The organism is Streptomyces sp. NPDC097617, assembly GCF_044761485.1.
GTDB lineage: Bacteria > Actinomycetota > Actinomycetes > Streptomycetales > Streptomycetaceae > Streptomyces.
The window spans coordinates 410,950-465,901 of sequence record NZ_JBIWCL010000001.1; the positions used below are offsets into that span (position 1 = coordinate 410,950).

Genomic DNA, 54,952 nt, shown 5'->3' on the forward strand with positions numbered 1-54,952 from the left:
CTCGGTCCCGACCTCGGTCCCGGTCTCGGTCCCGACCTCGGTCCCGGTCTCGGTCCCGACCTCGGTCCCGGTCTCGGTCCCGACCTCGGTCCCGGTCTCGGTCCCGACCTCGGTCCCGGGCCCGACCTCGGTCCGGGTCCCGGTCTCGCTCGCGGCCCGGGGTGCGGCGGCTTGGCCGGTACGGATCACGATGCGGGATCTCTGGCCGGCCGCCGGGGTCAGGGCGGCGATGTCCACAGCCGTGCCCCGACGCGTAGCCGGGGTCAGGCCCCGGGGCCGCGGTTCCGCCGTATCCGGCACCGGCACCGGCACCGGCACCGGACCCGGGATCGGGATCGGGTTCGTCGGCAGGGTGCGCGGCGGCGCCTCGGCGGGGGTCTGCCCGGCCGGGGCCAGGTCTGCGGCCCTCGGCTCCGCCGTACCCGTACCCGTACCCGTACTCGTACTCGTACTCGTACTGGTCAGGGCCTGCCCGGCCGGGGCCGGTTCCCGGGTGCTCGGGGCAGTCGTGGTCAGGTCGTCCGGGGAGAGGCTCATCGGGAGGCCTCGTATTCGGGGGTGAGGAGGTCCGCGATGTCCAGGACGTGGTAGCCCCGCATCGAGGGGAGGCAGCTGCCGCGGACCGGGCCGATGGCCGAGGACCAGGCGGTGGGGATCGCGGCGGCGCCCGACATGGCGCCGGCCAGGGCGCCCGCCACGGCCGCCGTGGTGTCCGCGTCGCGGCCCATGTTCACCGCGGTGAGGACGGAGGACGGGAAGTCGCCCCGGCACGCGGCGAAGGCGCCGAACGCCAGGCTCACCGCCTCGGGGGCCAGGTCGGTCCACGGGTAGCCGCCGATGACCACCGCCGAGCGCACCGCCCGTTCGCCGCGCGGGGCGGCGGTGACCGCCCGGCGCAGGGAGCGGGCGGTCCAGGAGTCGGACGGGATGACGGACAGGGCCGCCGAGACCACCGAGGCCGGGGAGCCGCCCGCCATCGCCGCGGCGACGCCTGCCGCGACCGCCTGGCCGCCGTAGATGCCCTCGCCGTCGTGGCTGACCGAGCCGTCGATGGCGACCAGCCGGGCCGCCTCCGCCGGCCGCCCCGCGGCGAAGACGCCGAACGGCGCCGCCCGCATGGCGAGGCCGTCCGACCACGCGTGCCGGTGCTGGGCCGAGATGGGGGCCGCGAGACCCCGGCGGAGGTTCTCCAGGGTGCCGCGCTCGGAGAACCCGGCGCCCCGGAACGGCCCTTCGTCCAGGTCGGCGATCCAGTGGTGCCAGGCCCGCTCCACATGGGAGACGGTGAGCGCCGAGCCGTGGCGGGCCAGCAGCAGCCCCGAGAAGATCGCGTACTCGGTGTCGTCCGTGCCCGCCGGGTCGTCCGACACGAAACCCTCGATGCGGCCCCACTTGGCCCGGATCTCCGACGGCTTCATGTTCTCCGCGGGGGCGCCCAGCGCATCGCCCACGGCGAGTCCGAGAAGAGCGCCCCTGGCCCGTTCGAGGAGGACCTGCGGATTGCATGCAATCTGCTTCATCGGCTCCATGGCGCGCCTCTCCCACATTGGATGGGGCTCATCATGAGCCCTTGGGGGATTTGTGCCATGGCAAGTGGTTTGTCGCTCGTCGCGAAACACCCCGCGAACACCCCCGTCACCCGGTCGCCGACCCACAAAAGCCCAGGTAAGTACGGCCTTCCTTGCTGGCGGGCGACAGAAATCGTGCGTAGTTTCGAGGTGTTCAGGGGGAGCGGGGCGCGTCCTGGCGTCCGTTCGCACATTTGGGGAGATACGACGCATGTCCATCATCGACACCGAAGCACCACTACACACCGCCCACCGCGACAACCACACCCATCGCGACGTCAACGGTGGATGGCTGCGGCCGGCCGTCTTCGGTGCCATGGACGGGCTCGTCTCCAACCTCGCCCTGATGACCGGTGTGGCCGGCGGCGCCGTCGCCCCGCAGACCGTCGTCATCACCGGATTGGCGGGTCTCGCGGCCGGCGCCTTCTCGATGGCGGCCGGTGAATACACTTCCGTCGCCTCGCAGCGCGAACTGGTCCTCGCCGAACTCGACGTGGAGCGTCAGCAGTTGCGCAAGCACCCGGTCGACGAGATGGAGGAGCTCGCCGAGCTCTACGTCTCCCGCGGCGTCGAGCCGCCGCTCGCCCGCGAGGTCGCCATGCAGCTGTCGCGCGATCCCGAGCAGGCGCTGGAGATCCATGCCCGCGAGGAGCTCGGCATCGACCCTGACGACCTGCCTTCGCCGCTGGTCGCGGCGGTGTCGTCCTTCGGTTCCTTCGCGCTGGGCGCGCTGCTCCCCGTCCTGCCGTACCTGCTCGGCGCCACGGCCCTGTGGCCCGCGGTGCTGCTCGCGCTGGTCGGACTCTTCGCCTGCGGGGCGGTCGTCTCCCGGGTCACCGCACGGTCCTGGTGGTACAGCGGAGTACGCCAGCTGGCGCTGGGTGGCGCGGCCGCGGGTGTGACGTACATCCTGGGAACCTGGATCGGTGGAGCCATAGGCTGACCGCGGCTGGAGTGAGACACTATGCAGAGCGCCACATAAATAGTTCATTACTCGGCGGTTTCGATCCTGTGTCCGCCGGGCATCAGACCAGGACTCCGGGCAACGATGCCCGTCCTCATCGGGACCTCCGCCCCGCGATACATCTCGTAGCGCGCCGCGAAAGTCCCCTCTTTCTGCCTCGTGCAGTGTCCGCATGCTGGAATGGCGTATCCGCTTCTCGGGATTGTCGTCATCATGTAATCTGCACGAAATTTCGCAGAGGGCCAACGTCGTCCCTCGGCTATGCACATATGCCACGACGACGACGGGAGAGCCGATGCGTTCCGCATCCACGCACTCCGCGACCGGCCCCAGCACCACCGCCTGGTCGCCCATGGACGGTCGCCCCGCCCAGCAGGGCATGTACGACCCGCGCAACGAGAAGGACGCCTGTGGCGTCGGATTCGTGGCGAACCTCACCGGCGAGGCCACCCACACGCTCGTTGAGCAGGCCCTGACCGTATTGCGGAACCTCGAGCACCGCGGCGCGACCGGCTCCGAGCCGGACTCGGGCGACGGCGCCGGAATCCTCAGCCAGGTCCCCGACGCGTTCCTGCGCGACGTGGCCGGCTTCGAGCTCCCCGAGGCCGGCGGCTACGCCGTCGGTATCGCCTTCCTCCCCGCCGACGGCTCCGCACAGGCCGCCGCCACGGAGCAGATCGAGGCCATCGCCGCCGAGGAGAACCTCACGGTCCTCGGCTGGCGCGAGGTCCCGGTCACCCCGGACCTGCTCGGCAACGGCGCCCGCGCCACCATGCCCGCCTTCTCCCAGCTCTTCGTGACCGGGGGCAGCGCGAGCGGCATCGAGCTGGACCGCAAGGCGTTCGTGCTGCGCAAGCGCGCCGAGCGCGAGGCCGGCGTGTACTTCCCGTCGCTCTCCGCCCGCACCATCGTCTACAAGGGCATGCTGACCACCGGCCAGCTGGAGCCCTTCTTCCCCGACCTCTCCGACCGCCGCTTCGCCTCGGCCGTCGCCCTGGTCCACTCGCGCTTCTCCACGAACACCTTCCCGTCGTGGCCGCTCGCCCACCCGTACCGCTTCGTCGCGCACAACGGCGAGATCAACACGGTCAAGGGCAACCGCAACTGGATGAAGGCCCGCGAGTCCCAGCTGGCCTCCGCCGCCTTCGGCGAGGGCGCACTGGACCGGATCTTCCCGATCTGCACCCCGGACGCCTCCGACTCGGCCTCCTTCGACGAGGTCCTGGAGCTGCTCCACCTCGGCGGCCGCTCGCTCCCGCACAGCGTGCTGATGATGATCCCGGAGGCGTGGGAGAACCACGCCTCGATGGACCCGGCCCGCCGCGCGTTCTACAAGTACCACTCCACCCAGATGGAGCCCTGGGACGGCCCGGCCTGCGTCACCTTCACCGACGGCACCCAGGTCGGCGCGGTCCTCGACCGCAACGGTCTGCGCCCCGGTCGCTACTGGGTCACCGACGACGGCCTCGTCGTCCTCGGCTCCGAGGTCGGCGTGCTCGACATCGACCCCGCCAAGGTCGTCCGCAAGGGCCGCCTGCAGCCCGGCAAGATGTTCCTCGTCGACACCGCCCAGAAGCGGATCATCGAGGACGACGAGATCAAGAACGAGCTGGCCGCCGCCGCCCCGTACGCGGAGTGGCTGGAGACCGGCGAGATCGAGCTGTCGGACCTGCCCGAGCGCGAGCACATCGTGCACACCCACGCCTCGGTCACCCGCCGCCAGCAGACCTTCGGCTACACCGAGGAAGAGCTGCGCGTCATCCTCGCGCCGATGGCCACTACCGCCGGCGAGCCGCTCGGCTCCATGGGTACGGACTCCCCGATCGCGGCCCTGTCCGAGCGCCCCCGGCTGCTCTTCGACTACTTCACCCAGCTCTTCGCGCAGGTCACCAACCCGCCGCTGGACGCCATCCGCGAGGAGCTCGTCACCTCGCTGCTGTCCTCGCTCGGCCCGGCGGGCAACCTGCTGGAGTCGACCGCCGCGACCTGCCGCAGCGTCACGCTGCCCTTCCCGGTGATCGACAACGACGAGCTGGCCAAGCTCATCCACATCAACGCCGACGGCGACATGCCCGGGATGAAGGCCGCCACGCTCTCCGGCCTCTACCGGGTCTCCGGCGGCGGCGAGGCCCTGGCCGCCCGTATCGAGCAGATCCGCGCCGAGGCCGACGCGGCGATCGAGGGCGGCGCCCGCCTCATCGTCCTCTCGGACCGCCACTCGGACGCCGAGCACGCGCCGATCCCGTCGCTGCTGCTCACCTCCGCCGTGCACCACCACCTCATCGCCACCAAGCAGCGCACCCAGGTGGGTCTGCTGGTCGAGGCCGGCGACGTCCGCGAGGTCCACCACGTCGCCCTGCTCATCGGCTACGGCGCGGCCGCGGTCAACCCGTACCTCGCCATGGAGTCCGTCGAGGACCTGCTGCGCGCCGGTACCTTCCTGTCCGGCCTGGAGCCGGAGCAGGCCATCAAGAACCTGATCTACGCGCTCGGCAAGGGCGTCCTGAAGGTCATGTCCAAGATGGGCATCTCCACCGTCGCCTCCTACCGCGGCGCCCAGGTCTTCGAGGCCGTCGGCCTGAACGACGAGTTCGTCGAGACCTACTTCAACGGCACCGCCACCAAGATCGGCGGCGCCGGCCTGGACGTCATCGCCAAGGAGGTGGCCGCGCGCCACGCCAAGGCGTACCCCGTCTCCGGCATCGCGGCCACGCACCGCGCGCTGGAGATCGGCGGCGAGTACCAGTGGCGCCGCGAGGGCGAGCCGCACCTGTTCGATCCGGAGACGGTCTTCCGCCTCCAGCACGCCACCCGCAACCGCCGGTACGACATCTTCAAGCAGTACACGGCCCGGGTGAACGAGCAGTCCGAGCGCCTGATGACGCTCCGCGGCCTGTTCGGCTTCAAGGCGGACCGCGAGGCCATCTCCATCGACGAGGTCGAGTCGATCGAGGACATCGTCAAGCGCTTCTCCACCGGCGCCATGTCGTACGGCTCCATCTCCAAGGAGGCGCACGAGACCCTCGCCATCGCCATGAACCAGCTGGGCGCCAAGTCCAACACCGGTGAGGGCGGCGAGGACCCGGACCGCCTGTACGACCCGGCGCGCCGCTCGTCCATCAAGCAGGTCGCCTCCGGCCGCTTCGGTGTGACCTCGGAGTACCTGGTCAACGCGGACGACATCCAGATCAAGATGGCGCAGGGCGCCAAGCCCGGCGAGGGCGGCCAGCTGCCCGGCCACAAGGTCTACCCGTGGGTCGCCAAGACCCGGCACTCCACCCCGGGTGTCGGCCTGATCTCCCCGCCGCCGCACCACGACATCTACTCCATCGAGGACCTGGCTCAGCTGATCCACGACCTCAAGAACGCCAACCCGGTCGCCCGCATCCACGTGAAGCTGGTCTCCGAGGTCGGCGTGGGTACGGTCGCGGCCGGTGTCTCCAAGGCCCACGCGGACGTCGTCCTGATCTCCGGCCACGACGGCGGAACGGGCGCCTCCCCGCTCACCTCGCTCAAGCACGCGGGCGGCCCCTGGGAGCTCGGCCTCGCCGAGACCCAGCAGACCCTGCTGCTCAACGGGCTGCGCGACCGGATCGTCGTCCAGACGGACGGACAGCTCAAGACCGGCCGCGACGTGGTCATCGCCGCACTGCTCGGCGCCGAGGAGTTCGGTTTCGCGACCGCGCCGCTCGTCGTCTCCGGCTGCGTCATGATGCGCGTCTGCCACCTGGACACCTGCCCGGTCGGCATCGCCACCCAGAACCCGGTCCTGCGCAGTCGCTTCGCCGGCAAGCCCGAGTTCGTCGTCAACTTCTTCGAGTACATCGCGGAGGAGGTGCGCGAGATCCTCGCCGAGCTGGGCTTCCGCACGATCGAGGAGGCCGTCGGCCACGCCGAGCTGCTCGACACCACCAAGGCCGTCACGCACTGGAAGGCGCAGGGTCTCGACCTGGAGCCGCTCTTCTACGTGCCGGAGCTGCCCGAGGGCGCGGTCCGCCACGCCCTGATCGAGCAGGACCACGGTCTGGAGAAGGCCCTCGACAACGAGCTGATCGAACTCGCCTCCGAGGCCCTGAACGCCGACACCGCCGAAGCGGCCCAGCCGGTCCGCGCGCAGGTCGCGATCCGCAACATCAACCGGACCGTCGGCACCATGCTCGGCCACCGGGTCACCAAGAAGTTCGGCGGAGCGGGCCTGCCCGACAACACCATCGACCTGACCTTCACCGGCAGCGCCGGCCAGTCGTTCGGCGCCTTCGTGCCCAGGGGCATCACCCTGCGCCTGGAGGGCGACGCCAACGACTACGTCGGCAAGGGCCTCTCCGGCGGCCGCATCGTGGTCCGCCCGGACCGCGGCGCCGACCACCTCGCCGAGTACTCCACCATCGCCGGCAACACCATCGGCTACGGAGCCACCGGCGGCGAGATGTTCCTGCGCGGCCGCACCGGCGAGCGCTTCTGCGTCCGCAACTCGGGTGCGCTGGTCGTCTCGGAGGGCGTGGGCGACCACGGCTGCGAGTACATGACCGGTGGCCGGGCGGTCGTCCTGGGCGAGACGGGCCGCAACTTCGCGGCCGGCATGTCGGGCGGCGTCGCGTACGTCATCGACCTCGACCCGCACAACGTCAACGTCGGCAACGCGGGCGCCGTCGAGGCCCCGTCCGACACCGACAAGCAGTGGCTGCACGATGTGGTGCGCCGCCACGAGGAGGAGACCGGCTCGACCGTGGCCGCGAAGCTCCTGGCAGACTGGCCCGCCGCGGCGGACCGCTTCAGCAAGATCATCCCCACCACGTACAAGGCAGTGCTCGCCGCCAAGGACGCCGCTGAGCTCGCCGGACTCTCGGAATCCGAGACCACGGAGAAGATGATGGAGGCGGCGACCCATGGCTGACCCGAAGGGCTTCCTCACCACCGCGCGCGAGACCGCCTGCACCCGTCCCGTCGCCGAACGGCTGGGGGACTGGAACGAGGTCTACGTTCCGGGCTCGCTGCTCCCGATCATCAGCAAGCAGGCCGGCCGCTGCATGGACTGCGGCATCCCGTTCTGCCACAACGGGTGCCCGCTCGGGAACCTGATCCCGGAGTGGAACGACTTCTCGTACCGCGAGGACTGGACCGCCGCGTCGGAGCGCCTGCACGCGACGAACAACTTCCCGGAGTTCACCGGGCGGCTGTGCCCGGCCCCGTGCGAGTCGGCGTGCGTGCTCGGCATCAACCAGCCCGCCGTGACCATCAAGAACGTCGAAGTCTCGATCATCGACAAGGCGTGGGACAACGGCGACGTCACGCCGCAGCCGCCGGAGCGGCTGTCCGGCAAGACGGCCGCCGTCATCGGCTCCGGTCCGGCGGGCCTCGCCGCCGCCCAGCAGCTGACCCGGGCCGGCCACACCGTGGTCGTGTACGAGCGCGCGGACCGCATCGGCGGCCTGCTGCGCTACGGCATCCCCGAGTTCAAGATGGAGAAGGTGCACATCAACCGCCGCATCGAGCAGATGCGCGCGGAGGGCACCAAGTTCCGCACCGGCATCGAGGTCGGCCGCGACATCACCGCCACCGACCTGCGCAAGCGGTTCGACGCGGTGGTCATCGCGGCGGGCGCGACCGTCTCCCGCGACCTGCCGGCCCCGGGCCGCGAGCTGAACGGCATCCACTTCGCGATGGAGTACCTGCCGCTCGCCAACAAGGTCCAGGAGGGCGACTTCATGGCGCCCCCCATCACGGCCGAGGGCAAGCACGTGGTCGTCATCGGCGGCGGCGACACCGGCGCGGACTGCGTGGGCACCGCCCACCGCCAGGGCGCGGCCTCCGTCACGCAGCTGGAGATCATGCCCAAGCCGGGCGAGGAGCGGAACGCCAACCAGCCCTGGCCGACCTTCCCGATGCTGTACAAGGTCACCTCGGCCCACGAGGAGGGCGGCGAGCGGGTCTACTCCGTGTCCACCACCCACTTCGAGGGCGACGAGGACGGCAACGTCCAGGCCCTGCACCTGATCGAGGTCGCCTTCGAGGACGGCAAGCTCGTCCAGAAGCCCGGCACCGAGCGCGTCCTCCCGGCGCAGCTGGTCACCCTGGCGATGGGCTTCACGGGCACCGACCAGGAGAACGGCCTGGTCCAGCAGTTCGGCCTGGAGCTGGACCCCCGCGGCAACATCGACCGCGACGCCTCCTACACGACCAACGTGGACGGCGTCTTCGTCGCCGGCGACGCGGGCCGCGGCCAGTCGCTGATCGTCTGGGCCATCGCGGAAGGCCGCTCGGCCGCCCGCGGCGTGGACCGCTTCCTGACCGGCAGCAGCGCCCTCCCGTACCCGGTCAAGCCGACGGACCGCTCGCTGATGGTGTGACGTAGCAGTCCCCCTCCCCCCTCGGGGGAGGGACCCCTCAACGGTCCGTACAACGGTGTGCGGAACTCCGACACAGCGCCCGCCACGTCCCCGACCAGGGGTGGCGGGCGCTGTGGCGTCGGGTAGTCGTATCAATGCGTTCCGCCGTCCGTTGCGAGTGGCGGGGGCTACGCTTTTCGTGGAGCAAGGGCACTGCGGAAGCGGGGAGTTGGCTCGTGGCCAAGCAGAAGGACCTGGGTGGCGCGCAGACACCGGAGGAGTTCGCCCGGGAGGAACTGCGGCGCCACCGAGAAGCGGCCGGGCTGACCCAGGAGGGTCTGGGTGAGCGGATCTTCACGAGCGGCGCGTACGTCGGGCAGATGGAGTGCGGCACACGGAGGCTGCGGCCGGAGATCGCGGAGCAGATCGACAGGGTGTTCGGTACCGGGGACTACTTCACTCGTCTGGCCAGGGCGTTCAAGTCCAAGCACGTCGAGTACTTCGCCGTTGCGGCCGAGTTGGAACGTTTGGCGACGGCCGTCTACGACTACGCCCCGACGTTGGTCCCCGGCCTGCTCCAGACTGCGGACTATGCGCGTGCCGTCATTCGGGCCACCACTCCCACCTGTCTGGCGGAACGTGTCGATTCTCTGATTGCGGCTCGCATGGAGCGTGCCCGACTTCTTGATGACCCGGTTACCCCAGAATTGTGGGTCGTACTGCATGAGGCTGTCCTGCGGACGGCAGTCGGTGGGCATCCTGTGATGGCAGCTCAGCTGCGGCACATCTCCTCGTATGTCCGTGCGCATCGGGTCACCGTCCAGGTGGTGCCGTTCGCGGCGGGTGCCCATGGCGCTCTGGGGGCGTACGTGCGCATCATGCAGTTCGCTGACGCACCCGACGTGGCCTACACGGAGGGTCCCCACGCAGGGCAATTGCTCGACTATCCGGCCCTGGTCGGGCGTCACTGGAAGTCATACGATCTTGCCAGGGCTGCCGCGCTGTCGCCGGAGGCGTCCCTGGCCTTGATCGAGTCGGTGGCGGAGGAGCACGCGAAATGCGCGCAGACGTGAACGGCGTGTCCTGGCGAAAGTCCTCGCACAGCAACGGGGAGGGCGGCGAGTGCATCGAGGTCTCCGACGACCTCCCCGGCATCGTCCCGGTCCGCGACACCAAGCTCGCGGGCGTAGGCCCGGTCCTGGTCTTCCCGGCTGCCGCGTGGGCACCGTTCATCCAAGCCGTGAAGGGCCGAGCCTGATCTCGTATCGCAACTGCTGGCGTCCGGCCGGCATGAGCATCACGTCCGCCTGGATGGGGCGGTCCGTGGCGTCGTAGGTGGTGCGGGTCAGGTGGAGGACCGGTTCACCCGTCCCGAGGCGCAGTTGCTCGCGTTCCTCTTCGAGCGGCATCCGCGCCGTCACGTCCTCCACGACCCGTACGCCGACGTACCCCAGGGCGGCCAGCAGGGTCACGGCGCCACCGCGGATCTTCGCCATTCCGCCGTGCTGCACGGGCCCCGCCCGGACGTGAGTTCTCGGTGCGGCTGCCCCGGAAGCGGGAGGGACTGTGGATCGAGGTCGTCTGCAAGGGGCGCCGCAGTGCCCGGCATGTCCCCGACCAGGGGTGGCGGGCGCTGCGGCGTGTTCGGGGCTACTCGGGCTGGGTGACCGTGGCGCCCCAGCGGGTGGTCGGGGTCGAGGCCGTCACCCACGCGGTGAATCCGCCGTGGATGCCGGTGCCGAGGGGGAGTGTGACGACCGTCGGGTCCGTGCCGGGGCAGTCGACGGTGAAGGGGGCCGGGTCGCGGTCCGGGTGCTCCTGGAGCCGGAACGACACCTCGATGCTCCCGCCGTCGGCGCAGCCGAAGGTGATGAACGTGTCCAGCCGGGGTGAGAGTCCGCCCGAGACGAAGCCGCTGGAGCCGGCTTGGTCGGCGATCCAGATCAGCCCGTCGGGTCCCGGGTATCCGATGATCTCGTGCGTCGGCGCGGCCTGGGCCGGGGTCGCCGCCAGGGTCAGGGCGAGTGCCGGGGTCAGTACCGCCAGGGCGGTGTTGCGCTTCTTCATGTCGTCCCCCAGATTTCGTGTCGTCCGCATGTCGGACACCGTGACGCTATCCGGCGCTACTGACATGTGCCTGAGTACGCGTACTCACCTGTAGGGGACCTGACTTCCGCGACCTGCGAGTCCAATTCGGGCTGCTCGGGGCCATGTTGGCGCCCGCTCGCTTGACAGCGATCGCAAGCCCATAGTCCTATAGTGCTAGGAAGCTAGATGAATAGAGGAGGACAGTGATCGAGTTTCACCTCGATGCCCGCTCCGGCGTCGCTCCGTACATGCAGCTCGTCCACCAGGTGCGTCAGGCCCTGCGGTTGGGGCTGCTGGTCGAGGGGGATCGGCTGCCGACGGTCAAGGACGTCGCCGCCGGTGTGGCGATCAATCCGAACACCGTGCTCAAGGCGTACCGGGAGCTGGAGTACGAGGGCCTCGTCGCGAAGAAGCCCGGCGTCGGCACGTTCATCTCCGGCACGCTCAGCGACGACTCGCTGTCAGAGCACGAGCCGCTGCGCCGGGAGTTGCAGCTGTGGCTCGACAGGGCCCGGACCGCCGGACTGGGCGAGGAGAGCATCGAAGCCCTGTTCCTGAGCACCTTCCGCGCCCGCACCGGCACGGACACGCACACCGAAGAGGAGAAATGACCGCCATATTGGAAGCCCGCGCGCTGGGCAAGCGGTACGGGCGCAAAGAGGCGCTGAGCGACTGCACCCTGAGCGTGCCGTCCGGGCGGGTCGTCGGCCTGGTCGGTCCCAACGGCGCCGGAAAGTCAACCCTGTTGCAACTGGCCTGCGGGCTGATCGACCCGACCTCGGGCACCATCGAGGTGCTCGGCGGCCGGCCCGCGTCCGGACCCGGGCAGCTGGCCAAGGTCGGCTTCGTCGCCCAGGACACCCCCACCTACGCGGGCCTGTCCATCGCCGACCACCTGCGCCTCGGCGCCCGGCTCAACCCGGGCTGGGACGCGCAGCTGGCGGAGGAGCGGATCCGGCAGCTCGGCCTGGACCCCGTCCAGAAGGCGGGCAAGCTCTCCGGCGGCCAGCGCGCCCAGGTGGCCCTGACCCTCGCCGTGGCCAAACGCCCCGAGCTGCTGATCCTCGACGAGCCCGTCGCCGCCCTGGACCCGCTGGCCCGCAGGGAATTCCTGCAGAGCCTGATGGAGGTCGTGGCCGAACACGGGACCACCGTCGTGCTCTCGTCGCACCTGGTGTCCGACCTGGAACGGGTCTGCGACCACCTGATCTCGCTGGTCGCCTCGCGGGTCCAGGTCGCCGGTGACGTCGACGACCTGCTCTCCACCCACTTCCGGCTGATCACCGCCCGCCGCGAGGCGGCCACCCTGCCCCCTGGCATGCAGGTCATCCTGGAGACCCACACCGAGCGGCAGAGCACCTTCATCGTGCGGTCCGGCAAGGCGGTCCAGGATCCCTCCTGGGTCCTGGAGCCGCTCAACCTGGAGGACCTCGTCCTCACCCACATGAGCCAGGCCAGGGCCGGGTCCGGCCTCCGACCCACCGGGGAGAACCAGCGATGATCTGGCTGACCTGGCGCCAGTACCGCGTCCAGACCCTTGCCGCGCTCGCCGTCCTGGCCGCGCTCGCGATATTCCTCGTGGTCACCGGCCTCCAGATGCGTGACCTCTACGACAGCACCGTCGCCGGCTGTCAGGGTGACTGCGAACGGGCTCGGAACGCGCTCGTCGTCGAGTACCGGACGCTGACCTACTACGTCACGAGCCTGCTGCTCGCCGCCCCCGGCCTCATCGGACTCTTCTGGGGCGCTCCGCTGATCGCCCGGGAACTGGAGACCGGTACCCACCGGCTCATCTGGAACCAGAGCGTCACCCGAGGCCACTGGCTCCTGGTCAAGCTCGGGGGCGTCGGCCTGGCCGCCGTCGCCGTCACCGGGCTGCTCAGCCTCCTGGTGACCTGGTGGGCGAGCCCCATCGACCTGGTCAACCTGGACCGGTTCACTGCCGTCATGTTCGGCGGACGGGCGATCGTCCCCCTCGGCTACGCGGCGTTCGCCTTCACCCTCGGCGCCTGCACCGGACTCCTGATCCGGCGCACCGTGCCCGCGATGGCCGCGACCCTCGTCGCCTTCGTCGCGGTCCAGATCCTCGTACCCTTCGCGATCCGCCCGCACTACATGACGCCGGAGCGTACCGATGTCGCGCTCAGCTCCCTCGTCATGGCGCCGATCGGCAGCGACGGATCATCCGGTGCGCCGGGGAAGGGCTGGAACGGGAACCACGTCCAGCTGATGGGCTCCGGAGACGACACCTATCTGCGGGTAGGGGTCCTCAAGCCCGGCGTCTGGGTCGTGTCCGACCCCGGTGCGGTGCTCGACCCCGCAGGTAACGAGGTCCGAGGGGTCAAGGGCTGCGCCGATCCCAAGGTGGACCCCTTCGGCTGCTTCGCCACGTCGGACCTCCACATTGAGGTCGAGTACCAGCCCGCCGACCGCTACTGGAACTTCCAGTGGATCGAGACGGGGGTCTTCCTCGCGCTCTCCGGGCTGCTGGCCGGGTTCTGCTCCTGGTGGCTGCGCCGCCGGGCTGTCTGACCGGGTCGGAGAAAAGGGGCGGCCGAAGCCAACGCAACTGGCTTCGGCCGCTCCCTCGACCCTACTCGCCCGCGGCAGCGGGCCCGTCGCCCCCGGTGACGGGCCCGGGCCCGCATCACTCGTGCAGGTGACCCGCGCCTACGGGCCGGGCTGGGCCGGGCTGGGCCGGACGGGTCAACTGCGCTCGAAGCATGCGAAGTTCACGGCGGCCGCAGTCTGGTACCCATCTGGATCATGGCTCCCGTCCGAACCCTGCTGAGCGGCCTGCTCGGCGCCGCCCTGCTGATTCCCGTCCAGCACTCCGCCGCCAACGACCACGACGCCGGCCGGACCCTCGACTACCGCGGCCTGCGCGTCACCCTCCCCGCCCACTGGCGGGTCGTCGACCTCGACGAGAACCCCGACGCGTGCGTGCGCCTCGACCTGCCCACCCTGTACCTCGGCCACGCCGGCACCCAGGCCGAATGCACCGGCCGGGCCGCCGCCGTCCGCGCCGACACCCTGCACCTCGAACCCCTCGACGGGGCCCCGGAGCGCGCCGACATCCCGACCGTCGCCGTCAACTCCTGGAGGGTCCCGCGCGAGGTACCGCCCCGCTCCGACAGCAACGAGCTGCGGTACGCCCTGCGCCGGTCCGGGGTCATGGCCACCCTCTCCTACGGGGCCACGCCCGAGGCCGTACGCCAGGTACTGGCGCGGGCGCGCGCCGTAGCACCCCCGCCCGCCCCGGCCCCCGTCGTCGCCGTGCCCGCCACCGGCGCCCCGAAGCCCCGTAGCGCCCAGGAGCCCTTCAAGGGCGAGGGCTTCGACACCTGCACCGCCCCCACCCAGAAGGCCATGGACACCTGGCGGGCCGATTCCCCCTTCGGCGCGATCGGCATCTACATCGGCGGGCGGGCCCGGGCCTGCGCCCAACCGCGGCTCACGGCCCGCTGGGTGGAGCGGCAGGCCGCCGCCGGCTGGCACCTGATGCCCCTCTGGGTGGGCCCGCAGCCCTGGCACAACGCCGGCACCGGCCTGTCCACCGACCCCTCCGAGGCCGACGGGCAGGGCCGGGAGGCCGCCGAGGGCGCGGTGGACGCGGCCCGGTCGCTGGGGCTCGCGGAGGGCACGGTGCTCTACAACGACCTGGAGAACTACTCCGACCGCACCACCTGGGACGCCCCGGTCGTCGCCTACCTGACCGCCTGGACGGTGCGGCTGCACGAGCTGCGCTACCGCTCCGCCGCCTACGTCTCCGTGAGCTCCGGGGTCAAGGCGCTCAGCGCCCACTACCACCAGGCCCCGCAGGCCATGCCCGACGTACTCTGGGCCGCCCGCTGGAATCTCTCGGCCACCGTCGGCGACGCCGACATGGGCCTGGCGAAGGGCACTGCCAAGTGGTCCGGCCCCCGCCGGGCCCACCAGTTCCGCGGCGACCACGACGCCACCTACGGCGGCATCACCCTCAACATCGACCGCAGCCGCGTCGACGTGAACCCGACCGTCCTCGCCCCGAAGGACAAGAAGCCCACGGCCTAGGCGTACTCGGCCCGGTCGTCGGCCTCCCCCGCTCAGAGTCGGGTCAGGCGTCCGGCGCCGGGTCCTCGCGGGGCGGTTCGTCGTCGTCGCCGCGGCGCAGGGTGTGCAGGCCGTGCTCCGGGGTCCAGGTGCGGATCACCAGGTCGTCACCCTCGATACCGACGTGGACGACCTCCGTCAGGTCGGCGTGGAAGAGGTGGAACGGATGCGCGGTCTCCGTCTCCTCCGCGTACCGGTGCAGTTCCGGCGGGTCCAGGAGTTCCACCGCCCGCCCGGAGATCCGTACGTCCCCGTCCGGCATGCTCTCGCCCTCGCCCGGATTGGTGTGCAGGGCGAAGCGCGGGTCGTGCTGGAGGTCCTTGGCCTTCATGGAGCCCGCCATCATGCCGAGCCACAGCTCCCCGCCCCGGATGCTGACGTTCAGCCCCGTCACCCGGGGGGAGCCGTCCTTGCGGAGGGTGGCCAGGACATGGTGGGGGTACTGCGCGAAGCGGGCCTGGACGGTCGCCGCGAACTCCGGCTCCGCCTGCTCGAACACTGCCCAGTTGGTCGTCGTCATGCGTCCCATCAAAGCGCGTGGCCCCGCGGGTCACCGGTCAGGCGCGCACTCGGGTACGCCCTCGGGTACGCCCTCGGGTACGCCCTCGGGTACGCCCTCGGGTACGCCCTCGGGTACGCCCTCGGGTACGCCCTCGGGTACGCACTCAGGTCCCGACTCAGGTCCCGACTCCGGCCCCCACTCGGGTCCCCGCTCAGGTGCGTACGATGCCCGCACCGCGCGCCGCCGCCAGCCACGCCGGGAAGTCCCCGACCAGGCGGTCGTACAGTTCGCCGTCCGGCACCGTGCGGGGATCCGCTCCCGCGTGGAAGTAGCCCGCGTTGTCCACGGCACGCGTCGCCGGCACGGGCAGCTCGTCCAGCCGGCGCAGGAAGTCGAACTGCGTGCTGCGCGTGTTGCCGAAGCCGATGAACTGCCAGAAGAGCGGCAGCCGGGCCGCCTTGCAGAGGTATCGCTCCGCCGCGAGTTTGTTGATCGGCCCGCCGTCGGTCTGGAAGACGACCAAGGCGGGCGCCGTCGCCCCCGAGTCCAGGTAGTGGTCGATGACCGCGTCCATCGCCGCGTGGTAGGCCGTCTTGCCCATGTGACCCAGCCGGGAGGCGATCTCGGTGACCCGTCCCTCGTGCCCGGCCAGGGAGATCTCCTCCACCGCGTCGACCTCGGTGGAGAAGAAGACCACCGGCACGCGGGCGTCGTCGTCCAGGTGCGCGGACAGCCCCAGCACCCGGTCGGCGAGGGCCTGCATACTGCCGTCCGCGTAGTACGGGCGCATCGACCCGGAGTAGTCCAGCACCAGGTAGACCGCGGCCCGGCCGCCCTCCAGGCCGTGCTTGCGCAGGGAGATTCCGGCACTCTTGTAGAGGCTCACGAGCGCTGGAGCCGTCTCCTCCACCTTGCGGAGGTTGATCGCACTGCCCGTCATGGGCCGAGCGTACGGCAGCGCGCCGGCCCGTCAGCCCGCCTCGGTGAAACCCGGATCGGCGGCCAGCCGGGCCCGGTGCGAGGCGGCCGGTCCGAGCAGCAGTGCGGAGCCGTGGGCCCGCTGGAAGAACGCGTGCGCCTGGTGCTCCCAGGTGATGCCGATCCCGCCGTGCAGCTGGATCATCTCCCCGGCCACGTACGAGAACGCCTGCGAGCAGGCCGACGCGGCCGCGGCCGCGAGTCGCGGCGGAGCCCCGGCGGCGGCCGCCGCGAGGGCAAGCGACCGGGCCGGCTCCACCGTCGTGTGCAGGTCGGCGAGCCGGTGCTTGACCGCCTGGAAGGAGCCGAGGACGCGGCCCCGCTGCTGTACTTCCGGCGGTCCTACGGGCGCTTGCCGCGCGTCTCGCGCTCGTCCCGCCCGGCGGCCATTGCGTCGATGTCCTCGAGCATGGCGGCCGCGAGGTCGCGCTCGGAGGCGTAGTAGCGCTCGGCCCACTTGAGGGTGAGCGTGGGGTAGGCCCAGGCGCTCTCGTCCTTCGAGCCCTCCACGTCGGCCACCGCGCGGCGGCGCATCATCTCCGCGAACTCCTGGTGCTGGACGAGGACTTCGCGCATCTGCTCCGGCTCCAGCAGGTGGCCCAGCCACAGCCGCAGCATGGGGCCGTGCTTGAGGACCGGCGGGTCGACGGGGGCCTCGCGGGCCCACTTCCGTACCGCCGTCATGCCGTCGTCCGTGATCCGGTACACCCGCTTGTCGCGCGTCCCGGTGTCCTGGGCCACCATCCGCGAGGAGGCGTAGCCGGCCTTCTCCAGCCGCTTGAGCTCGCTGTAGATCTGGCTGAAGGACGGGCTCCAGTAGAAGAACCGCAGCGACCGGTCCGACCACTTCTTCAGGTCGTAACCGGAGAGCTCCTCCCCGAAGGAGAGCAGCCCGAGCACCGCCCAGCTGGTCGCGGGGAGCGCGCGCTTGTTCGTCTCGTCTGCCACGCAGCGCAGTCTACGACCGCTCCCGGCGCCGCCCTTCCCCTCACAGAATATGCCTGCTAGAAGTATTCCTATTCGAAATATCGATTCGCATCCCGGATGGAGGGAACTCACCGTGAAGTTCTCGATGATCTTCGAGGCGCAGCTCGCCGACCCCACCCCCGAACGCGAACGCCAGGTCATCCACGACTGCGTCGAACAGGCCGTCTACGCCGAGGAGATGGGCTTCGACCGGATCTGGGCCGTCGAGCACCACTCCCTGACGCAGTACGCGCACATGAGCGCCTCCGAGATCTTCCTGGCCTGGGTGGCCGCCCGCACCCGCCGGATCCGGATCGGCCACGGCGTCGTCACCATGCCCTTCGGCTACCAGCACCCGGTACGCGTCGCCGAACGCGCGGCCATGCTCGACGTGCTCTCCGGCGGCCGCGTCGACATCGGCGCCGGGCGCGGCGCCACCCGCCAGGAGATGTCCATGTACGGGGTCAGGCCCGAGGACACCTACCCGCAGATGGAGGAGGCCCTGCGGATCTTCTCCTCGGCCTGGAAGGAGGAGACGTTCGAATGGCACGGCTCCCTCGACATCGGCCCCGGTGCGATCCTGCCCCGCCCGGTCCAAGGCCCGCACCCGCCGCTGTTCATGGCCTGCTCCAAGCACGACACCCTCAAGCTCGCCGCCGAACTCGGCATCGGGGCCCTGGTGATGGGCTTCGCGGGCGCCGACGACGTACGCGCCATGCGCAAGGCGTACGACGAGGCCATCGCGACCCGCAGCGGCGAGCGCCTGGTCTCCACCGAGGTCAACGACCACCTTTCCGCCCTCTGCCCGACCATCGTCCTCGACGACGCCGAACGGGCCCTGCGCCTCGGCACGCGCGGACAGCGCTTCTTCGCCGAGTCCATCGCCCACTGGTACGGCAACGGCCCCGAGCCGACCGGGTACGCGGACGAGGAGAGCGCCGACACCCACGTGGCGGCCCTGGCCCGGAGCCGGGAGGAGCTCGTCGCCAGGCTGCACGAGGCGAACATCCCCGCCCGCCCCGTCGACACCGGCACCTACCACGCGGAACACGCTTACGGCAGCGCCGAGACCGCCATCGCCTACGTCGAGCAGCTGCGCCGGATCGGCGTCGACGAGGTGATGTGCCTGATCCAGATGGGCACCGTCCCCCAGGAGGCGTGCATGGAGACCATCCGTCAATGGGGCGAGAAGGTCATCCCGCACTTCCGCGCGCTGGAGGGCTGAAGCATGGCAGATCGTCTCGAAGGAAAGGTCGTCGTGATCACCGGCGCCGGGCGCGGCCAGGGCGCCGCCGAGGCCCGGCTCTTCGCCCGGGCCGGAGCCCGGGTGGTCGTCACCGACGTACGGGAGGAGGAGGGCCGGGCGGTGGCCGCAGACCTCGGCGACCAGGGGCTGTACGTCCACCACGACGTGGTCGACCCGGCGGGCTGGGCGACGGTGGTCAAGGAGGCGGTCCGCGCCTTCGGGACGGTCTCGGCGCTGGTCAACAACGCCGCCCTGTGGCGCACCGCCCACGTGGAGAAACAGCGGATCGACGAGTTCGAGGCCCTCCTGCGCGTCAACCTGCTCGGGCCGTTCCTCGGCATCCAGGCCGTGGCGCCGGTGCTGCGCGCGGGCGGGGGTGGCTCGATCGTCAACATCTCCTCCACCGCCGGACTGGTCGGGATACCGGGCCACGCGGCCTACGGATCCACCAAGTTCGCACTGCGCGGACTGACCCGCTCGGCGGCGCTCGACCTCGCCCGGGACCGGATCCGGGTCAACTCGGTGCACCCGGGGGCCATCGACACCCCGATGGTGGCCGAGGCGGTCGCCGGCCGGAACTGGTCGCACGTACCGCTGGGGCGGATGGGCCTTGCGGAGGAGGTCGGCGAGCTCGTCCTCTTCCTCTGCTCGGACGCGTCCTCGTACATGACGGGCACCGAGTTCACGGTGGACGGGGGGATGACGGCCGGATGAGCGACTCCCCGACGACGGACCCGCTGTCCCCGGAGGCCAGGCGGCTGTGCGACGCGATGACGGCGGGCTTCCCGAGGCCGGGCGACGCCCGTGCCCTGCGGGCGGCGGCGGCGTCCGGATCCGGAGCCGTGGCCGGGTCCGGACCCGGCCACGGCCGTACGGGCCCGGCCGTGGCCTCGGTGTCCGACACGGTCGCGGGCGGGGTCCCGGTCCGGATCTACGATCCCGCGCCCGGCCCGGCCGACCGCCCCCTGGTGGTCTACCTGCACGGCGGCGGCTGGGTGATGTGCGGCCTGGACAGCCACGACGCGACCTGCCGCACCCTGGCGGCGGCCGCGGGCGCGGTGGTCGTCTCGGTGGACTACCGGCTCGCCCCGGAGCACCCCTGGCCGGCGGCGCCCGACGACGCGCTCACCGCCCTGCTCTGGGCCCGGGACCGGGCCGCGGCCCTCGGCTGCGACCCCGGCCGAGTGGTGCTGGCGGGGGACTCCAGCGGCGGCAACCTCGCGGCCGTGACCGCCCTGCGCGCACCCGGACTCGTCGCGGGGCAGCTGCTGTTCTATCCGCCGCTGGACGCCTCGATGGACTCCGCGTCCGTGGAGGCGTACGCGGAGGGCTACTTCCACACCGCCGCCCACATGGCCTGGTACTGGGACCAGTACGGCGGCGACCCGCGGCACCCGCACGTCTCGCCGCTGCGCGCCCCCGACCTGTCGGGCCTGCCGCCCGCCCTGATCGTCCTCGCCGACTGCGACGTGCTGCGCGACGAGGGCCTCGCCTACGCCCGCCGCCTGGCCGCGGCCGGGGTCGAGTGCACCCTCCAGCTCCACCCGGGGGTCTTCCACGGCTTCCTGGGCCTGCCGCTCCCGGCGGGCGCCGCCGCGCTGCGGGCCGCGGGAGCCTGGGTGGCGGGGGTCGAGGGGAGGCACCCGCCCGCCGCCCGGGCATGATGTGTCCATGGCTGAACTGATACGGAGGCTGCCGGGCGCCGCCTTGCGCAACTGCATCCTCCTGGCAGGGGAGTTCGCTGCGATCTGGCTGCTCCAGGGCCCCGAGGGCGCCTGGATCCCGGTCCTGCTGGGCGTCTTCGTCCTCGGCGCGGCCGTCCCGCACGGCACCGACGCGGAGTTCGTCGCCCGCACCTCCGTCGCGCTCCTCGCGGTCGCCGTCGCGGTGGCCGGAGGAATCACCTGGGACCGGCACACCCTCCACGACCGCGGCCGCGAGGAACAGGCCGTCGTCGTCGAGCGGACCATGGTGGAGGACGGCTCGACCTCGTCCCCGTCCCTGCGGCTGCGCACGGAGGCGGGCCGGGACCTGCCCGGCCCGGTGGAGAAGGACCTCCCGGTCGGCGCCCGGCTGAAGGTGACGGTGGACCCCGACGGACCGGCCTGGGCCGTGGGCGGGCGCCCGGACGGACCGCGCTGGCCGGCGGTCGGCACCGGGGCCCTGATCCTGCTCCAGACCGTCCTCGTCGTACGGATCTCCCTGCGCCGCCACCCGTCCTAGCAGATGCCCCCACCGGATCGTGCAGGAGCAGCCCTTGGTGCAAGTGCCTCGATCTTGTTGCCGATTGCGTGATCGAAAACAATGGACGCATGACGACACGTGCCCGTTCCTTCGACGCAGCAGCAGCTCTGTACGGGGCCCACCGCCCCGGCTACCCGCCGGCCCTCTTCGACGCCGTCGAGGCCCTCGCCGGACGGCCCCTCGCCGGGGCCAGGGTGGCCGACGTGGGAGCCGGGACCGGGATCGCCACCGCGCTCCTGCACGCGCGCGGAGCCGAGGTCCTCGCCGTGGAGCCCGGGGACGGGATGGCCGCCGAGTTCCGCCGGAGGCTCCCCGGGATCCCGATCGTGCGCGGGGACGGCGACCGGCTGCCGCTGGCCACCGGCTCCGTCGACCTGCTCACCTACGCCCAGGCCTGGCACTGGACGGACCCGGCCCGTTCCGTGCCCGAGGCCCGCCGGGTGCTGCGCCCCGGCGGCGCGCTCGCGATCTGGTGGAACGACACGGACACCGCCGTCCCGTGGATCGCCGAACAGGAGGCGCGGCTCCGGGCCTTCTTCGAGGTCGAGGGGGAGACCTACCGCACCCTGCCCCAGGGGCTCGGCGAGTTCGCCACCCGGTCCGTGCACTGGTCCCGGCGCATCGCGCTGGACGACCACCTCGCCAACCTCGCCAGCCACAGCGCCTTCCTGGTCCTGGGCGAGGCCCGCACCCGCGCCTACCTCGCGGGGGAGCGGGAGCTGCTGAACCCGCTCTTCCAGGACGGCACGGTCGAGGAGCAGTACGTCGTGAACATCAGCGTCGCGGTGGTGTGACGGACCGCAGGACCTCGGCCCGGCAGGCCGACGGCGTTCCCCAGGCGTCCCGCAGGGGCCGGGCCCTGCGCAGCCACAGGGACAGGTCCAGCTCCTCGGTGTAGCCGACCGCGCCGTGGAGCTGGAGCGCCGTCATCGCCGCCCGGTAGGACGCCTCGCCGGCCGACAGCTTCGCCGCGGCCACCGCTCCCGGGGCCGGGGACAGCGCCGCCGCCCACACCAGCGGGCGGGCGAACTCCAGGGCGAGCAGGGTGTCCGCCAGCCGGTGCTTGACCGCCTGGAAGGAGCCGATCGGCGTACCGAACTGCGTGCGCTGCCTGGCGTACTCCACCGTCCGGGCCAGCAGTGCCTCGCCGACGCCCAGGCACTGGGCGGCGGTCAGCAGCCGGGCCCAGCGTCCGGCCGCCTCCGCAGCCCGCAGCACCTCCGGGCCCGCCGCGAGCAGTTCACCCTCCTCGCCCGGCGGCAGGAACAGCCGACGGGCGGGGTCCGTCGACCGGAGCAGCTCACCGGGGCCGCCCGCCAGCCGCAGCTCGCCCGCCGGGGACACCGTGAAGCAGTACGTCGCCGCGTCCGCGTCGAGCGCGTACGGGCTCCCGCCCGGCAAGGTCAGCGTGGCCGAGGCCTCGCCCCGGGCCAGCCCCGGAAGGAACCGCTTGGCGAGCGCCTCGTCCGCCAGCTCCGACAGCAGCACCGACGCGGCGGCGCTCTCCACCAGTGGCCCCGCCGCCCCGGCCCGGCCCAGCTCCACGAAGCCGAGGGACAGCTCCAGCGGGAGCGGGCCCGCCCCCTCGTAGGCCTCCGGCACGGCCAGCGCGAACAGGCCCGTCCCCGCGAGCCGGGACCACAGCGTCCGTCCGGGCCCGGTATCGCCGTCCGCCCAGGCCCGTACCGCGGCGGGGACCTGCGCCGAGCCCAGCAGGGAGCGCAGCGTACGGGCGAAGTCCGACTGCTCGTCGGTCAGCAGGAAGCGCATCAGCGGCGGCCCTTCGGGAGGCCGAGCAGCCGCTCGGCGATGATGTCGCGCTGGATCTCGTTCGTCCCCGCGTAGATCGGCCCGGCCAGGGAGAACAGCCACGGCTCGGCCCACGCGCCCTCCGCGAGCTCCGCGTCCGCGCCCAGCAGGTCCAGTGCCGTCTCGTGCAGGGCGATGTCGTACTGCGACCAGAACACCTTGTTCAGGCTGGACTCGGCGCCGATCGTCTCGCCCGCCGCGAAGCGCGAGGCGTTGGACCAGGTGAACAGCTCGTACGCGCGCGCCCCGACCACCGCGTCCGCCACCCGGTCGCGCAGCGCCGTGTCGGACGGGTCCCCGTGCCCGTGCCACAGCCCGACGAGCCGGTCCGCCGCCGCCAGGAAGCGGCCGGGGGAGCGCAGGGTCAGGCCGCGCTCGTTTCCGGTCGTCGACATGGCGATCCGCCAGCCCTGCCCGGGCTCCCCGATGACGTCCTCGTCCGGTACGAAGACCCGGTCCAGGAAGAGCTCCGCGAAGGCCGGCTTGCCGTCGAGGCGGCCGATGGGCCGCACCGTCACGCCCGGCGCCCGCAGGTCGAACATCAGGTACGTCAGCCCCTGGTGGGGTTTCGGGGCGTCCGGGTCCGTGCGGAAGATCCCGAAGGCGCGGTCCGCGAAGGCCGCCCGCGAGGACCACGTCTTGTGCCCGGACAGCAGCCAGCCGCCCTCCGTCCGCACCGCCCGCGACCGCAGCGAGGCCAGGTCGGACCCGGACTCGGGCTCCGACCAGGCCTGCGCCCAGATCACCTCACCGCTCGCCATCGACGGCAGCACCCGCGCCCGCTGCTCCGCGCTCGCGTGGTCGAAGAGGGTGGGGGCCAGGAGGCTGATGCCGTTCTGGGAGACCCGGCCGGGCGCGCCCGCGGCCCAGTACTCCTCCTCGAACACCAGCCATTTGACGATGTCCACGCCCCGGCCCCCGTACTCCTGTGGCCACGAGGGCGCGGACCAGCGGTCCGCGTGCAGCGCCGCCTCCCACTCCCGGTGCGCCGCGAAGCCCTCCGCCGTCTCCAGGGAGGGCAGGGGCCGGGCCGGGACATGGGCGCGGAGCCAGTTGCGGGCCTCGGCCCGGAAGGCCTCCACGTCCGCCGTGTGCGTGAGTTCCATCAGATGGTCGCCTCCTTCAGGGCGGCGACAGTGACGCCGCCGAGCGAGTCCGCGGAGGTCTCCGCGTTGTGCGCGTGCGCCAGGTGGTGCAGGCCGAACACCGAGTCCATGCCGGTGTGCAGGCCCTGGAGGTCCTCGGCCTGGTTGACGGCCCGCTTGGTCAGCGCCAGTCCGAAGGCGGGCATCGCGGCGATCCGCAGCGCCGGCCGCTCGGTCTCGGCTTCCAACTCCGGGGCCTCCACGACCCGGTTGACCATGCCGACCTCGTACGCGCGCCGGGCGGGCATCCGGTCACCGGTGTAGAGGAACTCCTTCGCGATCCGCGGCGGCATCGCCCACGGGTGCGCGAAGTACTCGACCCCCGGGATGCCCATCCGTACGACCGGGTCCGCGAAGAAGGCGTCCTCGCTCGCCACGATCAGGTCGCAGACCCAGGCCGGCATCAGCCCGCCCGCCACACAGGCGCCCCGCACCGAGGCGATCACCGGCTTCGGCAGCTCCCGCCAGCGCCGGCACATCCCCAGGTACACCTCCGACTCGCGCGCGAAGCGGGACTCGGCGCCCGGCCGCCCGGTGTGGTCCCACCACAGGCCGGCCCGCCGCTCGAAGGGCAGGTGGGCGTCGCGCCCGGGGGTGTCGTCGGGCGTGCGGTCGTCGGGCATGCGGCGGCCATCCTTCACGAGCGAAGCTTCCCTAACAAGTGTTTGGTAGGTTAACGTACGGCCATGAGCAGCGTCGAGGAGTTCCGCACCGAGGTCCGGGGGTGGCTACGGGCCCACCTCGCCGGCGAGTTCGCCGCCCTCAAGGGCCGCGGCGGACCCGGCCGCAGGCGCGAGGCCTTCACCGAACGCCTCGCCTGGGAGCGCCACATGGCCGCCCACGGCTGGACCTGCATCGGCTGGCCCGTCGCATACGGCGGCCGCGGCGCGTCCACCGCCGAGCACGTCTGCGCCGCCCCCTCGCTCCTCGCCGACGGCGCGCACGGGGACCCGTACGACCTCGACGACTGGCAGCGGCTCTTCCTCTTCTCCCGCGCCGACACCATCTACGCGGGCTCGGACGAGATCCAGCGCACCCTCATCGCCGAGCGGATCCTCGGCCTTCCCCAGGAGGTACGGGCGTGAACACCCCCGACTATGTCCCCGGGCACGGACTGCTGAAGGACCGCACCGCCGTCGTCACCGCAGCCGCCGGAGCCGGGATCGGCGGGGCCACCGCCCGCCGCCTCCTGGAGGAGGGCGCCCGCATCGTCATCGGCGACGCCCACGCCCGCCGCCTGAAAGAGACCGAGGAGGCGCTCGCCGCCGAGTTCGGGGCGGACCGCGTCACCTCACTGCCCTGCGACGTCACCGACGAGGACCAGGTCCAGGCCCTCTTCGCGCTCGCCGAGCACACCCACGGCCACCTCGACATCGTCGTCAACAACGCCGGCCTCGGCGGCACCGCCGCCCTCATCGACATGACCGACACCCAGTGGTCCCGCGTCCTCGACGTCACCCTGAACGGAACCTTCCGCTGCACCCGCGCCGCCCTGCGCGCCCTCAAGGCCTCCGGCGGCGGCGGGGTGGTCGTCAACAACGCCTCCGTCATCGGCTGGCGCGCCCAGACCGGCCAGGCCCACTACGCCGCCGCCAAGGCCGGCGTGATGGCCCTGACCCGCTGCGCGGCCCTGGAGGCCGCCGAGTTCGGCGTACGCGTCAACGCGGTCGCCCCGAGCCTGGCCATGCACCCGCACCTGGTGAAGGTCACCAGCGAGGAGCTCCTGGCCGAACTCACCGCCCGCGAGGCCTTCGGCCGGTACGCCGAGCCCTGGGAGGTCGCCAACGTCATCGTCTTCCTGGCCAGCGACTACTCGTCGTACATGACCGGCGAGACGGTGTCGGTCAGCAGCCAGCACGCGTAGGCCGAGAATGGACGCGTGCCAACGAACAAGCCGACATCCCAGAAGAAGCCACAGGTGACGGCCTCCCCCGAACGGCGTCGTGAACTCCTCGACACCGCCGCCGAGGTCTTCGCCGCGCAGGGCTACAACGCCACCACCGTCCGCAAGATCGCCGACGCCGCCGGCATGCTCGCCGGCAGCCTCTACTACCACTTCGATTCCAAGGAATCGATGCTCGACGAGATCCTCTCGGCCTTCCTGACCGAACTGTGGGAGGGGTACGACACCGTCCTCGCCGCCGGGCTCGGCCCCAGGGAGACCATCGAGGCCCTCGTCACCGAGTCCTTCCGGGAGATCGACCGGCACCGCGCCGCCGTCGCCATCTACCAGAAGGAGTCCCGCACCCTCTCCGCCCAGCCCCGCTTCCACTACCTGTCCGACTCGCAGCAGAAATTCGAGAAGGCCTGGCTGGGGACGCTGGAGCGGGGCGTCGAGGCCGAGGTCTTCCGCGCCGACCTGGACATCCGCCTCACCTACCGCTTCGTGCGCGACACGGTGTGGGTGGCGGCGTCCTGGTACCGGCCGGGCGGACAGCACAGCCCCGAGGAGATCGCCCGCCAGTACCTGTCGATGGTGCTGGACGGGATCGCACTGCGCCCCACCTGACAGACCCGACCGTCTGAGGAGTCCCGATGCCCGAGGCCTACATAGTCGATGCGGTACGCACCCCCGTGGGGCGGCGGAAGGGCGGCTTGTCCGCCGTCCACCCGGCCGACCTGGGCGCCCACGTCCTGAAGGCACTGATCGAGCGGTCCGGGGTGGACCCGGCCGCCGTGGAGGACGTGGTGTTCGGCTGCCTCGACACGGTGGGGCCGCAGGCGGGGGACATCGCCAGGACCGCCTGGCTGGCGGCCGGCCTGCCCGAGGAGGTGCCCGGCGTCACCGTCGACCGCCAGTGCGGCTCCTCGCAGCAGGCGGTGCACTTCGCGGCGCAGGGCGTCCTGTCCGGCACCCAGGACCTGGTGGTCGCGGGCGGGACCCAGAACATGTCGATGATCCCGATCGCCTTCGCCTCGCGTCAGGCGGCGGAGCCGCTCGGCCTCACCGAGGGTCCGTTCGCGGGCTCGGCGGGCTGGCGGGCCCGGTACGGGGACGCCCCAGTGAACCAGTTCCACGGTGCCCAGCTCATCGCGCAGAAGTGGGGGATCAGCCGGCAGGACATGGAGGAGTTCGCGCTCCGCTCCCACCGGCGGGCGATCCGCGCCATCGACGAGGGCCGCTTCGCGCGCGAGACGGTGGCGTACGGGGACGTGAGCGTCGACGAGGGCCCGCGCCGGGACACGACCCTGGAGAAGATGGCCACCCTCAAGCCGGTGGTCGAGGGCGGCACCATCACGGCGGCCGTCTCCTCCCAGGTCTCGGACGGCGCGGCGGCCATGCTGATCGCCTCCGAGCGGGCGGTACGGGAACACGGCCTGCGGCCGCGCGCCCGCATCCACCACCTCTCGGTACGTGGCGAGGACCCGATCCGGATGCTGTCCGCGCCGATCCCGGCCACGGCGTACGCGCTGAAGAAGACCGGCATGTCGCTGGCCGACATCGACCTGGTGGAGATCAACGAGGCGTTCGCCCCGGTGGTGCTGGCCTGGCTGAAGGAGACCGGCGCCGACCCGGAGCGCGTCAACGTCAACGGCGGCGCGATCGCGCTGGGCCACCCGCTGGGCGCGACCGGGGTGAAGCTGATGACCACCCTCCTCCACGAGCTGGAACGCACCGGCGGCCGGTTCGGCCTCCAGACGATGTGCGAGGGCGGCGGCCAGGCCAACGTGACGATCATCGAACGGCTCTAGGCCCCGCCCCGGTCCCGGTCTCCGCCCGTGCGGAGGCCGTGGCTGTGGCCGCCCATCGACTCCGGATCGACGTCCTCGATGTGGATGACCGGCCCGAGCCGCACCCCGCACGCCTGCGCGCACACCGAGCCCCCAGGGGCCGACCCGAAGGGGTGAATCTTTTCGCCGAGGGCGAATCGGTCCACCGGCTCGGGGGGATAGCCCGCGCGGGACCGGACCGCCCACGACCCAAGCGGGACAGGGCCTCCGGCCCCGCCGGCCACCCCTGTCGCACCGGCCGGCACACCGCAGGCCGCCGACCGGAGGGCGCAGGTCACACCCTCGGTCCTGCGCTCCCCGACCGAGGGTGTGCTAGCTTAGAGCTCGTTGCAGTTGTGGTACCCATGAACTTTATGTGCGCCTGACGGGAATGCTCCGCAGGCGCTTTTATTGTTTTGCCGGAATCTCCGGATGGGGCCCTTTGCCGCCTATTCAGGAGATTTAAAATGGCACTTGGCACCGTGAAGTGGTTCAACTCGGAAAAGGGCTTCGGCTTCATCGAGCAGGACGGTGGCGGCCCGGACGTCTTCGCCCACTACTCGAACATCGCCACCCAGGGCTTCCGTGAGCTCCAGGAGGGCCAGCGCGTGTCCTTCGACGTCACCCAGGGCCAGAAGGGCCCCCAGGCGGAGAACATCCTCCCCGCCAACTAAGTACTTCAGCTCGCCGGGGTCCGCACCGTGAGGTGCGGGCCCCGGCTTGTCTGCTGTTTCGACCTTTGTTTTACCTGCCGGTTTCAGGAGGGCTTTCTCGCATGACCAGCTCCAGCTCCGCACGACCCAGCCGCCGCCCCACCCGGGGTCGAGGTGCGGCCCAGGGGCGTCCGAAGTCTGGCGCGGGACGGCAGAAGTCCGCGCCCGTTGCCCGGCCCCAGGAATTCACCATGCCCGAGCCGATCGCCCCGGCGCTGCCGCCGGTCGAGTCGTTCGGGGACATGGACATGCCCGAGGCGTTGCTGAAGACCCTCGCCGCCCAGGGTGTCACCGAGCCGTTCCCGATCCAGGCCGCGACGCTGCCGAACTCCCTCGTCGGCCGTGACCTGCTCGGCCGCGGCCGCACCGGCTCCGGCAAGACGCTGGCCTTCGGCCTGGCGCTGCTGGCCCGTACCGCCGGCCGCCGCGCGCAGCCGAAGGCGCCGCTCGCGCTGGTCCTCGTACCCACCCGTGAGCTCGCGCAGCAGGTCACCGACGCCCTGGCCCCGTACGCCACGGCCGTGAACCTGCGCATCGCGACCGTCGTCGGCGGCATGTCGATCAACCGGCAGTCGGGCGCCCTGCGCCGCGGCGCCGAGGTGCTCGTCGCCACCCCCGGCCGCCTGAAGGACCTCATCGACCGCGGTGACGCCGACCTCTCGCAGGTCTCGATCACCGTCCTCGACGAGGCCGACCAGATGACCGACATGGGCTTCATGCCGCAGGTCACTGCGCTGCTCAAGCAGGTCGAGGCCGGCGGCCAGCGGATGCTGTTCTCCGCGACGCTGGACAAGAACATCGACAAGCTCGTCAAGATGTTCCTGACCGACCCGGTCGGCCACTCCGTCGACCCGTCGGCCGGTGCGGTCACCACCATGGAGCACCACGTCCTGTACGTCATGGACGAGACCGACAAGAAGGCCGTGGCGACGCGTATAGCCGCTCGCGACGGCCGGGTGATCATGTTCGTCGACACCAAGCGCGCGGTCGACCGCATGGTCAAGAAGCTGCTCGCCGACGGCGTACGCGCCTCCGGCCTGCACGGCGGCCGCTCCCAGCCGCAGCGCAACCGCACCCTGGACTGGTTCAAGACGGGCGAGGTCACCGCGCTGGTCGCCACCAACGTCGCGGCGCGCGGCATCCACATCGACGACCTCGACCTCGTCGTCAACGTGGACCCGCCCACCGACCACAAGGACTACCTGCACCGCGGCGGCCGTACCGCCCGTGCCGGCGAGTCCGGCAGCGTGGTCACCCTGGTCCTGCCCGACCAGAAGCGGGACATGACCCGTCTGATGTCGGACGCCGGGATCTCCCCGCGCACCGCGCAGATCAAGTCCTCCGACGAGGAACTGGCCCGGCTGACCGGCGCCAAGGAGCCCTCGGGCATCCCGGTGGTGCTGGAGGTTCCGCAGGCCACCGCGCCCAAGCCGCGCTCCGGCTCCGGTACGGGCTCCGGCTCACGCCGTCGCTCGGGCGGCGGGGCACGCACCGGTGCCGCCACGGGCGGCGCTCCGGCGGCCGGCGGCCGCGCCCGCCGTTCCGGCGGGGGTGCCTCCGGGCAGGCCCCGGCGGCCTCCGGCTCGGGCCAGGCCCGTCGCGGCGGCCAGGGCGGCGGCGCCGGAGCCACCGGCTCCGGCGAGCGCGGCCGACGCGGGACCGGTGGCTCCGGCGGTGGCGGCGCCGCCGCGGCCTCCGCGCGCAGCCGGGTCGGCACCGGGGGCCAGGGCCGCCGCCGGGCGGTCTGACCCACCCCGTACACGAGCACCACGACGCCGGGCAGCGCGGGAAGCGCTGCCCGGCGTCGTGCTGTCCGCTACCGGACCATCCGGTCCTGCAGCTTCGCGAGCGTCCGCAGGTCCAGGCCGAGGCCCTGCGTCAGGTAGCCGTAGAAGCTGCCGTAGTCGGCCTCCATTTGCGCCGTCGCCGAGTCCAGGTAGTCCTGGCGGACCTCCTGGAGCGGGATCAGCAGGTCCGGGTTCTGCATCCGCCCCGACTGCCCCAGGCCCGCCCGCACCTGGGCGTCGTAGGCGGCGCGGAAGGTGTTCGACGCCAGGTAGTCGCGCTCCGCGGTGTCCTCGGGGACGGCCAGTGCGCGCAGCAGGACGTAACTCATCCAGCCGGTCCGGTCCTTGCCGGACGTGCAGTGGTACAGCACCGGGCCCTGCCGGCCGTCGGCGATCTCCCGCAGCGTCGCCGCGAACTGCGCCCGGTTCTCGGGGCTGCTCACGAAGGTGCGGTAGATGTCGCGCATGTAGGCCTCGGCGCGGCCGCCGCCGAGCATCTGCTCCTGGGTGACGGGATCGCCGCTGCCGATCGCGCCGACGAGGGTGCCGTAGAGGCCGAGGTCGCTGACCGGGCGCGAGGTGGGGGAGAGCCCAGCGGGCAGCCGGTCGGCGCCGTCGTACTGGAGCTCCATCGGAATGCGGAAATCGACGACCTTCTTGAGGCCCAGACCGGCGACGGTGGTGACGTCGGCCGCGGTCAGCTTGCTCAGTGCGTCGGAGCGGTAGACCAGTCCCTGGCGGACCTGACCGCCGGTCCAGGTGCGGTAGCCGCCGATGTCCCGGACGTTGACGGCGCCCTGGAGGGGAATCTGGCGAATCGTTTCGGCCTGCTGCTGGTGGTGCCGGGCGCTGACCCCGGCTCCGGGTGCCGTCGCCGCGTACGCGGAGGCGGGCAGGATTCCGACGGCGAGAGCGGCGGCGGCCGCCGCGGTCGCCAGACGGATTCGGGCACGGCTCATATGGGCAACTCCTGTGACGGAGAAGGGGGATCACCCTGGTGGTGGCGGGGTGCGGAGCGAGTGCAGTGCTTCGAGTGCTGCGATTGCCTGTTGTGCCTCGGCCATGACGCGGGAGACGAGCTCCGCGCAGGACGGGAGATCGTCGATCACCCCCGCGACCTGGCCCGATGCCATGACACCGAGATCCGTACGGCCCTCGACCATGGACGCCTTGAGGAGCATGGGGGTGTTCGCGGCGAGCAGTACCTGGCTCCAGGACAGGTCCTTGCCGTGTTTCATCGCGAGGCCGTCGCGAACCATCTGCGACCAGCTCAGACCGGACAGCTTCCGGAAGCCGGCCGCGTGCCGCACCGCCCTGACCAGCGCCCGGGTGCGGCCCGCCCGCTCCAGGGAGTCGACCAGCTCCGTACGGAGCATGCGGTGCGGCAGCCCGTCGACGGCCGTGGTGACGGTGACGTCCTTGACGGTGGCCCGCAGGTACTCGGCCTTCACGGCGTCCGGGACGGTGGAGTCCGAGGTCAGCAGGAACCGGGTGCCCATGGCGATGCCCGCGGCCCCGTAGGACAGTGCGGCGACCAGGCCGCGCCCGTCGCTGAAGCCGCCCGCCGCGATCACCGGGATGTCCACGGCGTCCACGACCTGCGGCAGCAGCACCGTCGTGGCCACGTCTCCCGTGTGACCGCCGCCCTCGCCGCCCTGCACGATCACCGCATCGGCGCCCCACGCGGCCACCTTCTCGGCGTGCCGCCGGGCCCCGACCGACGGGATGACGACCACGCCCGCGTCCTTGAGCCGCCCGATCAGCTCCTTGGAGGGCGCGAGCGCGAACGAGGCGACCCGCACCCCCTCGTCGATGATCAGCTGCGCGCGCTCGGCCGCGTCCCCGGCGTCCGCCCGCAGATTGACCCCGAACGGAGTCCCCCCGGGCGTACGGGACTTCACCTCGCGGACCGCCGCACGCAGCTGGTCCAGGGTCATCGTGGCCGAGGCCAGGATGCCCAGCGCCCCCGCGTTGGCCGCGCCCGAGACCAGGCGGGGGCCGGCGACCCAGCCCATGCCCGTCTGCACGACGGGGTGCTCGACCCCGACCAGCTCGGTGAAGGCCGTCCGTATCGTCATCGTCCTCGCCATCGCCTCAGAACCGCACTTCGCGCTCGCGCAGCCCCTTGGGGTCGATCACCTCGCGGATCAGCCGCAGCTCCTCGGCGGTCGGCTCCCGTGTGCAGGGGACCTCGCCGGTGACCGCCGGCGCGAAGCCGGTGGCCGCCATGACGTCCTCGACGGTGACGCCGGGGTGCACGGAGGCCAGGCGCATCGCATGGCCGGGCCCGGCGAAATCGAAGACGCCGAGGTCGCTGACCACCCGGGGCAGGTGGTGGAAACGGGTCACGCCGGCCGCCTCCGCACGGTCGTAGCCGACGCCGCTGACCATGTCGACGCGCTCGACGAAGACCCGGGTGGAGTGCTTGGGTACCCAGTAACTGACCGGGTTGTTGAGGGTGTTGACGGGCGCGCCGCGCACCCCGAGCAGCTGGCGGGACGGCCGCTCCCAGTCTCCGATGCAGGAGATGTTCTGGTTGCCGAACCGGTCGATCTGGCTGGCGCCCATCATCACGTGCCGCCGGCCGCCGGTGACCATCGTCAGGTGGCGCCGGTACGGGAGCCAGCCCTCGGCCGTCCCGTCGAGCCCCACGAGCATCGCCTCGCCGTCGGTCAGCAGCAGATCGGGGGAGAAGGTGCGCTTCGCGAGCCGGGCCCCGAAGGAGGGGATCAGACCCATCGGACTGGCGAGCACCTCGCCGTTGTCGCGCCAGGCCTCGGCGCACGCGATCACGCAGTACTCGGCGCGCGAGACGGTGCGGGAGGCGGTGGTGGTGTCGGCGGTCGTCACTGCTGCTCCTCGTGCCAGGTCCGGACGGCCCGCTGGTAGTCGTGCTCGCCCGCCCCGGAAAGGAAGCGGTCGGCGAACTCGGTCCACGGGGTGGTCGCGTACAGCTTCTGGAAGGCCTCGTCGCGGTCGTAGTCGGGTGCGCAGGAGGTGAAGTGCGCGCCGTTCGGGCTCTCCACGACTCCGGTGACGCAGTGGCGGCTGACCAGGAGGGACTGCGGGGGGCCCGCCTTGGCGAGCTCGGCGGTCTCGACGATCTGCTCGCAGGAGACGTAGGCGGCGTCGGCGGCCTCGCAGAACAGGTCGTCGAAGTACGGGTCCGGGCCCAGGTACTGGGCGTTGCCCAGGCGGTCGGCGCGGTTCAGGTGCACCAGGGCGGCGTCCATGCGCAGGGCCGGGACGGCGACGAGCTCCTCGCCGTCGGCGTAGGGGGAGGTGACCGTACGCAGTTCCGGATTGACCCGCATCACGTCGGAGCCGAGACCGGCCCGGACGGGGAGGAAGGGGAGCCGGTTGGCGGCGGCGTGCAGGCCCCACATGAACATGGCCTCGTCGAGCTCGGTGAGGGTGAAGGCCGCGCGCTCGCGGGCGGCACGGAAATGGGGCTCCAGCGGGATGGAGTCGAGGGTGACGAAGGGGGCGACCAGTCTGCGGATCCGGCCGGCAGCGGCCAGCAGGCCGACGTCGGGGCCCCCGTAGGAGATCACGGTCAGATCGGTGATCCCGGAGCGGAGCAGTGCTCGCACCAGCGCCATGGGCTTGCGCCGGGACCCCCAGCCGCCGATGCCGATGGTCATGCCGCTGTGCAGCTGCCCGACCACCTCTTCGGGGGTCAGTACCTTGTCTGCCCTGCCGCTCATGCGCGCTCTCCCTTCCCGAAGGTGTCGCGGACCCGGTCGGCCACCCCGCTGAGGTTGGCCTCGAAGGTGAAGCCCTGCTCGAAGCGGTAGCTGCGGCGCACGTCCACGGGGTCGATCCCGTTGATGGCCGCCTTCGCGAGCCGGATCAGGTAGCCGTCCTTCCGCGCGATCTCGGCGGCCAGCTCCAGGGCGGCGGAGCGCAGTTCCGTGCGAAGGACCACCTTCCAGACCGAGCCGTGCGCGTGCAGTTCGGCGGCGGTCGCGGTGCGCGAGGTGTAGTACAGCGCGCGCATCAGGTGCTGCGGGACCAGCCGGGCCAGGTGGGTGGCGGCACCGAGCGCGCCCCGGTCCAGCTCGGGCAGTCCGAAGGTGGCGTCGTCGGAAGCGACGATCGCGTCGGCGTTGCCGACCAGTCCGATGCCGCCGCCCAGGCAGAACCCGTTCACGGCCGCGACCACCGGCACCTCGCACTCGTACACGGCGGCGAAGGCCTCGTAGCAGCCCCGGTTGGCGCCGATGAGGGCGGCGTGGCCGGTGTCGCGCTGCATCTCCTTGATGTCGACGCCGGCGTTGAAGCCGCGGCCCTCGGCGGCGAGTACGACGCACCGGACCTCCGGGTCGCGACCCGCGGCCCGCAGCGCGTCGGCCAGGTCGTACCAGCCCTGCACCGGCAGCGCGTTGACGGGTGGGAAGTCGACTGTGACGAGTGCGATGCCCTTGTCCGGGCTTGAGGTGGAGACACCCATGAGTGGATCAGCTACCTTTCCACCAAACATTTGTTAGGTGAGGAAGGTAGCAGCCTATGGAGCTCGACGGGAGGGTTGTCGTCGTCACCGGAGGAACCCGGGGCGTCGGCGCCGGAATCGCCCGGTCGTTCCTCGCGGCCGGCGCGGACGTGGTCGTCTGCGCCCGGCGGCCGCCGCGGGAAGAGGTGTCGGCGGACGGCCGCAAGGCCGCCTACAGCCCGGTCGACCTGCGCGACCCCGCCGCCGTGCACGACTTCTTCGGCGCGGTCGCCGCCCGCCACGGGCGGCTCGACTGCCTGGTCAACAACGCGGGCGGGACCCCGTACCGGCTGCTGGGCGAGGGCGAGGCGCAGCGCCACGCGCGCGTCGTCGAACTCAACCTGCTCGCGCCGATGACCGCCTCACTGGCGGCGTACCCCTGGCTGCGCGAGGCGCGCGGCTCGGTGGTCATGATCGGCAGTGTCAGCGGGACCCGCCCCTCGCCGGGGACGGCGGCGTACGGAGCCGCCAAGGCGGGGCTGGAGAACCTGGCCCGCTCCATGGCCGTCGAATGGGCCCCCGACGTACGGGTCAACTCGCTCGTCCTGGGCATGGTGCGGACCGAACTGGCCCACCTGCACTACGGCGACGAGGCCGGCATCGCGGCGGTCGGCGCCACCGTCCCGCTGGGGCGGCTCGCGGAACCCTCGGACGTGGGCTCAGCGGCGGTGTTCCTGGCCTCGGACCGGGCGGCGTACGTCAGCGGGGCGAGCCTGCTCGTGCACGGCGGCGGCGAGCGCCCGGCATTCCTGGATGCGGCAACTGTCAACAAGGAGAGCTGAGATGGCGGGACTGTGCGAGGACCGGGTCGTGATCGTGACGGGCGCGGGGCGGGGGCTGGGGCGCGCCCATGCGCTGGCCTTCGCGGAGCAGGGGGCGAAAGTCGTCGTGAACGACCTCGGGGTCGGACTGGACGGGCTGCCCGGGCCGGACAGCCCGGCGGCGCAGGTGGCCCGGGAGATCGAGGCACTGGGCGGGCGGGCGGTGGCGCACGGCGGGGACATCGCGACCGCGCAGGGCGCCGCCTCGCTGGTTGCGGCGGCCGTGGAGACCTTCGGCCGCCTGGACACCCTCGTCAACAACGCGGGGTTCCTGCGGGACCGGATGCTGGTCAACCTGGACGAGGACGACTGGGACGCGGTCATGCGGGTGCACCTGAAGGGCCACTTCCTGCCGTTGCGCTCGGCGGCCGCATGGTGGCGGGCCGAGGCGAAGGCGGGTCGGCCGGTGGCGGCCCGGGTCGTCAACACCTCTTCCGGGGCCGGGCTGCTGGGCTCCGTCGGCCAGGGCAACTACAGCGCGGCCAAGGCGGGGATCCTCGGCCTGACGATGGTCGCGGCCGAGGAGATGGGCCGCTACGGCGTCCAGGTCAACGCCATCGCCCCGGCCGCGCGGACCCGGATGACGGAGCGGACCTTCGCCGAGACCATGGCCGCACCCGAGGAGGGCGGCTTCGACGCGATGGCCCCGGAGAACGTGTCCCCGCTGGTGGTATGGCTGGGCGCGGACGCCTCGGCGGGGGTCACGGGCCGCGTCTTCGAGACCGAGGGCGGCCGGATCACCGTCATGGAGGGCTGGCGGCCGGGCCCCACGGCGGACCGCGGAGCGCGGTGGACCCCGGCGGAGGCGGGGGAGGCCGCCTTGAAGCTCCTCGCGTCGGCGCGGGCACCGCTGCCGGTGTACGGGGCGCGCTGACCCGGCGCGGGATCGGCGGGTACGGCACGGGCCCGACCCGGTCAGGCCCGGATCCGGCCCGATCGACAAGTGACCCCCTAGGGTTTCTGGTCCGGGAGGACCGGAGAGCGAAGGGACAGGACCCAGCGATGACCATCACGCCGAGCCCGCAGAAGATCACCACGTTTCTGATGTTCGAGGGGCGCGCGGAGGAGGCGATGACCTTCTACCTCTCACTGTTCGACGACGCCGAGGTGCTCGGCATCAGCCGCTACGGCGCCGACGACGCCGGAGCCGGGGAGGAGGGCAAGGTACGCCACGCCGCCTTCTCCCTGGCCGGGCAGACCTTCATGTGCATCGACAGCTCGGTCACGCACGAGTTCGGCTTCACGCCCGCCGTCTCGCTCTACATCCAGTGCGACAGCGAGGCCGAGATCGAGCGCCTCTACGCGGCCCTCTCCGAGCAGGGCACCGAGCTGATGCCGATCGGCTCGTACGGGTTCAGCACCCGGTTCGGCTGGGTGAACGACCGCTTCGGCGTCTCCTGGCAGCTGAACCTGCCGGGCGAGGCCGCGCCGGGGCAGTGACCGTGCCCGGGCGCTGAGCCCCGGGGGCGCCCACGGCCCGGTGCGCCCCCCGGGCCGGCCGTCGCGGCACGCCCCCGGCGGTCGCCGGCCTTGGGGCACCGCGGTACAGCCGTTAACGCGGTACCTGGACAGCGAGGTGGTCTCGGCCGAGGAGGTGGCCGCGCTGCTGAAGCGGCGGGGACTGCTGGATCGGACCTGGCCCTGGGTGCGGGGGCGCGATGGCGCGAGTGGGCTACCGTGCTGCTGCCCGAGATCAGGCTGTGGCCCGGGATGCAGGGTGGCAGCGCCGAGTTCGAGGTGCAGGCGTGCGCGAAGTACGGCAAGGCCCGCACCCTCTACGTCCCCGAAGACTCTGCCGCGTCCGCCGACCTGTTCTGCATCCTCGAACGTCCGGACATCGTCCGCGCCGCCGCCAGGACCCTGGAGCGCAAGGCCCGTGACCTGTTCGTCGTTGCCAGCGTCGACGTCGCCGGCGGTGTGGTGCGCGGAACGCTGGATGGCGTCAACCGCGCATTCCGTATGTCGGCCATGCCCGCCAAGCTGCGGCGGATCACGGTCTACGAGGGCGAGTTCGGCCTGGAGGCTCTCACCTTGTTCGTCTGCCGGGGCGGGCTGATGCCCGGGGCGGACGCCTGGAAGGGGTACGGGCACCGGGCCTGGGAGTGGATGACCGCCCTCGCCGTCTCCACCGCGCCGCACCTGCCCGTGGAGAACAAGCTCAAGGCCGCTGCCACCGCGATCGCTGCCCTCCACCACGACGACGAAGCCCTCCGCCAGCAGCTCGCCAGGGACGTCTCAACCACCGTCATCCCGATCCGGCCCCGCCGGGGCCGTCAGCCCCGCTCCGTCCCCAACCGTGACCAAGATCGTAAATCGCGGAAGAGCCCGTCATCCAGGTGCCCCCTCCCGACCGCCCTGGTAGCGTGCGCCGGCATGTCATCGGAACTGGAACGCCCCCCGCTCCAAGCGGACGAACGCATCGCGCTCATCGGCTGGCTGGACCTGCAGCGGCAGATCCTGCGCTGGAAATGCGAAGGGCTGAGCGACGAGGACGCGTGCCGCCCGGTCATCCCGACCTCACCGGCCATGACGATGGCCGGTCTCATCTCCCACATGCGCTGGACCGAGCACATGTGGCTGGAAGTGCTGTTTCTCGGCGGCGACAAGAAGCAGAACCCCGCATTCGACGAGTCAAGCAAGAACGCCGACTGGCACACCGACGGCCGCCCCCTCGCAGAGCTCCTCGCGGAGTACGAGGCCCAGTGCGCCCGCAGCAACGAGATCGTCGCCGCGGCCGACCTGGACGACACCGGTCGCCACCCCGACTTCCGCGACGGCAGCGCCAACCTCCGCTGGATACTGATCCACCTCGTCGAGGAGACGGGGCGACACGCAGGGCACGCGGACATCGTCCGGGAGCTACTCGACGGCACGAAGGGCTACTACTAGCGCAGCTCCGCGAAGGGGGCCCTTCCCTCAGGAGCCAGGCCAACATGCCTCACGACCAATGCGGGAGAGCCCGTTACTGGTGGGGTCCGGCGGCACGTCGCCCCCGGTGAGGCGGTCCCGCTCCACCTGTAGGCGGTCGCGTTCGCTGGTCACCCGAGCGGTGGGAGGCGTGGACGTCCGCAATGGCCAACCGGCCGCGACTGTGAAAATCGCTGTCCGATCACCCGAGTACGGTGATAGACATTCCGGCGTGGAAAAAAATCTTGTGTTTCCTGACCTGCTGGGACTCATCGACGAACGGTCGGCCGCCTTCCGCGCCGCGGTCGCCGCCGCGCCCAGTCTCGACGCACAGGTGCCGACCTGCCCCGGGTGGACGCTGTTCGATCTGGTGAAGCACCTGGGTGGGGGAGACCGTTTCTGGGCCGCCATCGTCGGCGCGGGGCCTGCCGACGCTCCCCTGGCCGAGGCCGCCGCTGCGCGCGCCGCTCTGGAACTGCCCCGGGAGCCTGAGGTCCTGCTGGCCTGGCTGGCCGCGTCGACGGAGCTTCTGCTGAGCACCCTGCGCGAGGCAGGACCGGAGAGCGGTAGCTGGACGTGGTGGCCTGCGTCGCAGTCACCGCAAACCTCCGGCGGTATCGCCCGGCACCGGGTCCAGGAGAGCGCAGTGCACACCTACGACGTTCAGCTCGCCGCGGGCGCCCCGCAGCCGCTGCCGGCCGAGGTCGCACTCGACGGTGTCGAGGAGTTCCTGTTCACCGTCTGCGCAACGCCGAGTGCCTGGCCGCACAAGCCCACGGCCTTCGACTTCCACGCCGCCGAGGGCCGCTCCTGGCGCCTCACGGTCGACGGCGACGGCGCACGCTCCACCCGCATCCCCGCGCCCACTGCCGCGACCGGCCAGGACTCGGACGCAGCCGGCGCCTCCATCCATGGCACGGCCAGTGAGTTGGTCCTCTACTTGTACGACCGTATCCAGGCCGCCTCCTTGCACGTTGACGGAGACGCAGGGCTGCTCGACCTGCTCCGCGCCTGGGAGCCGGAGGAGAAGTAGGACGTAGCGGCCCGGCCGGCTGCTGTTCGCGTTCTTCGCCGCGATAATGGCCGAGACCGAGCGGGAGAACATCCGGGAGTCCACCCTCGAAGGCCTCGATACCGCCGCCCGCTCCTTCGAGGACGGCGCCCCGCACGAGGTCGAGGCCTTCGGCACCCGGCTCGTCGTCTTCCGCGGCGCGGACACGGGCGACCTGCACGCCTGAACGCCTACTGCCCCACATGGGCGGCAACCTCGCCCACGGCACCGTCAAGGGCGACACCCTCGCCTGCCCCTTCCACGACTGGCGTTGGTCCGGCAACGGCCGCTGCGCCGCGATCCCCTACGCCCGCCGCGTCCCGCCGCGCGCCCGCACCCGCGCCTGGACCGCCCTGGAGCGCAACGGCCAGCTCTACGTCTGGCACGACGAGGCCGTCCGGGACGGCGTCCTGGAGGTGCCCGCCGATGCCTGACAGCGGCCTCCGGGAACAGGACCGCGCTCCTGCGCCGGCCCCTGCGCCGGCCCGTGCGGCCGCGCTCCCGGGCGCGGCCCCGGCTCCGCCGCCGGGCGGAGCAGCCACCGCACTGCGGGTCCGCGTCCGGGAACGCGTCCAGGAGACCCCCGAAGCGGTCTCCCTCCTGGACGCGGAACTCTCCTACAGCCCCGGCCAGTTCCTGACCGTACGGATACCGGGAGGCGCGGCCAGCTGCTACTCCCTGGCGAGCTCCCCGCACACCGGGGAGCCGATGCGGATCACCGTCAAGCGGGTGCCCGGCGGCTCGGCTCCGGCTGGATCTGCGAGGAGGTGGCCGCCGGGGACGCGCTGCGCCGCGCCGGGGCGGCGCAGCGCGCGATCCACCGCGAGCGGTACTTCTCGCTGGGCGCGGACGTCTTCGCGAGAGCCGACCCGCCCCGCGCCAACCGGGGCCCGTGCCACCGTGGAGGTGGAGCTCGACGGGACCGTGCACACCGTGCCCTGGTCCGGCGGCGCCCCGCTGCTCGACGCCCTGCTCGCCGCCGGGCCGTCGGCCCCGTACTCCTGCCGGGAGGGCGCCTGCAGCGCCTGCTGCTGCCGCCTCGTCGAGGGCGAGGCGGAGTTGGAGCGCAACGAGGTCCTGGACCGGGCCGACCTCACCGAGGGCTACATCCTGGCCTGCCAGGCACGACGCCTCGGCGACGACCGGGTGCGGATCACCTACGAGGGCTGAAACGGCGTGGCACGGAAGCGGGCCCGGCCCCCTGGCGAGGGGTCGGGCCCGAGTCTTCATCGGTGCGATGTCCTATGTCTACCCGCTACATCCACTCGCTGAACCGCAACCAGCCCATCATGTTGTCCATTTCCTGCTCCGAGACCGCCGGCCGCGGCTCCCGCGGCCGCCGCCCGGCCGGCCCGCCCCGGGCCGTACAACTCCCGCCACACGGCCCGCGCGCAGGCCAGTACGGCCGGTCCCAGCCGGGCCGGTTCGCGCTCTCCGCGGCAGGAGGACACCGAGACCGCGGCCGCAGCCCCTGAGCCAGGACGTGGTCCACCGCGCCCGGATGGCCGGAAGCCAGGATCGCCTTGCCGGCGGCCGTGCAGTACGCGGCCATTCGGCCGCGGACCCGGGAGGGCGCGGGGGTGCGGGAGACCTGCCCCGGGCCGGGCGCGACGATCGGCCCGGCCATGACCTTCGGGTGGGCGGCGGCGAACGCCATCGCCGCCGAACTCGGCTGAGGGCGGCGGACTCGCACGATCCGCCGCCCCGTTCTCACCGCGCCCGGGTCAGGAGAGCTTGCCGTTGTAGTCCGGAAGCTTGACCGTGCGCTCGGCGTGACCGCCGACGAGGTCGGTCGGGCTGTTCCCGATGTTCGCGATGATCGTGTAGCCGCGCGCCTCGATCTCCGCGCGCTTGCCCGTCTTGTAGGCGCTGACCTCGTCGAACAGGTCGGGCAGGTCACGGACGTAGAGCCCGGAGATCGGGTAGCCCACGGACTTGAGGTTGCGCTCGGTGAGGGAGTGGATGATGCCGGGGCGGGCCGTGACGAAGAAGACCGCGACGCCGCGCGCGTGCGCGTACTGGGTCAGCGCGCGGACCTTGGAGATCGCGGGGGTCGGGAAGGTCCAGAACCAGTGGAAGTCCGTCTCCAGCGAGGTGTTGTCGATGTCGAGGACGAGGGCGGGCTTCTCGCCGGCGGGCGAGGCGGCGATGCGCGCCTCGATCGCGGGCCGGGCCGCGTCGATGACGGCGGCGACGTCCCGCTGCCAGGTGGCGTAGTCGATGCCGAGGATCGCCGCGTTGCCGCCGGGCGCCGAGGCGGCCGAGGCGGCCGGGGCCGCCGGGGCGGCGGATGCGGGCGCGGAGACCGGTGCGGGCGCCGGCGCGGGTGCGGCCTGGGCGGCGGTGGCCGGAATCAGCGTCGAGACGGCGGCGGCCGCGGCCACTGCGGCGGCGGCGGTACGGGGCATGCGGGTGCGGCGGGTGCTGCGCATGGGGGGCGCTCCTCGGTCACGAGTTGGCATGTACGTGACCAGAGTTGGCGAGAACCGCCCCCCTGTCTACTGGCCGGTAGGAAACTTTTTGTGGCCGCGCGATGAATGATCTAGGTGAGGCAGTCGAGGACCGTGCGGCAGAGCCCGCACCGGGCCCGCAGCCGCCCGCGCACCGCGACCCGCAGCCGCTGCGCGCACACCGGGCAGGGGAAGCTGACCCGCAACCCGGGCCCCGACCCGTCCGGTTCGAAGCGGTACCCGGATCCGTCGCCCGCGCGAGCCCCCGTACGCCGCGCCTTCGCGTACCGCCGCCGGGCCAGTGGTCCCGCGGCCGCCAGCGGCGCCCGGCGGTGGTCGCGCTCGGCGAGCGCGCGCCCGCGCACGTAGGCCTCGTAGGCCTGCGGGCTGGTGAACCAGGTGGCGGGGTCCTCGCCGAACAGGGCGGCGCGCTTGGCGAGGACGTAGCCGAACTCCTCCGGTGTGAGGTAGCCGAATCGCTGGTGGGTGAGCGCGTCCTCCCGGTAGGCGTCCAGGAGCAGCCAGCCCGCCCCCAGGTACGCGGCGGCGGTGTCGGTGAGGATCTCGTTCTCGGCGGTGCCGGGGAACCGCAGGTCCAGACGGTGCAGCAGGACGTGGGCGACCTCGTGCGACAGGGCGGCCGCGAGGTCGCGGCGGTGGGTGCGGAAGCGGTCGTTGACCTCGACGGAGTACTCGGGGCCCGAAGTCAGTTCCACGGTCGCCGCCTCCTCCATCGCCCGGAAGGAGACCACCATGCGCGCGTCGGGCAGCCGGAGCGCGCGCACCGTCGCGGCGGCCACCCGCTGGGCGCCCAGGTGCAGGTCGTCGGAGGCGTCGAAGGCGGCGTCGGCGGGGGTGATGCTCGTGCCGTACGCGCGGATCCCGTCGGCCGACAGGCGGCGGAAGAGCGCGGTGATCGAGGCGCGCACGGTCGCCAGGTGCGGAAATCCGTGCGCGATGGGGCCGTCCGGCACCCCGTTCTCCGTCATTGAGCCCTCCTTACAGCAATCCCTCGCGCTTGGACGGGAGTTGGCCGAAATTGCCTTCTTGATGTCCGTCACACTCCCGTTGTGTCATGGACCCGTCATTCACCCGATGACGCGCACGCACAGCCCAACCCCCCACGAAAGGCAGTGTGTTGACTGTGACCACCCTTGTGCAGCTCATGAAGCGCACCCTCGCCGTCGGCGCGGTCGCCCTCGCCGCCGTCAGCCTCCAGCCCGGCACCGCCACCGCCGGCCCCGCACCCGTCGTGGGCGGCACCCGCGCCGCGCAGGGCGAGTTCCCCTTCATGGTGCGCCTCTCCATGGGCTGCGGCGGCGCCCTGTACACCCAGCAGATCGTCCTCACCGCCGCCCACTGTGTGAACGGCTCCGGCAACAACACCTCCATCACCGCCACCGCCGGAGTCGTCGACCTCAACAGCGGCAGTGCCATCAAGGTCAAGTCCACCAAGGTCCTCCAGGCCCCCGGCTACAACGGCACCGGCAAGGACTGGGCCCTGATCAAGCTGGCCAAGCCCATCAACCTGCCCACCCTCAAGATCGCCGACACCAAGGCCTACGACAGCGGCACCTTCACCGTCGCCGGCTGGGGCGCTACCCGCGAGGGCGGCGGCCAGCAGCGCTACCTGATGAAGGCCACCGTCCCGTTCGTCTCCGACGCCACCTGCAAGGCCGCCTACGGCAGCTCCCTCGTCCCGAACGAGGAGATCTGCGCCGGCCTGCCCCAGGGCGGCGTCGACACCTGCCAGGGAGACTCCGGCGGCCCCATGTTCCGCCGCGACAACAACAACGCCTGGATCCAGGTCGGCATCGTCAGCTGGGGCGAGGGCTGCGCCCGGCCCAACTACCCCGGCGTCTACACCGAGGTCTCCACCTTCGCCGCCGCGATCAAGAGCGCCGCGGCAAGCATGTAGCCCCTGCGGCCCGCACCGTTCCCCGGGCCGTCCCCCTCGCCCTTCCGACCGGTCACCCACCGGCCGGAAGGGCGAGCGGCCCCACCGTGCGGTTGCGGGCCGACCCGCACACCGGTCCCTTGGGAAACGACCGGTGGCGGCAGCGGGCGACAGTGGGACAGGTGGCGCATGGCGATCCGAGTGGTCGTCGCCGACGACCGGGACATGGTCAGAACCGGCTTCCGCATGATCCTCGAAAGCCAACCGGACATCGAGGACGTCGCCGACGGCGAAGCGGCCCTCGCCGCCGCCCTGGAACACCGGCCCGACGTCCTGCTCCTCGACATCCGCATGCCGGGGCTCGACGGCCTCGAAGTCACCCGCCGACTGTCCGGCACCCCCCACGCACCCCGCATCGTCATCGCCACCACCTTCGACCTCGACGAGTACGTCCACGCCGCACTCCACGGCGGAGCGTCCGGCTTCCTCCTGAAGGACGCCGGCCCGGCCATGCCGGTTGAAGCGGTACGGGCGGCAGCCGTCGGCGACCCCCTCGTCTCACCGGCGATCACCGTGCGGCTGCTGAGCGAAATGGCCCCGCGCACCCGGGCCACCCGGGCCACCGGGGCCCGCCGCCCCACGGAGCCCCTGACCGAACGGGAACGCGACGTCGTACGCTGCTCGCGCGCGGCCTGACCAACGCGGAGATCGCCGGAGAGCTCTTCGTCCCCCCGTCCACGGTCGAAACCCACCTGAAGGTGCGACCTAGTCGCCGAAGGGCGTGCCCAGCGCGATGGCCCGCAGCGCGGCCAGATGCCGCTCGTAGACCGCCCGGCCCTCGGCGGTCAGTGAGACCCAGGTGCGCGGGCGCCGCCCGACCCGGCCCTTGCGGACCGCCACCCAGCCCGCCTCCTCCAGCGCCGCGACCTGCTTGGACAGCACGGAGTCCGAAACCTCGACCAGATCCCGTACGAAGCCGAACTCGGCCTTGTCCAGCGGAGCCAGCGCCGCCACCACGGAGAGCCGTACGGGCGCGTTCAGCAGCGGCGCGAGATCGTGCCGCGGATGCCCGCCACGCTTCGCGGCAGCGCCCGCCCCGGTGCCCGCGCCCGCCCCCGTGTCGGCGTCCGCTCCCGTGTCCGCGCCCGCCCCGGTGCCCGCGCCCGCTCCCGTGTCGGCGTCCGCTCCCGTGTCCGCGCCCGCCCCGGTGCCCGCGTCCGCCCCGTCCGTCATGCCGCACCCCGCGTCTCGGTCCAGGCCCCGACGGCGAGCGGCAGCGCACACGCCAGCGCGGCCACCGCCGCGAACCCCGCCCCGCGGCCGAAGACCGAGGTGCCGAGCGTGATCGTCAGCGCGAACACCGCCGCCCAGGACCCCACCAGCACCCCGTGCTTCACCCCGAACCCCCGCCGCACCACCCGCTGCCGCGCCGCGTACACGCTCAGTCCGGTCACCAGGAGCGCGTTGGCCACCCCGAACACCACCGCCGAGACCGGCCCCCGCCACAGCACCGCCACGGGTACCAACACCAGCTGCCCGGCCGCGAAGGCCCACAGGTAGCGCGCGTACCAGCCGCTGCGCCGCCGCGCCGCCTTCTCCAGGCCCGCCGCCCGGCCCAACGCCCCGGCCGCCTCCGCCGTCTCCCCCATGGTTCCCCCTCGCTCGCACACCGGTGATCGTTCCCTGTGATTTCCACTATGGCGAGTACTTTCCAATCTGGCAAGTGAAAGGTCGGCGTCTCACAGGCCGACTGCCCGGGGAACCGGCGGCCACCGCCACGTATTCTCAAGAACCATGAACATCAGCGACCTCGACAACGGCACCGGCACCGGCACGGGCGCGGCCAAGGACGCCGCAGGCATCGACGAGAGCGTCACCGCCGAACTCGCCCGCCTGCGCGACAGCATCGACAACATCGACGCCGCCGTCGTCCACATGCTCGCCGAACGCTTCAAGTGCACCCAGCAGGTCGGCCACCTCAAGGCCCGGCACCAGCTGCCCCCCGCCGACCCGAGCCGCGAAGCCAGCCAGATCGCCCGCCTGCGCCAGCTCGCCGAGAACGCCAAACTCGACCCCGCCTTCGCCGAGAAGCTCCTCAACTTCATCATCGCCGAGGTCATCCGCCACCACGAGACGATCGCAGCGGGCGAGGAGTAGACGTCCGGGGTCCGGCCGCCCACTGCGGCAGCATGGGCCCCATGTCCGCACTGACGCGCACCGAAGCGCAGCTCCGAGCCCAGCTCATCGACGTCCAGCACTACGCCGTCACCCTCGACCTCACCGGCGACGACGAGACCTTCGACTCCACCACCGTCATCCGGTTCACCGCCCGGACGGCCGCAGACACCTTCATCGAGCTGAAGCCCGTCGAACTGCGCTCCGCCACCCTCGACGGCAACCCCCTCGACCCGGCCGCCCTCGCCGACGACCGGCTCCCCCTCACCGGCCTCACCGAGGGCCCCCACGAACTGCACCTCGACACCCGCATGCGCTACTCCCGCACCGGCGAGGGCCTGCACCGCTTCACCGACCCCGCGGACGGGCACACGTACGTCTACTCCCAGATGTTCCTGGACGACGTCCAGCGCGTCTTCCCGGCCTTCGACCAGCCCGACCTCAAGGCCGTCTTCGCCTTCACCGTCACCGCCCCCGCCCACTGGACCGTCCTCGCCAACGGCATCACCACCCGCACCGGCGACGCCCCCGACGGCAGCGGCGCCGGCATCTGGAAGTCCGCCCCCACCCCCCTCATCTCCACCTACCTCGCCGCCGTCGCCGCCGGCCCCTGGCACACCGTCCGCACCCACCACGCCGGACTGCCCTTCGGCATCCACTGCCGCCAGTCCCTCGCACCCCACATGGACGTCGACGCCGAGGAGATCCTCTCCCTCACCAAGGCATGCTTCGACCGGTACCAGGAGAAATTCACCGAGCCCTACCCCTTCGACTCCTACGACCAGGCCTTCGTACCGGAGTTCAACGCCGGCGCCATGGAGAACCCCGGACTCGTCACCTTCCGCGACGAGTTCATCTTCCGCTCCGCCGTCACCGACACCGAACGCCAGTCCCGCGCCATGGTCATCGCCCACGAGATGGCACACATGTGGTTCGGCGACCTCGTCACCCTCGCCTGGTTCGACGACATCTGGCTCAACGAATCCTTCGCCGAATACATGGGCTACCAGACCCTCACCGAAGCCACCCGCTTCACCGACACCTGGACCGACTTCGGCGTCACCCGCAAGCCCTGGGGCTACGACGCCGACCAGCGCCCCTCCACCCACCCCGTCGCCCCCACCCCCCAAGACGTCCCCGACACCGCCTCCGCACTCCTCAACTTCGACGGCATCTCCTACGCCAAGGGCGCCTCAGCCCTGCGCCAACTCGTCGCCTGGCTCGGCGAGAAGGACTTCCTGGCCGGCATCAACACCCACTTCGCCCGCCACAAGTTCGCCAACGCCTCCCTCGCCGACTTCATCGACTCCCTCGCCGCCCACACCGAACGCGACGTCCGTGCCTGGGCCGACATCTGGCTGCGCACCACCGGAATCGACACCCTCACCCCCCGCATCGAGGAATCCGAAGGCGGCCCCGACAACGCCCCCGGCTGGACCCTCACCGTCGACCGCCGCGGCAGCCGCCCCCACCACATCGCCGTCGGCGTCTACGACCGCGACCCCGTCGACAGCCGCTTCCTGGAACTGCGCGAACTCCTCGACCTCGACGTCCCCTCCGACGAGGTCATCTCCGTCACCGGAGCCCGCCCCGCCCTCGTCGTCCTCAACGACGTCGACCTCACCTACGCCAAGGTCCGCCTCGACGAGACCTCCGTCGAAACGGTCCTGCGCGGCCTCGCCGGCATCCCCGACGCCCTCACCCGCGCCGTCGTCTGGAACTCCCTGCGCGACATGGTCCGCGACGGCGAACTCGCCCCGCACGACTACCTGGCGACCGCCTCCGCACACCTGCCCGAGGAGAACGACCTCGCCATCGTCCAGGGCGTCCTCACCTTCGCCCGCACCCAGATCGCCGTACGCTACGTCGCCCCCGACGAGCGGACCGCCGCCCTCACCACCCTCACCACCATCGCCCGCGACCTGCTCCGGCGCACCGAGGACGGCTCCGAACCCGGCATGCGGCTGACCGCCGTACGCACCCTCATCGACAGCGCCACCCAGCCCGACACCATCGACGCCTGGCTCGCCGACGACACCGTCCCCGGCGGCCCCGCACTCGACCCCGAACTGCGCTGGCGCATCCTCGGCCGCCTCGCCGTCCTCGGCACCATCGCGGAGACCGAGATCGACGACGCCCTCGCCGCCGACACCAGCGCCACCGGCCAGGAAGGCGCCGCCCGCTGCCGCGCCGCCCTGCCCACCCCGGAAGCCAAGGCCGCCGCCTGGGACCGCCTCTTCAACGACGACAGCCTGTCCAACTACCTCTTCAGCGCCACCGCCCAGGGCTTCTGGCAGCCCGAACAGGCCGAACTGCTCACCGAATACGTCACCCGCTACTACCCCGACGCCGTCGCCCTCGGCGCCCGCCGCGGCCCGGCCATCGGCGAAGCCGCCGGCCGCTGGGCGTTCCCGGAGTACGCCATCGACGAAGCCAACCTCCGGGCGGGCCACGCCTGCCTCACCGACCCGGACATCCTCCCCCTCCTGCGCCGCAAGCTCGTCGACCAACTCGACGACCTCGCCCGAGCCCTCAAGGTCCGAGGCGCCTGACCCCTGCGGGGGGCCGGCGGAAGGGGGGAGCTGAAGGGGGTGGGGCGGGGTGCCGGGTCCGGCCTCCGGGCAGGCCACGCCTGCCTCGCCGACCCGGACACCCTCCCCCTCCTGCCCTTGGGGGAACGGGGAAGCGGGGGAGTGGTGCGGGGTGCCGGGTCCGGCCCCCGGGCCGGCCACGCCTGCCTCAGCGACCCGGACCCGCTCTCCCCCGGGGGCCGGGGGAGAGCGGCGGGGCGCCGGGACCGCATGACCGGGGCGCCCGGAGCGGCCCGTACGGCCCGCCGTGCCACGCCCGCACATCCCGTCCCGTCCCGCGTCCCGGACGGGTCCCCGCCCCGAACGCAGGCTCGCGGCGGGCCGCCTCCGGCGCGGTCCGCCCGGTCCAGCCCCGCCGGCGTTCGAGGCGCACGGCCGGGCAGAGCCCGGTCGGCCGACCGGTCGAACGCGGTCCGCCCGGTCCAGCCCCGCCGGCGTTCGAGGCGCACGGCCGGGCAGAGCCCGGTCGGCCGACCGGTCGACTCCGGACAAACCCCGGCGGTTACCCCATTCGGGTCTGATCGTTGTACTGGCCGGGTGCCTCCACCGCACCCGGCCAGCCCCCGGAGGACCCGATGACCGCGCCGCCCGGCACACCGCCCCCGCTCGCCGGCGGCCCCCACGGCCCCGACGCCCTGCGCCCCCTCCTCGACACCGTCCTCGACGCCCTCACCACCGGCGCCGAGGAACGCCGAGGCCCCCTCCCCGCCGGCGGCCCCACCGCCGTCACCGCCCGCGTCCACGCCGCCCTCGGCGACACCGGCCTGCTCCCCGCCCACGGCACCGGCGCCCACGAAGCCCTGCGCACCCTCGTCCACACCCTCGCCGCAGGCGCCGCCGACCCCGCCCACCCCCTCTGCGCAGCCCACCTGCACTGCCCCCCGCTCGCCGTCGCGGCAGCCGCCGACCTCGCCGCCGACGCCCTCAACCCCTCCCTCGACTCCTGGGACCAGGCCCCCGCCGCCTCCGCCCTCGAAGCCCTCCTCACCCGCACCCTCGCCGCCGAGTTCTACGACACCCCCCACGCCGACGCCCTCATCACCACCGGCGGCACCGAAGCCAACCAACTCGCCCTGCTCCTCGCCCGCGAACGCCACGGCCCCGCCCTCACCGTCCTCCACGGAGCCAACGCCCACCACTCCGTCCCGCGCGCCGCCTGGATCCTCGGCCTCCCCCCGGCCACCGAACTCCCCACCCCCACCGGCGTACTCGACCCCGCCCGCCTCGCCGAGGCCCTCGCCACCACCCCCGGCCCCACCCTGGTCACCGCCACCGCCGGCACCACCGACGCCGGACTCATCGACCCCCTCCAGCGCATCGCCGACCTCTGCGACCGCTACGGCGCCGACCTCCACATCGACGCCGCATACGGCGGCCTCCTCGCCCTCAGCCCCCGCCACCGCGACAAACTCGCCGGACTCGACCGCGCCCACTCCCTCACCGTCGACCTCCACAAACTCGGCTGGCAGCCCGTCGCCGCAGGCCTCCTCGCCGTCCCCGACACCGCCCTCCTCACCCCCCTCGCCCACCAGGCCGACTACCTCAACGCCACCGACGACACCGAAGCCGGCCTGCCCGACCTCCTCGGCCGCTCCCTGCGCACCACCCGCCGCCCCGACGCACTCAAGATCGCCGCCACCCTCCGCGCCCTCGGCCGCGACGGCCTCACCGCACTCATCGACCGCACCATCGACACCGCACACCACCTCGCCCGACTCCTCGACGCCCACCCCGGCTTCGAACTCCACACACCCCCCACCATCAGCACCGTCCTCTTCCGGCCCACCCACGCCGATGACGACCGGCTCGCCACCCTGCGCCGCACCCTCCTGCACCAAGGCCGCGCCGTCCTCGGCCGCACCCACGCCGACGGCCGCCTGTGGCTCAAGGCCACCCTGCTCAACCCGCACACCACAGCGGGGGACCTGGACAACCTCATCTCCCTCCTGGAAGGCAGCACCCACCGATGACCGCCCAGCTCGACACCCCCCACGACCTCGTCGGAATCGGGATCGGCCCCTTCAACCTCTCCCTCGCGGCCCTCGCCCACGGCCTGCCGCAACAAGGAGCCGGCGAACTCGACACCGCCTTCTACGACCAGCGTCGCGACTTCCGCTGGCACCCCGGCCTCCTCATCGAAGGAGCCACCCTCCAGGTCCCCTTCCTCGCCGACCTCGTCACCCTCGCCGACCCGGCCAGCCCCTGGAGCTTCCTCAGCTACCTCAAGCACAAGGAACGGCTCTTCCCCTTCTACTTCGCCGAGCAGTTCCACATCCACCGCGCCGAATACGACGCCTACTGCCGCTGGGTCGCCGGCCGCGTCCCCGGACTCCACTTCGGCCACCAGGTCGACGCCGTCCGCTGGAACCCCGAACGCGAACTCTTCGAAGTCGACTTCACCCAACTCGACGCCACCGGCGAAGCCGAAGCCCTCGGCCGTACCTACACCCGCAACCTCGCACTCGGCATCGGCACCGCCCCCTACGTCCCCGAACCCCTGCGCCCCCTCGCCGACGCCCCCACCGTCCCCGTCATCCACTCCGCCGACTACCTCGACAACCGGCAGCGCATCCTCGGCGCCGAACACGTCACCGTCATCGGATCCGGCCAATCCGGCGCCGAAGTCTTCCTCGACCTCCTCCGCGCCCGCCCCACCGGCCGCGAACGCCTCACCTGGCTCGCCCGCACCCCCTCCTTCGCCCCCATGGAGTACTCCAAGCTCGGCCTCGAACACTTCACCCCCGACTACACCCGCTACTTCCACGCCCTCCCCGAACCCGTACGCGACCGGCTCGTCCCCGCCCAATGGCAGCTCCACAAGGGCATCGACGCCGCCACCATCGCCGCCATCCACGAAGAGCTCTACCGCCGCACCCTCCACGGAGGCTGGCCCGACACCGTCCTCACCCCCGGAGTCAGCGTCCGCACCGCCGGCCGCGTCGCCACCACCAAGGTCGAACTCCACCTCGAACACATCGAGCAGGGCACCCGCTCCCGCCTCACCACCGACGCCGTCGTCCTCGCCACCGGCTACAAGGAGCGCCCGCTCAGCAGCATGCTCGCCGGCCTCGACCCGTACCTGCGCAAGGACTCCTGCGGCCGCCCCCGTATCGACGACCGCTACCGGATGCTCCTCGACCCCGCCGTCAGCGGCAGCATCTTCGTCCAGAACGGCGAACGACACACCCACGGAGTCGGCGCCCCCGACCTCGGCCTCGCCGCCTGGCGCAGCGCCGCCATCCTCAACACGCTCACCGGCAAGGAGCCCTACCCCCAGCCGGACCGCACCGCCTTCACCACCTTCGGCCTCGAACAGCGCGAGCACACCCGCCCCCGCCCGGCGGGCGAACTCCGCCCCCTCGTCGACCACCCCTGAGCCCCCGAGAGCCCTGCCGTCCGATGACCGAGCCCCCGACCCGCCCCGCCGTTCCACGCCCCGAGCGGCGGGAACATGATCGGTACAACTATCCCCACCGGTCGAACGTCTCTTCTGTCGAAGAAACGTTTCCAGGGGGTTTTGTCTGTGAAGTTTTCCCGGATCGCCGCAGCGGTGACCACCGCTGCCCTTGCTCCGGCCGTCCTCATCGCGTCACCGGCGTTCGCCGCCGGCCCCGACGCCCCGGCCACCAGCACCAAGCCGGCACCGACCACGCCCGACCAGGCCGTGCCCGACCAGGCCGTGCCCGACCAGGCCGTGCCCGACCCGGCCGAAGAGGACCGCAAGACCATCCTCGCGATCATCGCCCACCCGATGGCCAGCGAGTTCATGAAGGAAGCCGGCCGCAAGGCCATCGCCGACGGCCCGCAGGCCATGCGCAAGTTCATCGAGATCGACCAGCACAACATCCGCATGGACGACTACCGCATCGCGATCCTCCGCCTCCTCCCCAACGCCGGACCCGGCCTGAAGGGAGGCATCAACAAGATCCTCAGCAGCGGCGACAACATCGAAAAGCTGCGCCACTTCTACGACGTCACCCAGCACGAGCTGCGCGACGACGACAACAAGGTCGAGATCTCCCGGCTGATCGGCACCGGCGGCACCGCCGTGAAGGAAGCCGGCAAGAAAGCCCTGCAGGGCACCCCCGCCGACCGCGCGGAGTTCCTGAAGACCGGCCGCCACCTCGCCCAGGCCCAGGACGACCTGGTCGAACTCGCCCGCATCGACGAAGGCTGGGACGGCCCCATCCTCAGCGCGGCCATCAGCAAGCTGATGAACGGATCGCCCACCCCGGCCGAGCTGCGCCACTTCCTGGAAGTGACCCAGTACGAACTGCGCGACCAGGACAACCGCGTCGCCATCGCCAAGATCATCGACGGTGGCGGTCCGGAACTCGTCAAGGCGGGCCGCGCCGCACTCGCCGGCACCCCCGCCGACCGGACCGAGTTCCTCAAGACGGGCCAGCACGAGGCCCGCGCCAAGGACCAAGCCGCCAAGGACAAGGAGAAGCCCGCCCCCGGCAAGGACGGACAGGAGCAGGGCAACGGCTCCGGAACGGGCTCCGGTGCCGGAGGCAACACCACCGGCACCGGCAACACCACCATCGCCGCCCAGGGCCACAACGGCTCGCCCCTCGCCACCACCGGCGCCGGCGACCACACGACCCTGATCGCCGGCGGCGCGGGCACCGCGCTCGCCGCCGGCGCCGGACTGCTGCTCGCCGCCCGGATGCGCCGCGCCGCCGCCGCACGCTGACCGGACCCGCACCAGCAGGGGTGGCCGGCCGCAGCACACCACGGCCGGCCACCCCCGTCCCACCTAGAACACCGCGACCCCGGCCCGCGTCAGCCGCCAGTCCACCGAAGCGAACTGCGCCGGATCGATCGTCCCCTTCGCCTTCACCCACTGGATGATCGTGTTGCGGATCTCGTCCGAGTTCGCCCACAACTGCTTCGCCTGCGGCACATGCGGGAAGTTACCCCCACCCGCAGCCCGGTAGTTGTTCACCGCCAGCACGAACTGCGCCGCCGGATCCACCGGCTTCCCCTGGAACGACAGCCCCGAGATCCGCGACCCCGAGGGCTGCGCGATGTCGATGTCGTACGACAACCCGTACACCGCGTCATAGTTGTAGTCCGGAATGCTCTCCGCGTTGGTCAGCTTCGCCGGATCCACCACCTCACCCGGCGCCGTCCGCACGAAGTACCGCGCCGAATACTCCAGGTAGTCCTTCACCTGCGCACCCGTCAGCAGTCGCGCCTCCATCGTGTTCTCGAACGGATACAGCCCCGCCGCATCCCGGATCGTCACCTGACCCGCCGGAATCGCCGCCGTCCGCGAGAAGCACGACGCCTGCGACAGCACCGGCAGCGCCGCCCACTCCGATCCGGCCAGCGCCCCCTTCACCGTCTCCGCCTGCACATGGTTGATCAGATCGATGATCGCGACATCCTTGAACGCCCCCTCCGCGGACGACATCGCCTGCGTCGACGTACCGATCACCTGGTTCACGTACGCCACGACCTTGCGGTGCTCGTCCGACAGCAGCCGCGTGATCTTCTTGTCCTCCGCGACCGTGTTCGAGTTCAGCACCTTCGCCGCGACCTTCGCCACCGACCAGCGGCCCTTCACCCACGTCAGCTCGAAGTCGAACAGCGTCAACCGCTGCCCCCACTTCAGCGGCTCCGACAGCACCACGTCCTTGCCGGTCACCGTGTTCTTCACCCGGTACTCGGGTATCTCCGTGTGCGCGTGCCCCACCAGGATCGCGTCGATCCCCGGCACCTGCTCCGCCACCAACGCCGCCGCATTCTCGATGTACGGCAACTGGTCCCCGTACGAGGACGTACCGCTCGAACCGGAATGCGCCGACACGATCACCACATCCGCGCCCATCGACCGAAGCTTCGGCACGTACTTCGCCGCCTGCTCCTCCAACCCCGGGAACGTCATCTTCCCCTGCACATTCGCCTTGTCCCAGATCGCGATACCCGGGTTCGTCAGCCCCAGCACCGCCACCTTCACATCACGCCCGCAAGGCGTACGCAGCCTGTGCATGCTGTACGGCGCGAACGCCGGCCGCAGCGTCTTCGCATCCAGCGCGTTCGCCCCCAGCAACGGGAAGTCGCACTGCTCCTCGAACTTCCGCAGCACCGGAATGCCGTAATTGAACTCGTGGTTCCCCAGCGCCGCCGCGTCATAACCGATCGCGTTCATCGCCTGCGCCATCGGGTGCACCGGACCACGCCGCGCGGTGATCGGATCCACCTTCGCGTAGTAGTACGACAACTGCGTGCCCTGGATCGTGTCACCCGCGTCGATCAGCAGCGTATTGCGCCGCCCCTTCTCCGCACGCACCTGATCCACCAACGTGGATATCTTCGCCAGACCGACGTCGTTGTGCGCCTTGTCGTCGAACTCCGCGTCCGTGAAGTAGTCCCAGTTGAAGACGTTCCCATGCAGGTCGGTCGTGCCCATCACCGTGAACG

55 protein-coding genes and 3 pseudogenes (1 of these 58 cut by a window edge) are annotated in these 54,952 nt (G+C 71.9%); 36 read left to right on the forward strand and 22 right to left on the reverse strand.

Annotated elements, in window-relative coordinates; all coding sequences use genetic code 11:
- Positions 1 to 537 (reverse strand): annotated as a pseudogene (locus tag ACIQZO_RS01965) (hypothetical protein); the annotation flags it as partial.
- A complete protein-coding gene (locus ACIQZO_RS01970; RefSeq protein ID WP_403618555.1) occupies positions 534 to 1,520 on the reverse strand; it encodes an ADP-ribosylglycohydrolase family protein in 987 nt (328 codons plus the stop codon). The gene ACIQZO_RS01970 and the pseudogene ACIQZO_RS01965, both read right to left, overlap by 4 nt.
- 259 nt (positions 1,521 to 1,779) lie before the next feature.
- On the opposite strand from ACIQZO_RS01970, the gene ACIQZO_RS01975 reads away from it, so the two are divergent.
- From ACIQZO_RS01975 to ACIQZO_RS01995, 5 genes are all read left to right on the forward strand, one after another.
- On the forward strand, positions 1,780 to 2,511 hold the full coding sequence (locus ACIQZO_RS01975; RefSeq protein ID WP_403618558.1) for a VIT1/CCC1 transporter family protein: 732 nt from the start codon (positions 1,780 to 1,782) through the stop codon (positions 2,509 to 2,511).
- Positions 2,512 to 2,884: 373 nt separating this feature from the next.
- A complete protein-coding gene (gene gltB, locus ACIQZO_RS01980) occupies positions 2,885 to 7,426 on the forward strand; it encodes a glutamate synthase large subunit (RefSeq protein WP_403619216.1) in 4,542 nt (1,513 codons plus the stop codon).
- The gene (locus ACIQZO_RS01985; RefSeq protein ID WP_403618561.1) at positions 7,419 to 8,879 is read left to right on the forward strand and encodes a glutamate synthase subunit beta; all 1,461 of its coding nucleotides are present in this window, start codon (positions 7,419 to 7,421) and stop codon (positions 8,877 to 8,879) included. The genes gltB and ACIQZO_RS01985 overlap by 8 nt, the downstream gene beginning before the upstream one ends.
- Positions 8,880 to 9,094: 215 nt before the next feature.
- Positions 9,095 to 9,931, forward strand: a complete 837-nt coding sequence (locus ACIQZO_RS01990) for a helix-turn-helix domain-containing protein (RefSeq protein WP_403618564.1) — start codon at positions 9,095 to 9,097, stop codon at positions 9,929 to 9,931.
- Positions 9,916 to 10,116, forward strand: a complete 201-nt coding sequence (locus ACIQZO_RS01995) for a DUF397 domain-containing protein (RefSeq protein WP_403618567.1) — start codon at positions 9,916 to 9,918, stop codon at positions 10,114 to 10,116. Before ACIQZO_RS01990 ends, ACIQZO_RS01995 begins: the two co-directional genes overlap by 16 nt.
- On the opposite strand, the gene ACIQZO_RS02000 is transcribed toward ACIQZO_RS01995, so the two are convergent.
- Positions 10,088 to 10,354 (reverse strand): UTRA domain-containing protein, encoded by a 267-nt coding sequence (locus ACIQZO_RS02000; RefSeq protein ID WP_403618570.1) that lies wholly within the window; start codon positions 10,352 to 10,354, stop codon positions 10,088 to 10,090. The two genes, ACIQZO_RS01995 and ACIQZO_RS02000, sit on opposite strands and share 29 nt — an antisense overlap.
- A 154-nt stretch (positions 10,355 to 10,508) precedes the next feature.
- Positions 10,509 to 10,955, reverse strand: coding sequence for a hypothetical protein (locus ACIQZO_RS02005; protein ID WP_403618573.1), 447 nt, complete (start codon positions 10,953 to 10,955; stop codon positions 10,509 to 10,511).
- Between the two features lie 194 nt (positions 10,956 to 11,149).
- Between ACIQZO_RS02005 and ACIQZO_RS02010 the strand changes: the two genes are divergently transcribed.
- The 4 genes from ACIQZO_RS02010 to ACIQZO_RS02025 all read left to right on the forward strand — a co-directional run bounded on the left by ACIQZO_RS02010 (position 11,150) and on the right by ACIQZO_RS02025 (position 14,999).
- Positions 11,150 to 11,557 (forward strand): GntR family transcriptional regulator, encoded by a 408-nt coding sequence (locus ACIQZO_RS02010; RefSeq protein ID WP_403618576.1) that lies wholly within the window; start codon positions 11,150 to 11,152, stop codon positions 11,555 to 11,557.
- On the forward strand, positions 11,554 to 12,447 hold the full coding sequence (locus ACIQZO_RS02015) for an ABC transporter ATP-binding protein (protein WP_403618579.1): 894 nt from the start codon (positions 11,554 to 11,556) through the stop codon (positions 12,445 to 12,447). Before ACIQZO_RS02010 ends, ACIQZO_RS02015 begins: the two co-directional genes overlap by 4 nt.
- A complete protein-coding gene (locus tag ACIQZO_RS02020) occupies positions 12,444 to 13,478 on the forward strand; it encodes an ABC transporter permease (RefSeq protein ID WP_403618582.1) in 1,035 nt (344 codons plus the stop codon). The genes ACIQZO_RS02015 and ACIQZO_RS02020 overlap by 4 nt, the downstream gene beginning before the upstream one ends.
- Before the next feature lie 234 nt (positions 13,479 to 13,712).
- A complete protein-coding gene (locus ACIQZO_RS02025) occupies positions 13,713 to 14,999 on the forward strand; it encodes a DUF1906 domain-containing protein (RefSeq protein WP_403618585.1) in 1,287 nt (428 codons plus the stop codon).
- Positions 15,000 to 15,042: 43 nt separating this feature from the next.
- On the opposite strand, the gene ACIQZO_RS02030 is transcribed toward ACIQZO_RS02025, so the two are convergent.
- From ACIQZO_RS02030 to ACIQZO_RS02045, 4 genes are all read right to left on the reverse strand, one after another.
- Positions 15,043 to 15,558, reverse strand: a complete 516-nt coding sequence (locus ACIQZO_RS02030) for a pyridoxamine 5'-phosphate oxidase family protein (RefSeq protein ID WP_403618588.1) — start codon at positions 15,556 to 15,558, stop codon at positions 15,043 to 15,045.
- Between the two features lie 193 nt (positions 15,559 to 15,751).
- Positions 15,752 to 16,480, reverse strand: a complete 729-nt coding sequence (locus tag ACIQZO_RS02035; RefSeq protein WP_403618590.1) for a VWA domain-containing protein — start codon at positions 16,478 to 16,480, stop codon at positions 15,752 to 15,754.
- Between the two features lie 30 nt (positions 16,481 to 16,510).
- Positions 16,511 to 16,975 (reverse strand): acyl-CoA dehydrogenase family protein, encoded by a 465-nt coding sequence (locus tag ACIQZO_RS02040; RefSeq protein ID WP_403618593.1) that lies wholly within the window; start codon positions 16,973 to 16,975, stop codon positions 16,511 to 16,513.
- Positions 16,861 to 17,466 (reverse strand): PadR family transcriptional regulator, encoded by a 606-nt coding sequence (locus ACIQZO_RS02045; protein WP_403618595.1) that lies wholly within the window; start codon positions 17,464 to 17,466, stop codon positions 16,861 to 16,863. Before ACIQZO_RS02045 ends, ACIQZO_RS02040 begins: the two co-directional genes overlap by 115 nt.
- A 112-nt stretch (positions 17,467 to 17,578) precedes the next feature.
- Here ACIQZO_RS02045 and ACIQZO_RS02050 point away from each other — a divergent pair, with 112 nt between their 5' ends.
- The 5 genes from ACIQZO_RS02050 (at position 17,579) to ACIQZO_RS02070 (ending at position 21,768) form a co-directional block, all read left to right on the forward strand.
- Entirely contained in the window at positions 17,579 to 18,709 is a 1,131-nt protein-coding gene (locus ACIQZO_RS02050) for an LLM class flavin-dependent oxidoreductase (protein WP_403618598.1), read from the forward strand.
- 3 nt (positions 18,710 to 18,712) lie between these two features.
- Complete coding sequence (locus ACIQZO_RS02055) at positions 18,713 to 19,444, forward strand: glucose 1-dehydrogenase (protein ID WP_403618601.1); 732 nt, start codon at positions 18,713 to 18,715, stop codon at positions 19,442 to 19,444.
- Entirely contained in the window at positions 19,441 to 20,394 is a 954-nt protein-coding gene (locus ACIQZO_RS02060; RefSeq protein ID WP_403618603.1) for an alpha/beta hydrolase, read from the forward strand. The genes ACIQZO_RS02055 and ACIQZO_RS02060 overlap by 4 nt, the downstream gene beginning before the upstream one ends.
- Before the next feature lie 7 nt (positions 20,395 to 20,401).
- Positions 20,402 to 20,953, forward strand: coding sequence for a hypothetical protein (locus tag ACIQZO_RS02065; protein ID WP_403618606.1), 552 nt, complete (start codon positions 20,402 to 20,404; stop codon positions 20,951 to 20,953).
- Positions 20,954 to 21,042: 89 nt separating this feature from the next.
- Entirely contained in the window at positions 21,043 to 21,768 is a 726-nt protein-coding gene (locus tag ACIQZO_RS02070) for a class I SAM-dependent methyltransferase (RefSeq protein ID WP_403618609.1), read from the forward strand.
- Here the strand turns inward: ACIQZO_RS02070 and ACIQZO_RS02075 are convergent.
- The 3 genes and pseudogenes from ACIQZO_RS02075 to ACIQZO_RS02085 form a co-directional block, all read right to left on the reverse strand.
- On the reverse strand, positions 21,749 to 22,744 hold the full coding sequence (locus tag ACIQZO_RS02075) for an acyl-CoA dehydrogenase family protein (protein ID WP_403618611.1): 996 nt from the start codon (positions 22,742 to 22,744) through the stop codon (positions 21,749 to 21,751). The two genes, ACIQZO_RS02070 and ACIQZO_RS02075, sit on opposite strands and share 20 nt — an antisense overlap.
- Positions 22,744 to 23,889: an acyl-CoA dehydrogenase family protein gene (locus ACIQZO_RS02080; RefSeq protein WP_403618614.1), complete on the reverse strand. Its 1,146-nt coding sequence runs from the start codon at positions 23,887 to 23,889 to the stop codon at positions 22,744 to 22,746. The genes ACIQZO_RS02075 and ACIQZO_RS02080 overlap by 1 nt, the downstream gene beginning before the upstream one ends.
- A pseudogene (locus ACIQZO_RS02085) lies at positions 23,889 to 24,524 on the reverse strand (enoyl-CoA hydratase); the annotation flags it as partial. The gene ACIQZO_RS02080 and the pseudogene ACIQZO_RS02085, both read right to left, overlap by 1 nt.
- Before the next feature lie 90 nt (positions 24,525 to 24,614).
- On the opposite strand from ACIQZO_RS02085, the gene ACIQZO_RS02090 reads away from it, so the two are divergent.
- From ACIQZO_RS02090 to ACIQZO_RS02105, 4 genes are read left to right on the forward strand one after another with little or no spacing between them, the layout of a single operon-like run.
- Complete coding sequence (locus ACIQZO_RS02090; RefSeq protein ID WP_403618617.1) at positions 24,615 to 25,013, forward strand: acyl-CoA dehydrogenase family protein; 399 nt, start codon at positions 24,615 to 24,617, stop codon at positions 25,011 to 25,013.
- Positions 25,010 to 25,792 carry an SDR family oxidoreductase gene (locus ACIQZO_RS02095; protein ID WP_403618620.1) on the forward strand — a complete coding sequence of 261 codons (783 nt, stop codon included), beginning with the start codon at positions 25,010 to 25,012 and terminating at the stop codon, positions 25,790 to 25,792. The genes ACIQZO_RS02090 and ACIQZO_RS02095 overlap by 4 nt, the downstream gene beginning before the upstream one ends.
- 15 nt (positions 25,793 to 25,807) lie before the next feature.
- Positions 25,808 to 26,437, forward strand: coding sequence for a TetR/AcrR family transcriptional regulator (locus tag ACIQZO_RS02100; protein ID WP_403618623.1), 630 nt, complete (start codon positions 25,808 to 25,810; stop codon positions 26,435 to 26,437).
- Between the two features lie 26 nt (positions 26,438 to 26,463).
- Positions 26,464 to 27,621: an acetyl-CoA C-acetyltransferase gene (locus tag ACIQZO_RS02105; RefSeq protein WP_403618626.1), complete on the forward strand. Its 1,158-nt coding sequence runs from the start codon at positions 26,464 to 26,466 to the stop codon at positions 27,619 to 27,621.
- On the opposite strand, the gene ACIQZO_RS02110 is transcribed toward ACIQZO_RS02105, so the two are convergent.
- On the reverse strand, positions 27,618 to 27,806 hold the full coding sequence (locus ACIQZO_RS02110; protein ID WP_403618628.1) for a hypothetical protein: 189 nt from the start codon (positions 27,804 to 27,806) through the stop codon (positions 27,618 to 27,620). The two genes, ACIQZO_RS02105 and ACIQZO_RS02110, sit on opposite strands and share 4 nt — an antisense overlap.
- Before the next feature lie 300 nt (positions 27,807 to 28,106).
- On the opposite strand from ACIQZO_RS02110, the gene ACIQZO_RS02115 reads away from it, so the two are divergent.
- Together ACIQZO_RS02115 and ACIQZO_RS02120 are read left to right on the forward strand one after the other, a co-directional pair.
- Complete coding sequence (locus ACIQZO_RS02115) at positions 28,107 to 28,313, forward strand: cold-shock protein (RefSeq protein ID WP_030707191.1); 207 nt, start codon at positions 28,107 to 28,109, stop codon at positions 28,311 to 28,313.
- A gap of 101 nt (positions 28,314 to 28,414) precedes the next feature.
- The gene (locus ACIQZO_RS02120; protein WP_403618632.1) at positions 28,415 to 30,100 is read left to right on the forward strand and encodes a DEAD/DEAH box helicase; all 1,686 of its coding nucleotides are present in this window, start codon (positions 28,415 to 28,417) and stop codon (positions 30,098 to 30,100) included.
- A 68-nt stretch (positions 30,101 to 30,168) separates the two neighbouring features.
- Here ACIQZO_RS02120 and ACIQZO_RS02125 read toward each other — a convergent pair whose 3' ends face one another.
- The 5 genes from ACIQZO_RS02125 to ACIQZO_RS02145 are packed head-to-tail and all read right to left on the reverse strand — an operon-like array spanning position 30,169 to position 34,592.
- Complete coding sequence (locus tag ACIQZO_RS02125; RefSeq protein ID WP_403618635.1) at positions 30,169 to 31,098, reverse strand: tyrosine-protein phosphatase; 930 nt, start codon at positions 31,096 to 31,098, stop codon at positions 30,169 to 30,171.
- 30 nt (positions 31,099 to 31,128) lie between these two features.
- Entirely contained in the window at positions 31,129 to 32,211 is a 1,083-nt protein-coding gene (locus tag ACIQZO_RS02130) for an NAD(P)H-dependent flavin oxidoreductase (protein WP_403619219.1), read from the reverse strand.
- Positions 32,212 to 32,233: 22 nt separating this feature from the next.
- Positions 32,234 to 32,989: a CoA-transferase subunit beta gene (locus ACIQZO_RS02135; protein WP_403618638.1), complete on the reverse strand. Its 756-nt coding sequence runs from the start codon at positions 32,987 to 32,989 to the stop codon at positions 32,234 to 32,236.
- Complete coding sequence (locus ACIQZO_RS02140) at positions 32,986 to 33,846, reverse strand: CoA transferase subunit A (RefSeq protein WP_403618641.1); 861 nt, start codon at positions 33,844 to 33,846, stop codon at positions 32,986 to 32,988. The genes ACIQZO_RS02135 and ACIQZO_RS02140 overlap by 4 nt, the downstream gene beginning before the upstream one ends.
- Positions 33,843 to 34,592 carry an enoyl-CoA hydratase family protein gene (locus ACIQZO_RS02145; RefSeq protein WP_403618644.1) on the reverse strand — a complete coding sequence of 250 codons (750 nt, stop codon included), beginning with the start codon at positions 34,590 to 34,592 and terminating at the stop codon, positions 33,843 to 33,845. Before ACIQZO_RS02145 ends, ACIQZO_RS02140 begins: the two co-directional genes overlap by 4 nt.
- Before the next feature lie 56 nt (positions 34,593 to 34,648).
- Between ACIQZO_RS02145 and ACIQZO_RS02150 the strand changes: the two genes are divergently transcribed.
- From ACIQZO_RS02150 to ACIQZO_RS02190, 9 genes are all read left to right on the forward strand, one after another.
- Complete coding sequence (locus ACIQZO_RS02150) at positions 34,649 to 35,413, forward strand: SDR family oxidoreductase (RefSeq protein WP_403618647.1); 765 nt, start codon at positions 34,649 to 34,651, stop codon at positions 35,411 to 35,413.
- Position 35,414: 1 nt separating this feature from the next.
- Positions 35,415 to 36,326: an SDR family oxidoreductase gene (locus ACIQZO_RS02155; RefSeq protein WP_403618649.1), complete on the forward strand. Its 912-nt coding sequence runs from the start codon at positions 35,415 to 35,417 to the stop codon at positions 36,324 to 36,326.
- 128 nt (positions 36,327 to 36,454) lie between these two features.
- Positions 36,455 to 36,892 carry a VOC family protein gene (locus ACIQZO_RS02160; protein WP_403618652.1) on the forward strand — a complete coding sequence of 146 codons (438 nt, stop codon included), beginning with the start codon at positions 36,455 to 36,457 and terminating at the stop codon, positions 36,890 to 36,892.
- Between the two features lie 933 nt (positions 36,893 to 37,825).
- The gene (locus ACIQZO_RS02165; protein ID WP_403619222.1) at positions 37,826 to 38,341 is read left to right on the forward strand and encodes a DinB family protein; all 516 of its coding nucleotides are present in this window, start codon (positions 37,826 to 37,828) and stop codon (positions 38,339 to 38,341) included.
- Positions 38,342 to 38,591: 250 nt separating this feature from the next.
- Positions 38,592 to 39,392 (forward strand): maleylpyruvate isomerase family mycothiol-dependent enzyme, encoded by an 801-nt coding sequence (locus tag ACIQZO_RS02170; protein WP_403618655.1) that lies wholly within the window; start codon positions 38,592 to 38,594, stop codon positions 39,390 to 39,392.
- A 46-nt stretch (positions 39,393 to 39,438) separates the two neighbouring features.
- On the forward strand, positions 39,439 to 39,597 hold the full coding sequence (locus ACIQZO_RS02175; protein WP_403618656.1) for a hypothetical protein: 159 nt from the start codon (positions 39,439 to 39,441) through the stop codon (positions 39,595 to 39,597).
- A gap of 16 nt (positions 39,598 to 39,613) precedes the next feature.
- Positions 39,614 to 39,844, forward strand: coding sequence for a Rieske 2Fe-2S domain-containing protein (locus tag ACIQZO_RS02180; protein WP_403618659.1), 231 nt, complete (start codon positions 39,614 to 39,616; stop codon positions 39,842 to 39,844).
- Positions 39,837 to 40,580 (forward strand): flavin reductase family protein, encoded by a 744-nt coding sequence (locus tag ACIQZO_RS02185; RefSeq protein ID WP_403618662.1) that lies wholly within the window; start codon positions 39,837 to 39,839, stop codon positions 40,578 to 40,580. The genes ACIQZO_RS02180 and ACIQZO_RS02185 overlap by 8 nt, the downstream gene beginning before the upstream one ends.
- A 353-nt stretch (positions 40,581 to 40,933) precedes the next feature.
- Positions 40,934 to 41,086 (forward strand): hypothetical protein, encoded by a 153-nt coding sequence (locus tag ACIQZO_RS02190; protein ID WP_403618665.1) that lies wholly within the window; start codon positions 40,934 to 40,936, stop codon positions 41,084 to 41,086.
- Between the two features lie 48 nt (positions 41,087 to 41,134).
- Here the strand turns inward: ACIQZO_RS02190 and ACIQZO_RS02195 are convergent, their stop codons facing one another.
- Both ACIQZO_RS02195 and ACIQZO_RS02200 read right to left on the reverse strand, forming a co-directional pair.
- A complete protein-coding gene (locus ACIQZO_RS02195; protein WP_403618668.1) occupies positions 41,135 to 41,842 on the reverse strand; it encodes an HAD family acid phosphatase in 708 nt (235 codons plus the stop codon).
- Positions 41,843 to 41,952: 110 nt separating this feature from the next.
- The gene (locus ACIQZO_RS02200; RefSeq protein ID WP_403618671.1) at positions 41,953 to 42,849 is read right to left on the reverse strand and encodes a hypothetical protein; all 897 of its coding nucleotides are present in this window, start codon (positions 42,847 to 42,849) and stop codon (positions 41,953 to 41,955) included.
- A 176-nt stretch (positions 42,850 to 43,025) separates the two neighbouring features.
- On the opposite strand from ACIQZO_RS02200, the gene ACIQZO_RS02205 reads away from it, so the two are divergent.
- Together ACIQZO_RS02205 and ACIQZO_RS02210 are read left to right on the forward strand one after the other, a co-directional pair.
- Complete coding sequence (locus ACIQZO_RS02205; protein WP_403619225.1) at positions 43,026 to 43,778, forward strand: serine protease; 753 nt, start codon at positions 43,026 to 43,028, stop codon at positions 43,776 to 43,778.
- Between the two features lie 168 nt (positions 43,779 to 43,946).
- Positions 43,947 to 44,512: pseudogene (locus tag ACIQZO_RS02210) on the forward strand (response regulator); the annotation flags it as partial.
- Between the two features lie 10 nt (positions 44,513 to 44,522).
- On the opposite strand, the gene ACIQZO_RS02215 reads toward ACIQZO_RS02210, so the two are convergent.
- Together ACIQZO_RS02215 and ACIQZO_RS02220 are read right to left on the reverse strand one after the other, a co-directional pair.
- Entirely contained in the window at positions 44,523 to 44,990 is a 468-nt protein-coding gene (locus tag ACIQZO_RS02215) for a winged helix-turn-helix domain-containing protein (RefSeq protein ID WP_403618673.1), read from the reverse strand.
- Complete coding sequence (locus ACIQZO_RS02220; RefSeq protein ID WP_403618676.1) at positions 44,987 to 45,406, reverse strand: hypothetical protein; 420 nt, start codon at positions 45,404 to 45,406, stop codon at positions 44,987 to 44,989. The genes ACIQZO_RS02215 and ACIQZO_RS02220 overlap by 4 nt, the downstream gene beginning before the upstream one ends.
- 145 nt (positions 45,407 to 45,551) lie before the next feature.
- Here ACIQZO_RS02220 and ACIQZO_RS02225 point away from each other — a divergent pair, with 145 nt between their 5' ends.
- The 5 genes from ACIQZO_RS02225 (at position 45,552) to ACIQZO_RS02245 (ending at position 53,219) form a co-directional block, all read left to right on the forward strand.
- Positions 45,552 to 45,914, forward strand: a complete 363-nt coding sequence (locus tag ACIQZO_RS02225; RefSeq protein WP_403618679.1) for a chorismate mutase — start codon at positions 45,552 to 45,554, stop codon at positions 45,912 to 45,914.
- Between the two features lie 32 nt (positions 45,915 to 45,946).
- Entirely contained in the window at positions 45,947 to 48,484 is a 2,538-nt protein-coding gene (gene pepN, locus ACIQZO_RS02230) for an aminopeptidase N (RefSeq protein ID WP_403618682.1), read from the forward strand.
- Between the two features lie 614 nt (positions 48,485 to 49,098).
- Complete coding sequence (locus tag ACIQZO_RS02235; RefSeq protein WP_403618684.1) at positions 49,099 to 50,493, forward strand: pyridoxal phosphate-dependent decarboxylase family protein; 1,395 nt, start codon at positions 49,099 to 49,101, stop codon at positions 50,491 to 50,493.
- A complete protein-coding gene (locus ACIQZO_RS02240) occupies positions 50,490 to 51,899 on the forward strand; it encodes a lysine N(6)-hydroxylase/L-ornithine N(5)-oxygenase family protein (protein ID WP_403618687.1) in 1,410 nt (469 codons plus the stop codon). The genes ACIQZO_RS02235 and ACIQZO_RS02240 overlap by 4 nt, the downstream gene beginning before the upstream one ends.
- Positions 51,900 to 52,046: 147 nt before the next feature.
- Complete coding sequence (locus ACIQZO_RS02245) at positions 52,047 to 53,219, forward strand: ALF repeat-containing protein (RefSeq protein WP_403618690.1); 1,173 nt, start codon at positions 52,047 to 52,049, stop codon at positions 53,217 to 53,219.
- A gap of 63 nt (positions 53,220 to 53,282) precedes the next feature.
- Here ACIQZO_RS02245 and ACIQZO_RS02250 read toward each other — a convergent pair whose 3' ends face one another.
- On the reverse strand, positions 53,283 to 54,952 hold the 3' portion of the coding sequence (locus tag ACIQZO_RS02250; protein ID WP_403618693.1) for a bifunctional metallophosphatase/5'-nucleotidase. The gene runs 133 nt beyond the window's last position; only the last 1,670 of its 1,803 coding nucleotides appear in the window; its start codon lies beyond the right edge, outside the window; it ends in the stop codon at positions 53,283 to 53,285.

Bases quoted from the DNA above. Each gene is read 5' to 3' on its own strand.
- ACIQZO_RS02205 (WP_403619225.1), top strand. From the start codon at position 43,026: ATGAAGCGCACCCTCGCCGTCGGCGCGGTCGCCCTCGCCGCCGTCAGC.
- ACIQZO_RS02115 (WP_030707191.1), top strand. From the start codon at position 28,107: ATGGCACTTGGCACCGTGAAGTGGTTCAACTCGGAAAAGGGCTTCGGC.
- ACIQZO_RS02090 (WP_403618617.1), top strand. From the start codon at position 24,615: ATGAGCAGCGTCGAGGAGTTCCGCACCGAGGTCCGGGGGTGGCTACGG.
- ACIQZO_RS02200 (WP_403618671.1), bottom strand. From the start codon at position 42,849: ATGACGGAGAACGGGGTGCCGGACGGCCCCATCGCGCACGGATTTCCG.
- ACIQZO_RS02005 (WP_403618573.1), bottom strand. From the start codon at position 10,955: ATGCGGACGACACGAAATCTGGGGGACGACATGAAGAAGCGCAACACC.
- ACIQZO_RS02155 (WP_403618649.1), top strand. From the start codon at position 35,415: ATGGCGGGACTGTGCGAGGACCGGGTCGTGATCGTGACGGGCGCGGGG.
- ACIQZO_RS02065 (WP_403618606.1), top strand. From the start codon at position 20,402: ATGGCTGAACTGATACGGAGGCTGCCGGGCGCCGCCTTGCGCAACTGC.
- ACIQZO_RS02165 (WP_403619222.1), top strand. From the start codon at position 37,826: ATGTCATCGGAACTGGAACGCCCCCCGCTCCAAGCGGACGAACGCATC.
- ACIQZO_RS02035 (WP_403618590.1), bottom strand. From the start codon at position 16,480: ATGACGGGCAGTGCGATCAACCTCCGCAAGGTGGAGGAGACGGCTCCA.
- ACIQZO_RS02180 (WP_403618659.1), top strand. From the start codon at position 39,614: ATGGGCGGCAACCTCGCCCACGGCACCGTCAAGGGCGACACCCTCGCC.
- gltB (WP_403619216.1), top strand. From the start codon at position 2,885: ATGGACGGTCGCCCCGCCCAGCAGGGCATGTACGACCCGCGCAACGAG.
- ACIQZO_RS02060 (WP_403618603.1), top strand. From the start codon at position 19,441: ATGAGCGACTCCCCGACGACGGACCCGCTGTCCCCGGAGGCCAGGCGG.
- ACIQZO_RS01995 (WP_403618567.1), top strand. From the start codon at position 9,916: ATGCGCGCAGACGTGAACGGCGTGTCCTGGCGAAAGTCCTCGCACAGC.
- ACIQZO_RS02030 (WP_403618588.1), bottom strand. From the start codon at position 15,558: ATGACGACGACCAACTGGGCAGTGTTCGAGCAGGCGGAGCCGGAGTTC.
- ACIQZO_RS02020 (WP_403618582.1), top strand. From the start codon at position 12,444: ATGATCTGGCTGACCTGGCGCCAGTACCGCGTCCAGACCCTTGCCGCG.
- ACIQZO_RS02195 (WP_403618668.1), bottom strand. From the start codon at position 41,842: ATGCGCAGCACCCGCCGCACCCGCATGCCCCGTACCGCCGCCGCCGCA.
- ACIQZO_RS02145 (WP_403618644.1), bottom strand. From the start codon at position 34,592: ATGGGTGTCTCCACCTCAAGCCCGGACAAGGGCATCGCACTCGTCACA.
- ACIQZO_RS02215 (WP_403618673.1), bottom strand. From the start codon at position 44,990: ATGACGGACGGGGCGGACGCGGGCACCGGGGCGGGCGCGGACACGGGA.
- ACIQZO_RS02225 (WP_403618679.1), top strand. From the start codon at position 45,552: ATGAACATCAGCGACCTCGACAACGGCACCGGCACCGGCACGGGCGCG.
- ACIQZO_RS02240 (WP_403618687.1), top strand. From the start codon at position 50,490: ATGACCGCCCAGCTCGACACCCCCCACGACCTCGTCGGAATCGGGATC.
- ACIQZO_RS01975 (WP_403618558.1), top strand. From the start codon at position 1,780: ATGTCCATCATCGACACCGAAGCACCACTACACACCGCCCACCGCGAC.
- ACIQZO_RS02105 (WP_403618626.1), top strand. From the start codon at position 26,464: ATGCCCGAGGCCTACATAGTCGATGCGGTACGCACCCCCGTGGGGCGG.
- ACIQZO_RS02125 (WP_403618635.1), bottom strand. From the start codon at position 31,098: ATGAGCCGTGCCCGAATCCGTCTGGCGACCGCGGCGGCCGCCGCCGCT.
- ACIQZO_RS02070 (WP_403618609.1), top strand. From the start codon at position 21,043: ATGACGACACGTGCCCGTTCCTTCGACGCAGCAGCAGCTCTGTACGGG.
- ACIQZO_RS02000 (WP_403618570.1), bottom strand. From the start codon at position 10,354: ATGGCGAAGATCCGCGGTGGCGCCGTGACCCTGCTGGCCGCCCTGGGG.
- ACIQZO_RS02175 (WP_403618656.1), top strand. From the start codon at position 39,439: ATGGCCGAGACCGAGCGGGAGAACATCCGGGAGTCCACCCTCGAAGGC.
- ACIQZO_RS02160 (WP_403618652.1), top strand. From the start codon at position 36,455: ATGACCATCACGCCGAGCCCGCAGAAGATCACCACGTTTCTGATGTTC.
- ACIQZO_RS01985 (WP_403618561.1), top strand. From the start codon at position 7,419: ATGGCTGACCCGAAGGGCTTCCTCACCACCGCGCGCGAGACCGCCTGC.
- ACIQZO_RS02220 (WP_403618676.1), bottom strand. From the start codon at position 45,406: ATGGGGGAGACGGCGGAGGCGGCCGGGGCGTTGGGCCGGGCGGCGGGC.
- ACIQZO_RS02015 (WP_403618579.1), top strand. From the start codon at position 11,554: ATGACCGCCATATTGGAAGCCCGCGCGCTGGGCAAGCGGTACGGGCGC.
- pepN (WP_403618682.1), top strand. From the start codon at position 45,947: ATGGGCCCCATGTCCGCACTGACGCGCACCGAAGCGCAGCTCCGAGCC.
- ACIQZO_RS02080 (WP_403618614.1), bottom strand. From the start codon at position 23,889: ATGGAACTCACGCACACGGCGGACGTGGAGGCCTTCCGGGCCGAGGCC.
- ACIQZO_RS02185 (WP_403618662.1), top strand. From the start codon at position 39,837: ATGCCTGACAGCGGCCTCCGGGAACAGGACCGCGCTCCTGCGCCGGCC.
- ACIQZO_RS02140 (WP_403618641.1), bottom strand. From the start codon at position 33,846: ATGAGCGGCAGGGCAGACAAGGTACTGACCCCCGAAGAGGTGGTCGGG.
- ACIQZO_RS02150 (WP_403618647.1), top strand. From the start codon at position 34,649: ATGGAGCTCGACGGGAGGGTTGTCGTCGTCACCGGAGGAACCCGGGGC.
- ACIQZO_RS02075 (WP_403618611.1), bottom strand. From the start codon at position 22,744: ATGCGCTTCCTGCTGACCGACGAGCAGTCGGACTTCGCCCGTACGCTG.
- ACIQZO_RS01970 (WP_403618555.1), bottom strand. From the start codon at position 1,520: ATGAAGCAGATTGCATGCAATCCGCAGGTCCTCCTCGAACGGGCCAGG.
- ACIQZO_RS02120 (WP_403618632.1), top strand. From the start codon at position 28,415: ATGACCAGCTCCAGCTCCGCACGACCCAGCCGCCGCCCCACCCGGGGT.
- ACIQZO_RS02055 (WP_403618601.1), top strand. From the start codon at position 18,713: ATGGCAGATCGTCTCGAAGGAAAGGTCGTCGTGATCACCGGCGCCGGG.
- ACIQZO_RS02025 (WP_403618585.1), top strand. From the start codon at position 13,713: ATGGCTCCCGTCCGAACCCTGCTGAGCGGCCTGCTCGGCGCCGCCCTG.
- ACIQZO_RS02235 (WP_403618684.1), top strand. From the start codon at position 49,099: ATGACCGCGCCGCCCGGCACACCGCCCCCGCTCGCCGGCGGCCCCCAC.